The sequence below is a fragment of the Mycolicibacterium aurum genome (assembly GCF_900637195.1).
GTDB classification, from domain to species: Bacteria; Actinomycetota; Actinomycetes; order Mycobacteriales; family Mycobacteriaceae; genus Mycobacterium; species Mycobacterium aurum.
This window is the reverse complement of record NZ_LR134356.1, coordinates 5,549,925-5,605,316: the sequence shown is the minus strand read 5'-3', so window position 1 is coordinate 5,605,316 and position 55,392 is coordinate 5,549,925. Positions and strand designations below refer to the sequence as shown.

The 55,392-nt window shown below is 67.5% G+C and carries 61 protein-coding genes and 1 tRNA gene (2 of these 62 running past the window's edge); 24 read left to right on the top strand and 38 right to left on the bottom strand.

The window, feature by feature from the left end; translation table 11 throughout:
* A protein-coding gene (locus EL337_RS26615) for an alkyl/aryl-sulfatase (RefSeq protein WP_048635547.1) crosses the window boundary here: on the top strand, window positions 1–1,727 show its 3' portion. Its footprint begins 151 nt before the window's first position; 1,727 of the gene's 1,878 nt are visible here — the last part of the coding sequence; the start codon falls outside the window, past its left edge; its stop codon occupies window positions 1,725–1,727.
* 49 nt (window positions 1,728–1,776) lie between these two features.
* Window positions 1,777–3,069 carry an HNH endonuclease signature motif containing protein gene (locus EL337_RS26610; RefSeq protein WP_126316698.1) on the top strand — a complete coding sequence of 431 codons (1,293 nt, stop codon included), beginning with the start codon at window positions 1,777–1,779 and terminating at the stop codon, window positions 3,067–3,069.
* Window positions 3,070–3,078: 9 nt separating this feature from the next.
* On the opposite strand, the gene EL337_RS26605 is transcribed toward EL337_RS26610, so the two are convergent.
* Together EL337_RS26605 and EL337_RS26600 are read right to left on the bottom strand one after the other, a co-directional pair.
* Entirely contained in the window at window positions 3,079–3,849 is a 771-nt protein-coding gene (locus EL337_RS26605) for an SDR family NAD(P)-dependent oxidoreductase (protein ID WP_048635115.1), read from the bottom strand.
* On the bottom strand, window positions 3,846–4,907 hold the full coding sequence (locus tag EL337_RS26600; RefSeq protein ID WP_048635181.1) for a zinc-binding metallopeptidase family protein: 1,062 nt from the start codon (window positions 4,905–4,907) through the stop codon (window positions 3,846–3,848). The genes EL337_RS26605 and EL337_RS26600 overlap by 4 nt, the downstream gene beginning before the upstream one ends.
* 18 nt (window positions 4,908–4,925) lie before the next feature.
* Between EL337_RS26600 and EL337_RS26595 the strand changes: the two genes are divergently transcribed.
* The 3 genes from EL337_RS26595 (at window position 4,926) to EL337_RS26585 (ending at window position 7,488) form a co-directional block, all read left to right on the top strand.
* The gene (locus EL337_RS26595; protein ID WP_048635116.1) at window positions 4,926–5,534 is read left to right on the top strand and encodes a histidine phosphatase family protein; all 609 of its coding nucleotides are present in this window, start codon (window positions 4,926–4,928) and stop codon (window positions 5,532–5,534) included.
* Window positions 5,535–5,552: 18 nt separating this feature from the next.
* A complete protein-coding gene (locus EL337_RS26590) occupies window positions 5,553–6,572 on the top strand; it encodes a phosphotransferase family protein (protein ID WP_048635117.1) in 1,020 nt (339 codons plus the stop codon).
* Between the two features lie 91 nt (window positions 6,573–6,663).
* A complete protein-coding gene (locus EL337_RS26585) occupies window positions 6,664–7,488 on the top strand; it encodes a transglutaminase-like domain-containing protein (protein ID WP_048635118.1) in 825 nt (274 codons plus the stop codon).
* 5 nt (window positions 7,489–7,493) lie between these two features.
* On the opposite strand, the gene EL337_RS26580 is transcribed toward EL337_RS26585, so the two are convergent.
* Window positions 7,494–7,874, bottom strand: coding sequence for a LapA family protein (locus tag EL337_RS26580; protein ID WP_048635119.1), 381 nt, complete (start codon window positions 7,872–7,874; stop codon window positions 7,494–7,496).
* 102 nt (window positions 7,875–7,976) lie between these two features.
* Between EL337_RS26580 and EL337_RS26575 the strand changes: the two genes are divergently transcribed.
* The 5 genes from EL337_RS26575 to EL337_RS26555 are packed head-to-tail and all read left to right on the top strand — an operon-like array spanning window position 7,977 to window position 12,099.
* A complete protein-coding gene (locus EL337_RS26575; protein ID WP_083443277.1) occupies window positions 7,977–8,939 on the top strand; it encodes an ABC transporter substrate-binding protein in 963 nt (320 codons plus the stop codon).
* A gap of 8 nt (window positions 8,940–8,947) precedes the next feature.
* Window positions 8,948–10,048, top strand: a complete 1,101-nt coding sequence (locus EL337_RS26570) for an ABC transporter ATP-binding protein (RefSeq protein ID WP_048635121.1) — start codon at window positions 8,948–8,950, stop codon at window positions 10,046–10,048.
* 4 nt (window positions 10,049–10,052) lie between these two features.
* Entirely contained in the window at window positions 10,053–10,727 is a 675-nt protein-coding gene (locus tag EL337_RS26565) for an ABC transporter permease (RefSeq protein WP_048635122.1), read from the top strand.
* On the top strand, window positions 10,724–11,506 hold the full coding sequence (locus EL337_RS26560) for an ABC transporter permease (protein ID WP_048635123.1): 783 nt from the start codon (window positions 10,724–10,726) through the stop codon (window positions 11,504–11,506). Before EL337_RS26565 ends, EL337_RS26560 begins: the two co-directional genes overlap by 4 nt.
* Window positions 11,503–12,099 (top strand): putative glycolipid-binding domain-containing protein, encoded by a 597-nt coding sequence (locus tag EL337_RS26555; protein WP_048635124.1) that lies wholly within the window; start codon window positions 11,503–11,505, stop codon window positions 12,097–12,099. The genes EL337_RS26560 and EL337_RS26555 overlap by 4 nt, the downstream gene beginning before the upstream one ends.
* Here the strand turns inward: EL337_RS26555 and EL337_RS26550 are convergent.
* On the bottom strand, window positions 12,062–13,006 hold the full coding sequence (locus EL337_RS26550; RefSeq protein WP_048635182.1) for a prephenate dehydrogenase: 945 nt from the start codon (window positions 13,004–13,006) through the stop codon (window positions 12,062–12,064). The genes EL337_RS26555 and EL337_RS26550 overlap by 38 nt on opposite strands.
* A 73-nt stretch (window positions 13,007–13,079) precedes the next feature.
* Here EL337_RS26550 and EL337_RS26545 point away from each other — a divergent pair, with 73 nt between their 5' ends.
* The 3 genes from EL337_RS26545 (at window position 13,080) to EL337_RS26535 (ending at window position 14,215) form a co-directional block, all read left to right on the top strand.
* Window positions 13,080–13,604 carry a tRNA adenosine deaminase-associated protein gene (locus EL337_RS26545; protein ID WP_048635125.1) on the top strand — a complete coding sequence of 175 codons (525 nt, stop codon included), beginning with the start codon at window positions 13,080–13,082 and terminating at the stop codon, window positions 13,602–13,604.
* Window positions 13,601–14,056 (top strand): nucleoside deaminase, encoded by a 456-nt coding sequence (locus tag EL337_RS26540; RefSeq protein ID WP_048635126.1) that lies wholly within the window; start codon window positions 13,601–13,603, stop codon window positions 14,054–14,056. Before EL337_RS26545 ends, EL337_RS26540 begins: the two co-directional genes overlap by 4 nt.
* A 68-nt stretch (window positions 14,057–14,124) precedes the next feature.
* A tRNA-Ser gene (locus EL337_RS26535) sits at window positions 14,125–14,215 on the top strand.
* A 54-nt stretch (window positions 14,216–14,269) separates the two neighbouring features.
* Here the strand turns inward: EL337_RS26535 and EL337_RS26530 are convergent.
* The 5 genes from EL337_RS26530 to EL337_RS26510 all read right to left on the bottom strand — a co-directional run bounded on the left by EL337_RS26530 (window position 14,270) and on the right by EL337_RS26510 (window position 17,712).
* A complete protein-coding gene (locus tag EL337_RS26530; protein WP_048635127.1) occupies window positions 14,270–14,596 on the bottom strand; it encodes a hypothetical protein in 327 nt (108 codons plus the stop codon).
* Window positions 14,597–14,670: 74 nt separating this feature from the next.
* Entirely contained in the window at window positions 14,671–15,825 is a 1,155-nt protein-coding gene (locus EL337_RS26525; protein WP_053086872.1) for a hypothetical protein, read from the bottom strand.
* Between the two features lie 293 nt (window positions 15,826–16,118).
* The gene (locus EL337_RS26520; protein ID WP_048635128.1) at window positions 16,119–16,292 is read right to left on the bottom strand and encodes a CsbD family protein; all 174 of its coding nucleotides are present in this window, start codon (window positions 16,290–16,292) and stop codon (window positions 16,119–16,121) included.
* Window positions 16,293–16,445: 153 nt separating this feature from the next.
* Window positions 16,446–16,556, bottom strand: coding sequence for a hypothetical protein (locus EL337_RS29250; protein WP_327405599.1), 111 nt, complete (start codon window positions 16,554–16,556; stop codon window positions 16,446–16,448).
* Between the two features lie 70 nt (window positions 16,557–16,626).
* Window positions 16,627–17,712 (bottom strand): zinc-dependent dehydrogenase, encoded by a 1,086-nt coding sequence (locus EL337_RS26510; protein WP_048635129.1) that lies wholly within the window; start codon window positions 17,710–17,712, stop codon window positions 16,627–16,629.
* 216 nt (window positions 17,713–17,928) lie between these two features.
* On the opposite strand from EL337_RS26510, the gene EL337_RS26505 reads away from it, so the two are divergent.
* Both EL337_RS26505 and EL337_RS26500 read left to right on the top strand, forming a co-directional pair.
* The gene (locus EL337_RS26505; RefSeq protein WP_048635130.1) at window positions 17,929–19,914 is read left to right on the top strand and encodes a PTS mannitol transporter subunit IICBA; all 1,986 of its coding nucleotides are present in this window, start codon (window positions 17,929–17,931) and stop codon (window positions 19,912–19,914) included.
* 9 nt (window positions 19,915–19,923) lie between these two features.
* Entirely contained in the window at window positions 19,924–20,682 is a 759-nt protein-coding gene (locus EL337_RS26500; protein ID WP_048635131.1) for a DeoR/GlpR family DNA-binding transcription regulator, read from the top strand.
* Here the strand turns inward: EL337_RS26500 and EL337_RS26495 are convergent.
* From EL337_RS26495 to EL337_RS26485, 3 genes are read right to left on the bottom strand one after another with little or no spacing between them, the layout of a single operon-like run.
* Window positions 20,679–21,335 carry an SGNH/GDSL hydrolase family protein gene (locus tag EL337_RS26495; protein WP_048635132.1) on the bottom strand — a complete coding sequence of 219 codons (657 nt, stop codon included), beginning with the start codon at window positions 21,333–21,335 and terminating at the stop codon, window positions 20,679–20,681. The two genes, EL337_RS26500 and EL337_RS26495, sit on opposite strands and share 4 nt — an antisense overlap.
* A gap of 9 nt (window positions 21,336–21,344) precedes the next feature.
* The gene (locus EL337_RS26490) at window positions 21,345–21,686 is read right to left on the bottom strand and encodes a hypothetical protein (RefSeq protein ID WP_048635133.1); all 342 of its coding nucleotides are present in this window, start codon (window positions 21,684–21,686) and stop codon (window positions 21,345–21,347) included.
* 30 nt (window positions 21,687–21,716) lie between these two features.
* Window positions 21,717–22,634, bottom strand: coding sequence for an NAD(P)H-dependent flavin oxidoreductase (locus tag EL337_RS26485; protein WP_048635184.1), 918 nt, complete (start codon window positions 22,632–22,634; stop codon window positions 21,717–21,719).
* A gap of 78 nt (window positions 22,635–22,712) precedes the next feature.
* On the opposite strand from EL337_RS26485, the gene EL337_RS26480 reads away from it, so the two are divergent.
* Window positions 22,713–23,735, top strand: a complete 1,023-nt coding sequence (locus EL337_RS26480; protein WP_048635134.1) for an NAD(P)H-dependent amine dehydrogenase family protein — start codon at window positions 22,713–22,715, stop codon at window positions 23,733–23,735.
* A 203-nt stretch (window positions 23,736–23,938) separates the two neighbouring features.
* Here the strand turns inward: EL337_RS26480 and EL337_RS26475 are convergent, their stop codons facing one another.
* Window positions 23,939–24,316: a hypothetical protein gene (locus tag EL337_RS26475; RefSeq protein WP_048635135.1), complete on the bottom strand. Its 378-nt coding sequence runs from the start codon at window positions 24,314–24,316 to the stop codon at window positions 23,939–23,941.
* 89 nt (window positions 24,317–24,405) lie between these two features.
* Here EL337_RS26475 and EL337_RS26470 point away from each other — a divergent pair, with 89 nt between their 5' ends.
* The gene (locus EL337_RS26470) at window positions 24,406–24,771 is read left to right on the top strand and encodes a DUF732 domain-containing protein (protein ID WP_048635136.1); all 366 of its coding nucleotides are present in this window, start codon (window positions 24,406–24,408) and stop codon (window positions 24,769–24,771) included.
* Here the strand turns inward: EL337_RS26470 and EL337_RS26465 are convergent.
* Window positions 24,756–25,391, bottom strand: coding sequence for a TetR/AcrR family transcriptional regulator (locus EL337_RS26465; protein ID WP_053086873.1), 636 nt, complete (start codon window positions 25,389–25,391; stop codon window positions 24,756–24,758). The two genes, EL337_RS26470 and EL337_RS26465, sit on opposite strands and share 16 nt — an antisense overlap.
* Window positions 25,392–25,509: 118 nt before the next feature.
* Between EL337_RS26465 and EL337_RS26460 the strand changes: the two genes are divergently transcribed.
* Window positions 25,510–26,217 carry a DUF2306 domain-containing protein gene (locus tag EL337_RS26460; RefSeq protein WP_048635137.1) on the top strand — a complete coding sequence of 236 codons (708 nt, stop codon included), beginning with the start codon at window positions 25,510–25,512 and terminating at the stop codon, window positions 26,215–26,217.
* On the opposite strand, the gene EL337_RS26455 is transcribed toward EL337_RS26460, so the two are convergent.
* Together EL337_RS26455 and EL337_RS26450 are read right to left on the bottom strand one after the other, a co-directional pair.
* Entirely contained in the window at window positions 26,214–26,672 is a 459-nt protein-coding gene (locus EL337_RS26455) for a lipoprotein LpqH (RefSeq protein ID WP_048635138.1), read from the bottom strand. The genes EL337_RS26460 and EL337_RS26455 overlap by 4 nt on opposite strands.
* 75 nt (window positions 26,673–26,747) lie before the next feature.
* Window positions 26,748–27,203 (bottom strand): lipoprotein LpqH, encoded by a 456-nt coding sequence (locus tag EL337_RS26450; protein ID WP_048635139.1) that lies wholly within the window; start codon window positions 27,201–27,203, stop codon window positions 26,748–26,750.
* A 53-nt stretch (window positions 27,204–27,256) separates the two neighbouring features.
* Between EL337_RS26450 and tgt the strand changes: the two genes are divergently transcribed.
* Together tgt and EL337_RS26440 are read left to right on the top strand one after the other, a co-directional pair.
* Window positions 27,257–28,465, top strand: coding sequence for a tRNA guanosine(34) transglycosylase Tgt (gene tgt / locus EL337_RS26445; RefSeq protein WP_048635140.1), 1,209 nt, complete (start codon window positions 27,257–27,259; stop codon window positions 28,463–28,465).
* 103 nt (window positions 28,466–28,568) lie between these two features.
* Window positions 28,569–29,861: a cytochrome P450 gene (locus tag EL337_RS26440; protein WP_048635141.1), complete on the top strand. Its 1,293-nt coding sequence runs from the start codon at window positions 28,569–28,571 to the stop codon at window positions 29,859–29,861.
* A gap of 3 nt (window positions 29,862–29,864) precedes the next feature.
* Here the strand turns inward: EL337_RS26440 and EL337_RS26435 are convergent, their stop codons facing one another.
* Genes EL337_RS26435 through EL337_RS26370 form a run of 14 tightly spaced genes read right to left on the bottom strand, consistent with a single transcriptional unit; the run spans window position 29,865 to window position 42,333 of the window.
* Entirely contained in the window at window positions 29,865–31,226 is a 1,362-nt protein-coding gene (locus tag EL337_RS26435) for a flavin monoamine oxidase family protein (protein WP_048635142.1), read from the bottom strand.
* 25 nt (window positions 31,227–31,251) lie between these two features.
* Window positions 31,252–32,031, bottom strand: coding sequence for an amino acid ABC transporter ATP-binding protein (locus EL337_RS26430; protein ID WP_048635143.1), 780 nt, complete (start codon window positions 32,029–32,031; stop codon window positions 31,252–31,254).
* 28 nt (window positions 32,032–32,059) lie between these two features.
* On the bottom strand, window positions 32,060–33,532 hold the full coding sequence (locus EL337_RS26425; RefSeq protein WP_083443278.1) for an ABC transporter permease subunit: 1,473 nt from the start codon (window positions 33,530–33,532) through the stop codon (window positions 32,060–32,062).
* 44 nt (window positions 33,533–33,576) lie between these two features.
* On the bottom strand, window positions 33,577–34,461 hold the full coding sequence (gene gluQRS / locus EL337_RS26420) for a tRNA glutamyl-Q(34) synthetase GluQRS (protein ID WP_048635144.1): 885 nt from the start codon (window positions 34,459–34,461) through the stop codon (window positions 33,577–33,579).
* A 52-nt stretch (window positions 34,462–34,513) separates the two neighbouring features.
* A complete protein-coding gene (locus EL337_RS26415) occupies window positions 34,514–35,296 on the bottom strand; it encodes a GntR family transcriptional regulator (protein WP_048635145.1) in 783 nt (260 codons plus the stop codon).
* Between the two features lie 52 nt (window positions 35,297–35,348).
* The gene (gene fabG / locus EL337_RS26410) at window positions 35,349–36,128 is read right to left on the bottom strand and encodes a 3-oxoacyl-ACP reductase FabG (protein WP_048635188.1); all 780 of its coding nucleotides are present in this window, start codon (window positions 36,126–36,128) and stop codon (window positions 35,349–35,351) included.
* 26 nt (window positions 36,129–36,154) lie between these two features.
* Complete coding sequence (locus tag EL337_RS26405) at window positions 36,155–37,147, bottom strand: phosphotransferase enzyme family protein (protein ID WP_048635146.1); 993 nt, start codon at window positions 37,145–37,147, stop codon at window positions 36,155–36,157.
* Window positions 37,144–37,809: a microcompartment protein gene (locus tag EL337_RS26400; protein WP_048635147.1), complete on the bottom strand. Its 666-nt coding sequence runs from the start codon at window positions 37,807–37,809 to the stop codon at window positions 37,144–37,146. Before EL337_RS26400 ends, EL337_RS26405 begins: the two co-directional genes overlap by 4 nt.
* A gap of 9 nt (window positions 37,810–37,818) precedes the next feature.
* The gene (locus EL337_RS26395; protein WP_048635148.1) at window positions 37,819–38,100 is read right to left on the bottom strand and encodes a BMC domain-containing protein; all 282 of its coding nucleotides are present in this window, start codon (window positions 38,098–38,100) and stop codon (window positions 37,819–37,821) included.
* Window positions 38,101–38,154: 54 nt separating this feature from the next.
* A complete protein-coding gene (locus tag EL337_RS26390) occupies window positions 38,155–38,400 on the bottom strand; it encodes a EutN/CcmL family microcompartment protein (protein WP_048635149.1) in 246 nt (81 codons plus the stop codon).
* Window positions 38,397–38,900: a hypothetical protein gene (locus EL337_RS26385; protein ID WP_048635150.1), complete on the bottom strand. Its 504-nt coding sequence runs from the start codon at window positions 38,898–38,900 to the stop codon at window positions 38,397–38,399. The genes EL337_RS26390 and EL337_RS26385 overlap by 4 nt, the downstream gene beginning before the upstream one ends.
* Window positions 38,897–39,502, bottom strand: coding sequence for a BMC domain-containing protein (locus EL337_RS26380; RefSeq protein WP_048635151.1), 606 nt, complete (start codon window positions 39,500–39,502; stop codon window positions 38,897–38,899). The genes EL337_RS26385 and EL337_RS26380 overlap by 4 nt, the downstream gene beginning before the upstream one ends.
* 3 nt (window positions 39,503–39,505) lie before the next feature.
* Window positions 39,506–41,056, bottom strand: a complete 1,551-nt coding sequence (locus tag EL337_RS26375) for an aldehyde dehydrogenase family protein (protein ID WP_048635152.1) — start codon at window positions 41,054–41,056, stop codon at window positions 39,506–39,508.
* The gene (locus EL337_RS26370) at window positions 41,053–42,333 is read right to left on the bottom strand and encodes a class-III pyridoxal-phosphate-dependent aminotransferase (protein WP_048635153.1); all 1,281 of its coding nucleotides are present in this window, start codon (window positions 42,331–42,333) and stop codon (window positions 41,053–41,055) included. Before EL337_RS26370 ends, EL337_RS26375 begins: the two co-directional genes overlap by 4 nt.
* Window positions 42,334–42,540: 207 nt before the next feature.
* Here EL337_RS26370 and EL337_RS26365 point away from each other — a divergent pair, with 207 nt between their 5' ends.
* The 4 genes from EL337_RS26365 to EL337_RS26350 are packed head-to-tail and all read left to right on the top strand — an operon-like array spanning window position 42,541 to window position 48,386.
* On the top strand, window positions 42,541–44,076 hold the full coding sequence (locus EL337_RS26365) for an APC family permease (protein WP_048635154.1): 1,536 nt from the start codon (window positions 42,541–42,543) through the stop codon (window positions 44,074–44,076).
* A gap of 10 nt (window positions 44,077–44,086) precedes the next feature.
* Entirely contained in the window at window positions 44,087–46,327 is a 2,241-nt protein-coding gene (locus EL337_RS26360) for a propanediol/glycerol family dehydratase large subunit (protein WP_048635155.1), read from the top strand.
* Complete coding sequence (locus tag EL337_RS26355) at window positions 46,324–46,680, top strand: diol dehydratase small subunit (protein WP_232786918.1); 357 nt, start codon at window positions 46,324–46,326, stop codon at window positions 46,678–46,680. Before EL337_RS26360 ends, EL337_RS26355 begins: the two co-directional genes overlap by 4 nt.
* Complete coding sequence (locus tag EL337_RS26350; protein WP_048635156.1) at window positions 46,677–48,386, top strand: diol dehydratase reactivase ATPase-like domain-containing protein; 1,710 nt, start codon at window positions 46,677–46,679, stop codon at window positions 48,384–48,386. Before EL337_RS26355 ends, EL337_RS26350 begins: the two co-directional genes overlap by 4 nt.
* On the opposite strand, the gene EL337_RS26345 is transcribed toward EL337_RS26350, so the two are convergent.
* From EL337_RS26345 to EL337_RS26310, 8 genes are all read right to left on the bottom strand, one after another.
* Window positions 48,367–49,014 carry an MBL fold metallo-hydrolase gene (locus tag EL337_RS26345; protein ID WP_048635157.1) on the bottom strand — a complete coding sequence of 216 codons (648 nt, stop codon included), beginning with the start codon at window positions 49,012–49,014 and terminating at the stop codon, window positions 48,367–48,369. The two genes, EL337_RS26350 and EL337_RS26345, sit on opposite strands and share 20 nt — an antisense overlap.
* 53 nt (window positions 49,015–49,067) lie before the next feature.
* Window positions 49,068–49,943 (bottom strand): LLM class F420-dependent oxidoreductase, encoded by an 876-nt coding sequence (locus EL337_RS26340; RefSeq protein ID WP_048635158.1) that lies wholly within the window; start codon window positions 49,941–49,943, stop codon window positions 49,068–49,070.
* 83 nt (window positions 49,944–50,026) lie between these two features.
* The gene (locus EL337_RS26335) at window positions 50,027–50,782 is read right to left on the bottom strand and encodes an ABC transporter ATP-binding protein (protein WP_083443279.1); all 756 of its coding nucleotides are present in this window, start codon (window positions 50,780–50,782) and stop codon (window positions 50,027–50,029) included.
* The gene (locus EL337_RS26330) at window positions 50,758–51,603 is read right to left on the bottom strand and encodes an ABC transporter permease (protein WP_048635191.1); all 846 of its coding nucleotides are present in this window, start codon (window positions 51,601–51,603) and stop codon (window positions 50,758–50,760) included. Before EL337_RS26330 ends, EL337_RS26335 begins: the two co-directional genes overlap by 25 nt.
* 26 nt (window positions 51,604–51,629) lie before the next feature.
* Entirely contained in the window at window positions 51,630–52,697 is a 1,068-nt protein-coding gene (locus tag EL337_RS26325; protein ID WP_048635159.1) for an ABC transporter substrate-binding protein, read from the bottom strand.
* Between the two features lie 14 nt (window positions 52,698–52,711).
* The gene (locus tag EL337_RS26320; protein ID WP_048635160.1) at window positions 52,712–54,076 is read right to left on the bottom strand and encodes an LLM class flavin-dependent oxidoreductase; all 1,365 of its coding nucleotides are present in this window, start codon (window positions 54,074–54,076) and stop codon (window positions 52,712–52,714) included.
* A 108-nt stretch (window positions 54,077–54,184) separates the two neighbouring features.
* On the bottom strand, window positions 54,185–55,261 hold the full coding sequence (locus EL337_RS26315) for an ATP-dependent DNA ligase (protein WP_048635192.1): 1,077 nt from the start codon (window positions 55,259–55,261) through the stop codon (window positions 54,185–54,187).
* 34 nt (window positions 55,262–55,295) lie between these two features.
* Window positions 55,296–55,392, bottom strand: the end of a protein-coding gene (locus EL337_RS26310; protein ID WP_048635161.1) for an SDR family oxidoreductase. Its footprint extends 641 nt past the window's final position; only the last 97 of its 738 coding nucleotides appear in the window; its start codon lies off the right edge, out of view — the gene reads right to left on this strand; its stop codon occupies window positions 55,296–55,298.

Genomic DNA, 55,392 nt, shown 5'->3' with positions numbered 1-55,392 from the left:
GGGTGGTCTGGGACAACGACGTCTACGCGTTCCTCACCGGCGATGCGCCGACTTCGGTTCACCCCAGCCTGTGGCGGCAGTCGACGCTGGCTGCCAAGCAGGGGTTGTACGAGGTGGTCGAGGGCATCTACCAGGTGCGCGGATTCGACCTGTCGAACATCACCTTTGTCGAGGGTGACACCGGTGTCATCGTCATCGATCCGCTGGTGTCCACCGAGGTGGCCGCCGCCGCCCTCGCGCTCTACCGCGAGCATCGGGGAGACAGGACGGTGAGCGCGGTTATTTATACCCACAGCCACGTCGACCACTTCGGGGGTGTGCTGGGCGTGACGTCGCAGGCCGACGTCGACGCGGGCAAGGTCGCGGTGCTGGCACCGGAGGGGTTCACTGCGCACGCTGTGCAGGAGAACGTCTACGCCGGGACGGCGATGACCCGGCGCGCCGCCTACATGTACGGCACGACGCTGGAGCGCGGACCGCAGGGTCAGGTGGGCTGCGGGCTGGGCCAGACCCCGTCCACCGGCGAGGTCGCGATCATCGTGCCGACCATCGACATCCGAGAGACGGGCGAGACACACACGATCGACGGAGTGGAGATCGAGTTCCAGATGGCGCCGGGCACCGAGGCGCCGGCGGAGATGCATTTCTACTTCCCTCGCTTCCGGGCGTTGTGCATGGCCGAGAACGCGACCCACAACCTGCACAACCTCCTGACGCTGCGGGGTGCGCTGGTGCGCGACCCGCACGGCTGGGCGGGGTACCTGACCGAGGCCATCGACACGTTCTCCGACCGGGCCGACGTGGTGTTCGCCTCGCATCACTGGCCCACCTGGGGCAAGGAGAGGATCATCGAATTCCTCTCTCTACAAAGGGATTTGTACGCATACCTGCACGACCAGACCCTGCGCCAGCTGAACCAGGGGTTCACCGGAATCGAGATCGCCGAGACCTTCGCCATGCCCCCGGCGCTGGATCAGGCGTGGCATGCGCGCGGCTACTACGGGTCGGTGAGCCACAACGTCAAGGCGGTCTACCAGCGCTACATGGGCTGGTTCGACGGCAATCCGGCGCGGCTGTGGCCCCACCCGCCCGAGGCGATCGGTCCGCGTTACGTCGCAGCGATGGGAGGCATCGACCGCGTCGTCGAGCTGGCGCAGAGTGCCTTCGACGAGGGTGACTTCCGCTGGGCAGTAACCCTTCTCGACCACGCCATTTTCACCGACGAGAACCACGCCGGGGCGCGCACGCTCTACGCCGACACACTAGAGCAGCTGGCCTACGGTGCCGAGACCGCGACGTGGCGGAACTTCTTCCTCGGTGGCGCCACCGAATTGCGGGAGGGCAACTTCGGCACACCGGTGCAGGCGAACTCCACGTCCATGGTGGGTCAACTGTCCCCGGAGCAGATGTTCGACGTGCTGGCGATCAGCGTGAACGGACCCCGTGCATGGGATCTCGACCTCGTCATCGACGTCACGTTCCTCGACACGGCTGCCAACTATCGGCTGACGCTGCGCAACGGAGTGCTCGTCTACCGCAAGGTGGCTGCCGAAGAGTCGACCGCGCACGCGACCATCAGATTGGCCACCAAGCTGCGGCTGCTCAGCCTGGCGGCGGGGGACAACTCGTCGCCGGGGCTGGAGATCGCTGGTGACGCGACAGTTCTGACGTCCCTGGTGTCGGTACTGGACAAGCCGGATCCGAACTTCAACATCGTCACCCCGTAGCGGTTCGCGCGGTCCGAAGTTTGTCGGACCCTTGTGGTGTGATGGTGTTATGTCTTTGGCGGCAACATCTTTGGGACCTAAGGAGCGTCTTGAGGTGTTGTTCGAGGAGTTGTCGGAGTTGGCGGGTCAGCGTAATGCGATCGATGGGCGCATCGTCGATATCGTGGCCGAGCTCGATGGTGAGCGGTTGTGGGGGATGACGGGGGCGAAGTCGATCGCCTCGCTGGTGGCGTGGAAGCTGGGGGTTTCCCCGCGTAACGCCGAGGCCATCGTCGCGGTGGCTGATCGGGCCGAGCAGTTCCCGCGCTGTACCACCGGGTTGCGGCAGGGCTGGTTGTCGCTGGATCAGGTGGGGGTGATCGCTGAGCGCGCCGGTGACGGCTCCGATGACCATTATGTGGGGTTGGCGCGGTATGCGACGGTCACCCAGCTGCGCACCGCGGTCGCCCAGGAACTCCCTCCCGAACCCGACCCCACCCCCGACGAGGACGACGAGGACGAGGACGACGGCGGCGAGGTTCGTCCGCAGCCCGGTCCGGAGGCCGGGCAGTCGATCACGAAGATCAGCGAGGCGGGGTTCACGACCTGGCGGATCCGGCTGGCGAATCCCGAGGCTGCCGCGTTCGACGCGGCCTTATCCGCCCACCGTGATGCGTTGATCGCCGAGTGGAAAGACGACTACCGGATCGAAGGCCGCGACGGGGCGCAGGTGCCGCCGTTTCCGAGCACGATGGAGGCGTTCACCCGGCTGGTCGAGTCCAGTTGGGATGCCGAAGCCACCCGCAGACCGCACGGCCAGCACACCACCGTCGTCGTGCACGTCGATGTGGACACCAAGGTGGGGGCGCTGCATCTGGGTCCGGTGCTCACCGACGAGCAGCGCCGCTACCTGAGCTGCGATGCCACCTGCGAGGTGTGGTTCCAACGCCACGGGCAGGTCATCGGGGCCGGGCGGGCCACCCGCACCATCAACCGGCGGCTACGGCGGGCGTTGGAGCACCGCGACCGCTGTTGTGTGGTCCCCGGCTGCGGCGCCACCCGCGGCCTGCACGCCCACCACCTGATCCACTGGGAAGACGGCGGCGTGACCGAACTCGACAACCTCGTGCTCGTCTGCCCGTTTCATCATCGGGCGCATCACCGCGGGGTCATCACCCTCACCGGCCCGGCGCATACCCTCGTCGTTGCCGACGCCCGAGGTCGTCCACTCAGCGGGGCCTCACTGGCCCGGCCACCCACCACCGCCCCACCTCACGTTCCGCCGTACCGCGGACCGACCGGCGAACGCGCCCAATGGAAGTGGTACCACCCCTACCGCAGACCACCACCGACGACCAACTAGCCGAGGTAGTCACACCCCGCCGTCGGCCCGCAGGATCGAGCCGGTGGTGAAGCTCGACGCGTCGGACATCAGAAACAGTGCGGCGCCGACGATCTCGCGAGGTTCACCCGCCCGTTGTAGCGGCAGGTGGCGGAACGGGTTGCTGTCCTGGTCCAGGTTCCAGGCCTTGCTGATGTCGGTGAGGTAGGGGCCGGCCATCAGAGTGTTCACCCGAACCGTCGGCCCGAACGCCGTAGCCAACCCCTCGGTCAACGTGTTCAGCCCGGCCTTCGCCGCGGCGTAGGGCAGCATATCGGGAGCCGGCCGGATCGAGCCGCTGGAGCTGACGTTGATGATCGACCCGCCGCCGTCGGCTCTCATGCGTTCTCCGATCAGCACCGACAATCGAAACGGCCCTTTGAGATTGAGGTTCACAACAGAGTCGAACAGCTTCTCCGTGACGGTACTCAGCGAGTCGTACAGCGGTGACATCCCGGCGTTGTTGACCAGCACGTCCACCCGGCCGAACCTGTCGTAGACCGCATCGGCCAGCCCGTCGAGCTCGTCCCAGCGGCCCACGTGTACCTGATAGGGAAACGTCGCCCGCCCTGTCGCCGCGGCGATCTCGTCCGCGGTGGCCACGCAGGCGTCGTACTTACGGCTCGCGATCACGACGTCGGCGCCGCAGCGTGCCGCGGCGAAGGCCATCTCGCGGCCCAGCCCCCGGCTGCCGCCGGTGACCAGCACCACCCGGTCGGTCAGATCGAAAAGCTGATCCGCATAACCCTTTTCGTCCGTCACGATGCCGCCTCCCGGACCACGCGATGCACGAAGTCGAGTTTGGCCACGACGGGACCGGGAATCGCGAAGGGGTACAGCGGGTTCTTACCCATCGCGGTGTTCACCCGGTTGAAGAACAGCGAGATCCATTGCCAGTCATCCAGGAGGCGCCGCACCGGAACGTCGGCATAGGACGTCAGCGGCTCGACATCGCCCGGCGCGGCGAATCGCACCCTGTCGCCGTGCAGAATCATGCCCGCCTCACGGCTGGTGTCGATGGTGTCGGTGATGTGCAGATAGTGCGCGAAGCATTCCGCGAAGTCCTCCCAGGGGTGCATCGTCGCGTACTCGGAGATGAAGGCGCGATCCCAATCCGCCGGAGGCCCGAATGTGTAGTGCCGGTCGATGGCGTCGGAGTAACCGGCGCGTTCGTCGCCGAACAGCGTGCGGCACTCGGCCAGATGACGATCGGCGCCGGCCCCGGTCTCGACGAGCACGTTCTGGTAGTAGTGGCCGACCTCGTGCCGAAAATGCCCGAGCATCGTGCGGTACGGCTCACCGAGACGTACACGCAGCGATTCCCGATAGGCGTCCAGGGATTCGACGAGGTCGATCGTGATCACCCCGTTCGCATGGCCGATCGTCACCCGGTTGCCCTCGCTGTAGCTGGACAGCAGATCGAAGGCCAGACCGTTGTCGCGACGCCACCACGGGTCGATCGGCAGGCCCAGGTCCACCAACTGGAACACCAGTCGGCGCAGCGCCGCTGCCGTCGGAACCAGCTTCTCGCGAGCCACCGTGTCGGAAGCATCGGGTTCGCGTCGGATCAACGAATCCGGCAGACACCGGCCTCGCTGATAAGCCTCCCCGGACTCCGGCACCAGCCAGTTGCATGCGACGGTGGCGTGCTGGGTGCAGCGGACCCAGCGCTGATCGTCCACGCGCGCCACACCGGTACCGCCGAGCGCCACCATCGACAGCGACGGCAGGTGAAGTCCGACAGCCGACCCGCAGGTTCCGCACTCGTCTGCCTCGAACGGCGTGAACGAGTTGCACGTGGGACAGGCGAAGGCACGCACGAGCCATATGGTGTCACGGTGCAACTGCTTCTGGTCCGACATGCGCTACCCCTGCGGAGCGAGCCCGGGCAAGGGTCCGACCCCAGCCTGTCCCCCGAGGGGATCGAACAAGCCAAACGTCTGCCCGACGCACTGGCCCGCTTCCCGATCACCCGCCTGGTGAGCAGCCCGCAGGTGCGCGCGATCGAGACCGGACAGCCGGTCGCCGATGCGCTGGGGTTGACCATCGAGGTCGACGAGCGCCTGGCCGAGTACGACCGCGACCTGCCGCACTACATCCCGATCGAGCAGATCGCCAAGGAGAATCCCGAGGAGCTGCAGCGGCTCATCAACGGCCAACTGCCCAGCAGCGTGGACGAGACCGCGTTTCTGGGCCGCATCCGCGCCGGAGTCGAGGACCTCGTCGCGGCCGCGGATCCGGAGGACACCGTGGCGGTGTTCAGCCACGGCGGTGTCATCAACGTGCTGCTCCACCAGATCCTGGGCACCGAGCGGCTGCTGTCGTTCCACGTCGACTACGCGTCGGTGACCAGGCTGCTGTCGTCGCGCACCGGGCGGCTCGCGGTCGCGGCCGTCAACGGCACGGAACACGTGTGGGACTTACTGCCGCGAAATCACCGGTGGTGAAGGTGGTAGGAAAGTCCCGTGACTGACCTCGACGGACTCGACCTCGCCGCACTCGACCGACACCTGCGCGACGTGGGGGTCCCCCGCAGCGGTGAGCTACGCGCCGAACTGATCGCCGGCGGCCGGTCCAACCTGACGTTCCTGGTCGGCGACGACGCGTCGCAATGGGTGCTGCGCCGCCCGCCGCTGCACGGCCTCACGCCGTCGGCGCACGACATGGCCCGCGAGTACAAGGTGGTGGCCGCTCTGGCCGGCACCCCGGTGCCGGTGGCGCGCGCGGTGACGATGCGCAACGACGACTCCGTGCTCGGTGCCCCGTTCCAGATGGTCGAGTACGTGGCCGGCCGGGTGGTGCGCCACACCAATCAGCTGGAAGCGCTCGGTGACCGGGCCACCATCGAGTCCTGCGTCGACTCGCTGATCGCGGTGCTCGCCGATCTGCACTCGGTCGACCCCGACGCGGTCGGTCTCGGTGACTTCGGCAAGCCCAGCGGCTATCTCGAGCGTCAGGTGCGGCGGTGGGGATCGCAGTGGGATCTGGTCAAGCGGCCCGACGACGCCTGCGACGGCGACGTCAGAAGACTGCACGAACGGCTGACCCAGGCGCTGCCGGCGCAGAGCAGGACGTCGATCGTGCACGGCGACTACCGCATCGACAACACGATCCTCGACGCCGACGACGCCACCAAGGTCATCGCGGTGCTGGACTGGGAGATGTCGACCCTCGGCGATCCCCTCAGCGACGCCGCGCTGATGTGCGTCTACCGGCACCCGACGTTCCACCTGGTCCACGCCGACGCCGCGTGGGCCTCCGATCTGATTCCTTCCGCCGACGCGCTGGCCGAGAAGTACTCCCGGGCCGCCGGTCAGGATCTCGACCACTGGGACTTCTACATGGCGCTGGCGTACTTCAAGCTCGCCATCATCGGGGCGGGCATCGCCTACCGCGCCCGGGAGGCGGGCGTGACCGACGACACCGACAAAGTCGGTGACGCCGTCGCGCCGCTGGTCGCCGCGGGGCTCGCCGCGCTTTCCTGACGAGTTTCACCCATCATGGGTCTGGGTAGAGAAGCGCGTGCCCCAAAGCAGCCCTACCAAGATTTTCTCCAGAATCGGAAAGAAGCGCACCGTGCCGAATACTCAGAAGCGGGACGTCGGTGCCGAGCTGGACGTGCAGATCACCGCCCCCACCACCCTCGAGTTCCAGATCGCGGTCGCTCCGCAGGCGGGTCTCGACGTCACCGAATCGCTGTCGTTCGTGTTGGACGGCAAGGAGATTCCGCTCAGCGAGATCCGAGAGGTCTCCGGTGAGCACGGCAACCGGATTCACATGCTGGACGTCAAGAACGGCAACCTCAAGGTCAGCTACTCGGCCACCGTGCTCGGTGAGGCCGAACCGGCACCGGTGCGTGACATCGACCTGTCCACCTACCTGCGGCCCAGCCGCTACGCCGAGGCGGACAAATTCTTCGGTTTTGCCGCCACCGAATTCGGGGACCTCGCCGAGTCGGCCGACCTGCTGGAGAAGGTCTCATCCTGGGTCGGCGCCCGGTTGAGTTACGTGCCCGGCTCCAGCGATCCGATCGACGGTGCTGCTGACACCCTCCTGGCCGGAGCCGGGGTATGCCGCGACTACGCCCACCTGGTGATCGCCGTGCTGCGCGCCGTGAATGTGCCGGCCCGCCTGGTGGCGGTGTACGCACCGGGCTGTCAGCCCATGGACTTCCACGCCGTCGCCGAGGCGTTCGTGGACGGCCAGTGGCGCGTCGCCGATGCCACCTGCCTGGCTCCACGGCAGTCGATGGTGCGGATCGCGACCGGCAGGGACGCCGCGGATACCGCGTTCCTGGACAATCACAAAGGCTCGATCAACCTGAACAACATGATCGTGACGGCCACCGTCGACGGCGATCTGCCGCGCGACACCGTCGACCAACTGGTGTCGATCAGGTGATCCGGTTAGAGCCCGGCCTTGAGGTTCTTCTTCGCTGCGCGGCGTAGCTGGAACATGCGCACCGCACCCACCGCGACGGTCAGCAATCCGCCGGCCACTGCTGCGAAGAGGATCGCGACGCCGAGCGGCAGACTCCAGCGCCAGCCGAGGAACGCGAACTCGGCAGACTCGGTGTTCTGCGCGATGAAGATCAGCAGCACGATCAAGACCAGGAACCCGAGGGTCAGCGCCGCCCACAACGCCGCGGCCCTGGTCCGGTGCACCGCCGACTCGGGTGGCGGTGCCTTGGCAGGGGAGTGGGCCGCAGTGGGGTTCCCCAGCGGCGGGGTGCCGGGCGTGCCGGAGGTGGGCGGCACGTCGGGCGACGCGAACGGATCGCTGCTCATGGCTTCATCTTGCCCTTTCGCCCGTTGAATGAAACCGAAACGCCGGTGAAGCTATGGTCACCGGAAGGTCTGCAGGCTCGCCACCGCCGAAAGGACGTGCGTATGAACCGCCTCCGACGCCCCACTCCGTACCCGATGCTTGCCGTACTGGCAGCCATGCTCGCGCTGATCTCGGTGTCCCTGTCTGCCTGTGGGAGTTCCAACCCTCTTGGCGGCGGCGAGATCTCCGGCGACCTGAAATCGATCAAGGTGGGCTCGGCCGACTTCACCGAGTCGAAGATCATCGCCGAGATCTACGCCCAGGCCCTGGAGGCCAACGACTTCACCATCACCCGCCAGTTCGGAATCGGAAGTCGCGAAACGTATATCCCGGCCGTGCAGGACCATTCCATCGATCTCATCCCGGAGTACACGGGCAACCTGCTGCAGTACTTCGACGAGAAGAGCGCGGCCACCACGCCGGACGAGGTGCTGCTGGCGTTGTTCAAGGCTCTTCCCGGGGATCTGTCGATCCTGTATCCCTCGCCCGCGGAGGACAAGGACACCCTCGCCGTCACCGAGGAGACCGCGCAGCGCTGGAACCTCAAGACGATCGGCGATCTGGCAACCCATTCGGCGGAAGTGAAAGTCGGCGCGCCGTCGGAGTTCCAGACCAGGCAGACCGGTCTGGTGGGGCTCAAGGAGAAGTACGGGCTCGACATCGCACCCGCCAATTTCGTCGCGATCAGCGACGGCGGCGGCCCGGCGACCGTGCAGGCACTGACCGGCGGCACGATCACCGCCGCCAACATCTTCAGTACCTCGCCGGCGATCGAGCAGAGCAAGCTGGTGGTGCTGGAGGATCCCGAGAACGCCTTCCTGGCCGCGAACGTGGTGCCGCTGGTCGCCTCGCAGAAGATGTCCGATGAACTCAAGTCCGTGCTGGACGCCGTCAGCGCCAAACTCACCACCGAAGCTCTCATCGAGCTGAACACCTCGGTGGAGGGGAATCAGGGGGTCGACCCCGACGAGGCGGCGCAGAAGTGGATCCAAGACAACGGCTTCGACCAGCCCCTCCAGAAGTAGGTGCACTCGTGATCACCTTCCAGAACGTCACCAAGAAGTACCCGGACGGGACCGTCGCGGTCGATGATCTGAGCCTGGAAGTGCCGGAGGGCACACTGGCCGTCTTCGTCGGCCCGTCGGGCTGCGGCAAGACCACGTCGATGCGGATGATCAACCGGATGATCGACCCGACATCGGGCACGTTGACCGTCGACGGCAAGGACGTCACGCAGGTCGACGCGGTCAAGCTGCGGCTGGGAATCGGCTACGTGATCCAGAGTGCGGGCCTGATGCCGCATCTGCGGGTCGTCGACAACGTCGCCACCGTCCCGGTTCTGCGTGGCGAATCTCGGCGCAGCGCAAGGAAAGCCGCGATGGGCGTGCTGGAGCGGGTGGGGCTGGACCCCAAACTCGCCGACCGCTACCCGGCGCAGCTGTCCGGTGGCCAGCAGCAGCGCGTCGGCGTGGCGCGGGCCCTGGCCGCCGACCCGCCCATCCTGTTGATGGACGAACCGTTCAGTGCCGTCGATCCGGTGGTCCGTGAGGATCTGCAGACCGAGATCCTGCGTCTGCAGAGCGAACTGCGTAAGACGATCGTCTTCGTCACCCATGACATCGACGAGGCGATCAAGCTGGGCGAGAAGGTGGCGGTCTTCGGACGCGGCGGTGTCCTGCAACAGTACGACGCTCCGGCGAGGCTGCTGTCCAACCCGGCCAACGACGACGTCGCCGCATTCGTCGGCGCCGACCGCGGTTACCGGGGCCTGCAGTTCTACCACGCGACCGGCCTGCCGTTGCACGACCTGCGGCACGCTCCGGAAGCCGAGATCGACGCTCTTGCACTGAATCCGGGAGAGTGGGTACTGGTCACCCGCCCCGACGGTACGCCCTACGCGTGGATCGACGCCGCCGGTGTGGAGTTGCACCGCAACGGCAGCTCGCTCTATGACAGCACCACCGCGGGCGGCTCACTGTTCCGTCCCGACGGCACGTTGCGGCTGGCTCTCGACGCGGCGCTGTCGTCGCCGTCGGGTCTCGGAGTCGCGGTCGACGGCGACGACCAGGTGATCGGCGGTGTGAAGGCCGACGATGTACTGGCGGCGCTGAACACGCAGCGGGGGAAGGGCTGAACCCGTGCGGTATCTGTTCACCCACCTCGACGATCTGTGGACGCTGACGCTGATCCACCTGCGGTTGTCGCTCATCCCGATCGTCCTCGGTCTGCTGATCGCGGTTCCGTTGGGCGCGCTGGTGCAGCGCACGACGGTGTTGCGCCGGCTGACGACCGTCACCGCCAGCATCATCTTCACGATCCCGTCGCTGGCCCTGTTCGTGGTGTTGCCATTGATCATTCCGACCCCCATCCTCGACGAGGCCAACGTCATCGTGGCGTTGACCCTCTACACGGTGGCCCTTCTTGTGCGCGCGGTTCCGGAGGCGCTCGACGCGGTCTCGCCCGACGTGCTCGACGCCGCATCGGCCATCGGCTACAAGCCGCTCACCCGGATGCTGAAAATCGAACTGCCGCTGGCACTCCCGGTGCTGATCGCCAGTCTGCGAGTGGTTGCCGTCACCAACATCTCGATGGTTGCCGTCGGCTCGGTCATCGGCATCGGCGGCCTCGGCACCTGGTTCACCGAGGGCTACCAGGCGAACAAGAGTGACCAGATCATCGCCGGCATCATCGCGATCTTCGTGCTGGCGATCATCATCGACACGCTGATCATGTTGGCGGGCAAGGCACTCACGCCATGGACCAGGGCCCAGTCCAGGGTGTCGAAATCCGCGAAGGCGGGAGCAGTGACATGAACTTCCTCAACGAGGCGATGACGTTCATCTTCACCGCGGCCAACTGGGGCGGTCCCGCCGGTCTGACCGCGCGGATCCTGGAGCACCTGCAGTACACCTTCATCGCGGTCATCTTCTCGGCGCTGATCGCCATCCCGATCGGGATGATCATCGGGCACACCGGGCGCGGAACCTTTCTCGTCGTGACCGGGGTCAACGCGCTGAGGGCGCTCCCGACGCTCGGGGTGCTGCTGCTCGGCGTCCTGCTGTGGGGACTCGGGTTGATCCCGCCGACGGTGGCGCTGATGTTGCTCGGCATCCCTCCGCTGTTGGCAGGTACCTACTCGGGAATCGCCAACGTCGATCGTGCCGTGGTCGACGCGGCCCGATCGATGGGCATGACCGAGTTGCGCGTCCTGCTGCGTGTCGAGACGCCCAACGCGCTTCCGCTGATCGTCGGCGGTCTGCGCACCGCCACGTTGCAGATCGTGGCCACTGCCACGGTCGCGGCGTACGCGAGCCTCGGCGGTCTGGGGCGTTACCTGATCGACGGCATCAAGGTGCGGGAGTTCTATCTCGCGCTGGTGGGTGCGCTGATGGTGACCGCGCTGGCGCTCATCCTGGACGCGGTGCTCGCGTTCGCGGTGTGGGCCTCGGTTCCCGGCACCGGACGGTTGTCCAGGCGACGGCTGCCGCAGCCGTTTCTCAGCGACGAAGTTGCGATGGAATCGGCCGGTTCGCGCTCCAGTTCCCGAGCCCGCCACGAACCGGGCGACCCGTCGCCTACGGTAGAGGCATGAGTGAAGCCGATCGCTCTGACGCGAGCAACTGGCCTGCAGTGCTGACGTGGCGCGCCCACGACGTGCCCCGCATGGAGTCGGTGCGTGTTCAGCTCTCCGGGAAACGCATCAAGGCCTACGGCCGGGTGGTGGCTGCGGCCAGCGCCGGGCATCCCGCCTTCAGCGCGTCCTATGACCTGGTCACCGACGAGATCGGCGCAACCAAGCGCCTGTCCCTCACCGTCACGCTTGCCGAGCGGGAGCGCCAGCTCTCGATCGCCCGCGACGAGGAGAACATGTGGCTGGTGCAGGAGCATTCCGGCCAGACACGCCGGTCCGCCTTCGACGGCGCGCTCGACGTGGACGTGATCTTCAGCCCGTTCTTCAACGCGCTGCCGATCCGCCGCGCCGGGGTGCTGCCAGGAAGCGGCGAAGCGATCTCGGTGCCGGTCGTCTACGTGCGGGTGCCGGACCTGGCCGTGGACGTGGAGACGATCAGCTACGAGGCGACCGACACGGGCATCAAGCTGACGTCACCGGTGGCGGACACCACGGTCACCGTCGACGGCGACGGCTTCATCCTCGACTACCCAGGGTTGGCAACGCGGATCTGATCACGCCGCCCGCGCGCCCGGCTGCCGCCAGCTCGTCGCGCCAGCCCTCGGCGCCGACCACGGTGGTCACGATCTCGGTCCTGCCGAAGCTGTCGTAGCGGACGCGCGCAGCGTGGCCGGACTCCACGAGTTCACTCACGGGCTGGCGTCGCGCCAGTTGGTTGCGGGCGTCGATCAGCAGTCGCAACGCCTGGTCGAATATCGGCACCAGCTGGCCGGAGTTGGCCTCGCACATCGCCCGCACCAGGTCCGGTGCCGTCGCGGCGACCCGGGTACCGTCGCGGAACGATCCGGCGGCCAGGGCGAATGCCAGCGGGACCTCCCCGGCCGTCGCGGCGAGGGCTTCGGCCAGCAGATGCGGCAGGTGCGAGATGGTCGCGGCGGCGGTGTCGTGTTCGTCGGAACGGGCCGGCACGACGAACGCGCCGCAGTCCAGCGCCAGGTGCATCACCGCGGCCCACACGCCGGCGTCGACGTGGTCGTCGACGCTGATCACCCACGGCGTGTTCACGAACAGGCGGGAGTCGCCGGCGGCCCAGCCGGATTGGGCGGTTCCCGTCATCGGGTGCCCGCCGACGAACCGGTCGAGCAGGCCGGCGGCGACCACCTCGGTGTGGACGGCCCCCTTGACGCTGGTGACGTCGGTGAGCGGGTTGTCGGGCGCGATCTCGCGGACGTGGCGCAGCATCAGCGGCAGGGCGGGCATGGGGACGGCGAGCACGATCAGTGCGCCCGAATCCGCGGCCCGCGACAACGCTTGGTGGAGGTCGGTGGTGGCGTCGAAGTCGTCGACCTTGGCCGCCTCGACCCCCTCCACCGAGCGGTTGTAGCCGAACACCTCGCGGCCGGCCCCGTGCGCCGCACGCATGAGTGACCCGCCGATAAGGCCGAGACCGACCACACACACCGGTGTCTTCGTCACGTGACCAGGGTACGGACGCGCTGGTCAAGGCCTTGCCATGGGACTACCGTTACCCCTCATGGGAGCGCAGAGTGCACAGAAGCAGGAACGGGGCACCGATGTTCCGGACGGCTTCGGCGTGGCCGTCGTCCGGGAGGACGGCAAATGGCGGTGCACCGCGATGAAGCCTGCGGCGCTGACGAGCTTGTCCGCGGCCGAGACCGAATTGCGTGAATTGCGGAGTGCCGGAGCGGTTTTCGGACTCCTTGACATCGATGACGAGTTCTTCGTGATCGTGCGGCCGGCGCCGTCGGGTACCCGGCTACTGCTTTCGGATGCCACCGCCGCACTCGATTACGACATTGCCGCGGAGATCCTGGAGAAGCTCGACGCCGACTTCGACGACGACGAACTCGAACGATCCGACCCGTTCGAGGAGGGAGACCTCGGCGTGCTGGCCGACATCGGACTCCCCGAGGCGGTGCTCGGCGTGATCCTCGACGAGAGCGACGACCTGTACGCCGACGAGCAGGTAGGCCGGATCGCGAGGGAGATGGGGTTCGCCGACGAGTTGTCGGCGCTCCTCGAGCGTCTGAATCGGTGAGTTCGGCCGACGAGGCGCTGATCCGGGAAGCGCTGGCGGCGGCCCGTCACGGCGGTCCCCGCGACGTGCCGATCGGGGCGGTCGTCGTCGCCGCCGACGGGACCGAGCTGGCCCGGGCCGCCAACGCCCGCGAGCAGTTCGGCGACCCGACGGCGCATGCCGAGATCCTCGCGCTGCGCGCCGCAGCGCGGGTCCTCGGCGACGGCTGGCGGTTGGAAGGCGCAACGCTCGCGGTGACCGTGGAGCCGTGCACGATGTGTGCGGGCGCGCTGGTGATGGCGCGGGTGGCGCGCGTGGTGTTCGGAGCGTGGGAGCCCAAGACGGGCGCGGTGGGATCGCTGTGGGATGTGGTGCGCGACCGGCGGCTCACGCACCGGCCGCAGGTGCGTGGGGGAGTGCTGGCCGACGAGTGCGCCGCGCTGCTGGAAGAGTTCTTCGCCCGCCAGCGGTAGCGGGCACCCCACACCGCGAGCTCGGCGGCGTTTTGGTGCACGACCGGTCCATCGGTAAGCTGCCACACGGTGGCGTGTCCGAGCGGCCTAAGGAGCACGCCTCGAAAGCGTGTGACGGGTAACCCCCGTCCGAGGGTTCAAATCCCTCCGCCACCGCCACACCTCTTCTGCTGACGAAGCAGTGGAGGCTGTGCAGGCTCGGCGTACCAACAGCTAGGCCTCACCGCCCAGCTCGGTCTGGTCCCGCTCGTTCTCGCCTGCGTCCTGGGCCATCACCGATTCGTCGAGCCACTTCTGCACATCGCCGCCGAGGCGGTCCGCCGCCAGCTCGGCGAAGTCGAGGGCCTGTACCGCCATCGCCGCCAGGACTTTCATGCCCCGTCCGTCGTGATGGATCTCGGCCATCAGCTCGCCGAGCGATTCGTTGTCGTCGGCGTGCAACCTCGACAGGTAGCGGCGGGCATCCGCGAACTCGCGGTCGAGATGGGCCATCTTCCTTCGGAATTCGCCGGGTGACGGCAGGTCGGGCGTGCGGGTCATGGGCTTCCCCTTGTCAGTGAGGGGCCGGCCTCCGTCCGGGGCACACGCCGGCGCCCGACTGTATCTCGCCGCCGCTACCCGGGGCCGCGTATCGCGGTGATCGTGATGGCCTCACACGACGGGGCCGACGGGGTCGACGCGCGCCCGGCACTCACGCAGGTGCGATTGTCCAGGCCACCGGTCGCGGCCGCCGTCGCGGCGGTGAACCATCCGACGTCGTTGAGGACCACTACTACGGCGTAGCCGTCGTGATCGCCGGTGGTCGTGGTGTCGGTGTTGTACGAATTGTCCAGGGAGACCATGTCTTCCACCCGCGCCTGGCCACTGGCCACGAGCTGCGCTGCCAGCGCGGCCCTGGCGGTGTTCGACGAAACGTAGGCGTGCCGGGGCAGACCCCCGAAGAAGACCAGTTCTTCGGTGCTGAACGCGCCACTCCAGACGAATCCGGCGGCGGTCTCGACCGGGTCGGGTCCGAAGAGCCGGCCGTGGTTGTTGTCCACCAGGAAGAAGTCGTCCGAATAGCCCAGCAGGAGACCGCGCGGCTGCTGCCGGTAGCGCTGCTCGTCGATCAGTGCCCGGAAACCGGTCGAGTGCCCGATGCGGGGTGGAAACCCGGCGCGGCGCATGGCGGCGCTGAGTTTCCAGGTGGCGCCGAGCGCGGACTTCGACGTCGGGTCGACGATGATCACGTTGATCGGCTCCAGGACGATCCTGCCCTCGTACGGCAGCGTCCCGTAGTCGGCGATCTCCCCGTCCGGCTGCAGCATCCATTTGCCGATGTCGCCGTACTCCGTCGCGACCTGGTCCGCAGGCGACGGCACCGCGGAGTCGACCGTCGATGCGGCCGGGGTGGTCGTCGACGCGGGGCTCGGGGCGTCGTCGCGGACCCTGACCTGCGACGATCGCTTCTTCACCGGGGTGTCGGAGGAGACCTCGGCTACCTCGTCGTCGTCGAGTTCGGCGTCGTCCACTTCCGCGTCATCCACGGGGGCGTCGTCCGCGGCCGCGCCGGTGGCGCGCACTCCGCTGAGCGCGCTCGACGGTGCCGAGCCGGGATCGTCGTCGGCTGACGCGGTGTCACGTGTATGTCCGTCGGCTGCCTCGGCTGCGGTCGACGACTGCGCCGCGCTGTCGGCGGAGGCGTTGCTGGACGAGGTGTCAGCACTCGCGGTCGCGGTTCCACCGGCGATCGCGGCCCCGATGCCGAGGGCCACCGCCAACAGACCCACACGCCCGACATGCGCCGACGCACCCCGGCCCAATGGTGTCGTTACCGGCAATTCCGGCTGCGCGGCAAGATAACTCCGACTGTGTCGCCCCATGGCGAAGCCCCCACTTCCCCCGCGAAACCAGCACCCCTGCTGGTTCCACACTCCCCTTTGATCCGGCAGCTTATACCGGCGGCGGCGGATGTGGCTACGTGCCCCGACGATTGCTGGAAGAAGATCTTGTGAGCCGGGCCGGGCAGAAAAGCAGTCAGCCTGCCACCCGGGATGGGTGACAGGCTGACTGGTGTAGGGGTCTAGCTCTTGAACGCGTCTTTGATCTTCTCGCCCGCATCCTTCAGGCTGGACTTGGCCTGGTCGACCTTGCCCTCGTTTTCGGTGCTCTTGTCGCCAGTGAGCTTGCCGAGGCCTTCCTTGGCCTTACCGCCGAGGTCGTCGACCTTGTTGCTTGCTTTATCTCCGGCGCTCATGTGCGTCCTTCCGATCACGTGGAACGGCTCGGTTTCGAGCCTTGCGGTAGGAGTACCTACGATCCCCGGATCCGAAACGCAACCTCGCCTGAGCAGTTACTGAGAAAGGCGAACAGCCGCGAACCCGGTGTCAGGCATCACTGGTCCACCCACTCAGATGACCGCGTCCATGTCGGTGCGCGGCGTGGTGGCCTGTTCCAGCAGCGCCCGCATCACCACCATCAGCAGGCCGAGGATGGCTCCACCGGTGAGCGTCAGGAACATCAGCAGCGGCAGACCCGGATCGTGGGCGTTGAACCCGACGAGAGAGCGTAACCCGCTGGCGGCGGCGTCTTCAGACGCCGGCGGGAACGTCGGCGGGTGCCGGCTCCACGGTGACCTTGATCGCCTCGCCCTTCTTGACGATCTGGAACGCCTCGAGCACGTCGTCGAGCGGGATGTGCCGGGTGATGAGGTCTTTGACCGGTACCTGTCCGGTCGAGATGTACTCCAGCGCCCGCTTGTTGTGTTCGGGCGCGGAGCCGTTGGCGCCGTGGATGTGCAGCTGGCGGTAGTGCACCACGTTGGAGTCGCACGTGATCGTCGGATCGGTCTTGGGCAGACCACCGAAGAAGGAGATGCGTCCGTTGCGGGCCGCCATCGAAATGGCCTGTTCCTGAGCAACATTGGCTGCGGTTGCGGTGATGATGACGTCAGCGCCGCGGCCGCCGGTGAGCTCCATGACCTTCTCGACGACGTCGACCTCGGCGGCGTTGATGACGCCGTCCGGGTGTACCGCGTCGGCCGACATCTTCAGCCGTGCATCGTTGACGTCGACGAGGTAGATCGGGCCGCAGTTGTGCACGCCGCGCGCAATGCGGATGTGCATGCAGCCGATCGGGCCCGCGCCGAACACCACCACGGTGTCGCCTTCTTCGATGCCCAGCAGCTCCTGGGCATTGATCGCGCACGCGAACGGCTCGGCGGCGGAGGCCTCGTCGAAGCCCACGTTGTCCGGAATCCGGTTCAGCCCATCGACTTTGAGCACCTGCTTCGGCACGATCATGAACTCGGCGAATCCGCCGTCGTACTGGTAGCCCATCGATGTCTGGTTCTGGCACACCGCCATCCAGCCCTTGCGGCACTCGTGGCATTCGCCGCACGGCACCGCGGCGATGACCTGCACCCGGTCGCCCACCTCCCAGCTGCTGCCGTAGGTCGTGTTGACATCGGCACCGACCTCGACGATCTCGCCGGCGATCTCGTGGCCGATGGTGCGCGGCGGCGTCAGGTTCTGGTGGCCGTTGTAGAAGATCTTGACGTCGGTGCCGCAGGTTGAACAGTTGCGGACACGCAGCTTCACCTCGTCGGGAGCGCAGGTCGGCTCCGGGACGTCTTCCAGCCGGACATCTTCGGGGGCGTAGAAGCGCAAGGCCTTCATCGTGGGGTGGTCCTCTCGACGGGTATAGGCGGGCTGCCTTCGGATGACGTGTGCTTTCGACCACTGTATCTGGCAATCGGGCACAAAACCACTGAAATGTTTGACCATTTTTGACCGAATGCTTGCATTGGTGCCCGTTTATGCGGTGTACTGGGCATATGTGACCGGTGTCACCAACTCCGGCCGCCTCACGACACAGACACATCGGAGGACTGAATGTCACAAGCAGCTGTCCAGGACGCGGAGCCGCGGACCGGGGTACGTGTGCGGGTTCAGAAGCTCGGCACCGCGCTGTCCAACATGGTGATGCCCAACATCGGCGCGTTCATCGCCTGGGGCCTGATCACCGCACTGTTCATCAAGGCCGGATGGCTGCAAGGCATCTTCCCGGCGCTGCGCAATCCAGACGGTTGGGTCGCCCAGATCGGCGGCTGGGGCAGCTTCGACGGCGCCGGAATCGTCGGCCCGATGATCACCTACCTGCTGCCCGTGCTGATCGGGTTCACCGGCGGCCGGATGGTGCACGGCAACCGCGGCGCAGTCGTGGGAGCGATCGCCACCATGGGCGTGATCACCGGTGCCGACGTCCCGATGTTCATGGGCGCCATGATCATGGGACCGCTCGGCGGGTGGGCGATGAAGAAGCTCGACGCCCTGTGGGACGGCAAGATCCGTCCCGGCTTCGAGATGCTGGTCGACAACTTCTCCGCGGGCATCCTGGGCATGATCCTGGCCATCTTCGGCTTCTTCGGGATCGGGCCGATCGTCTCGGCGTTCACCCGCGGCGCGGGCAACGCCGTGGACTTCCTCGTCAACAACGACCTGCTGCCACTGACCTCGATTCTCATCGAACCGGCCAAGGTGCTGTTCCTCAACAACGCGATCAACCACGGCGTGCTGACCCCGCTGGGTACCACGCAGGCCCTGGAGACCGGCAAGTCGATCCTGTTCCTGCTCGAGGCCAACCCTGGCCCGGGTCTGGGACTTCTGTTGGCCTTCATGGCGTTCGGTAAAGGCGCGGCGCGCGCGTCGGCTCCCGGTGCGGCGATCATCCAGTTCTTCGGCGGCATCCACGAGATCTATTTCCCGTACGTGCTGATGAAGCCGAAGCTGATCATCGCCACCATCCTCGGCGGCATGACCGGTGTCTTCATCAATGTGCTGTTCGGCTCGGGATTGCGCGCTCCCGCCGCACCGGGGTCCATCATCGCCGTCTACGCGCAGACCGCCAGTGGCAGCTTCCTCGGCGTGACGCTGTCGGTGTTCGGCGCGGCCGCGGTGTCGTTCGCCGTCGCCTCGCTGCTGCTCAAGACCGACCGCGCCAAGGACGACGAGCAGGACCTCGCCGCGGCGACCGCCGAGATGGAGTCGATGAAGGGCAAGAAGTCCAGCGTCGCGTCCGCTCTGGTGGGTGCCGGCGCCGGGTCGGTGAACACCATCGTGTTCGCCTGTGACGCCGGCATGGGGTCGTCGGCGATGGGTGCGTCGGTGCTGCGCAGGAAGATTCAGCAGGCCGGCTTCGGTGAGGTGAAGGTGACCAACTCCGCCATCTCGAACCTCACGGACACCTACGATGTCGTCGTCTCGCACCGGGATCTGACCGCCCGCGCACGCCAGAAGACGCCGTCGGCGGCTCACGTCTCGGTCGAGGACTTCATGAGCAGCCCGCGCTACGACGAGATCGTCGAGCAGCTACAGCGGACCAACGGTGGCGGCGGTGTGGCAGTCCTCGATGACGAACCCGCCGAGGCGCCGGGCGACGACTCCGGGGCCGATGCGTTGCCGCTCTCGTCGATCGTCATGAACGGGACGGCGACCTCGGCCGCCGACGCGATCACCGAGGCCGGTCAGCTGCTGGTCGCCGCGGGTGCGGTGGACCCGGTGTACGTCGACGCCATGCACGAGCGGGAGAACTCCATCTCCACCTACATGGGCAACGGCCTGGCGATTCCGCACGGCACGAACGAGGCCAAGGACGCGATCCGGCGCACCGGGTTGTCCTTCGTCCGCTACGGGCAGCCGATCGACTGGAACGGCAAGCCCGCCGAGTTCGTCGTCGGGATCGCGGGCGCGGGCAAGGACCACATGGCCCTTCTCACGAAGATCGCCCAGGTGTTCCTCAAGGCCGACCAGGTGACCCGGTTGCGGGAGGCGCAGACCGCAGAGGAGGTCAGGTCCATCCTGATGTCCGCCGAAAAGTAGTGTGAGTCGGTGGATTCCGACAGCCGCCAGAGCAGGATCGTCGAGTTCGCCCGCACGCGCGGGCGGGTGGAGGTGGCCTCGCTCGCGACAGAACTCGATGTCGCGAGCGAGACGATCCGGCGCGATCTGAAGGTTCTGGCCGGTCGCCGGCTGCTCAAGCGGGTGCACGGCGGTGCGGTGCCGATGGAGACCGCGGCCTTCGAATCCGGGGTCGAGTACCGCAGCCAGGTCGATCTGAGCCAGAAGCACCGCATCGCCGGGGCGGCCGCCGAGCTGTTGCACGGCGCCGAAACGGTGTACCTGGACGAGGGATTCACCCCTCGGCTGATCGCCGAGCGACTCGCCGACGAGGAGTTGACGGTGGTCACGTCGTCGCTGCTGGCGGCCGAGGCGCTGGCCCACAGCCGCACTGTGACGGTGTTGTTGCTCGGCGGACGGATGCGGGGCCGCACCCTGGCCACCGTGGACCACTGGGCGGTCGACATGCTGCGTAGCCTGGTGATCGACGTGGCTTTCCTTGGAACGAACGGTATTTCGCTCGATCATGGCCTCACGACGCCCGACCCTGCCGTGGCCGCGGTGAAGAGCGCAGCGGTCATGGTGGCACGCAGGTCCATCCTGGTCGCCGCGCATTCGAAGTTCGGCGAGAGCAGTTTCTGCCGGTTCGCCCAGGTGTCGGACTTCGAATCGATCGTCACCGGTTGCGAACTGGGCGTCGCGGAGGCCAGGCGCTACGAGGCGCTGGGACCCGTCGTGATCCGCGCCTAGCGCAGAATGTGGGTGACCTGCTCGGCGAGCGCCTCGCCGAGGTCACGGTTGTTCTGCTCGGTGAAGTGCAGGCCGTCCACACCCTCGGTCGTGATCACCGAACCGGCATCGAAGAACGGCACCTTCACGAACGACGCCATCGCCTCGTACACGTGCGCCAGGCGCGCCGACTTCTCCTGGCTACCTTCGAAGATCAGCTGGAACCAGGGGTGCGGCATCGGGGGGAGCGGTGGCGGAGCGACCACGAGGACCTGCGGGGCGGGGTAGCTGGTGCCGACACCGCCGGCACTGGTGAGTACCTGGGTCACCAGTATCGACATGCCCAGCGCGATGTCCAGCGGCGTACGGCCGAAATACGCCTTCGTGTCGTTGGTGCCGAGCATCAGGATCACCAGGTCCAGCGGGAGGTGGCTGGCGAGTGCGGCGGGTAGGTACTTCGACCCGTTGAGCCGCGGATCCGTGGGGTCGTCGGCGTTGGTGGTGCGCGCCGAGAGCCCCTCCTCCAGCACCGTGAAGTCCGGTCCGAGCCGGTCGGCGAGCACCCCCGGCCACCGCTGCTGACGTGGATACCGTTCGGTGGGCATCCCGTCGGCCACCGGCACCCAGCCCCATGTCAGCGAGTCGCCGAAACAGAGAATTCGTCTGGTGCTCACGTCGGCCGCCTAGTCCTCGATGATGTGGTCGGCCTCTTCGTCTCCGGGGACGCGTGCCTTCTCGTCATCGTCGACCACGGTGAAGAACGAGTCGCCGTCCTCGGGGGTCCCGTCGATCTGCCCGGATGTCTGACGGGTGGGCCGGTCTTCCTGCGGTTCCCCGTCGGGCACGACGTCGGGCTCCTCGGCCGCGAGCTGTTCATCGAGGGTCTGGTGCTCCTCGGCCTCGATCCAGGTATCCGGCGGATCGACGACGATGTCGCCGTCGTCATTGCGCACCTCGTCGGAATCAAGAGACTCGCTCGGGCTCAGGGTGTCGTCGGGTCCACCGTCGTCGTAGTCGCCGTCCATGCTCACGAGTGTGCCCTATCGCCGGAGTGCTCAACCGAGTCGTGTTCGCGCGTCATCCAGAACTGCCTCGATGTCACACCACGTGCGACGCACGATATCGGCCACGGGCTGGAGATCGGTGATGCGGGAGGACACCTGGCCGGTGTTGGCGACGCTGGCATCCAGGTCGCCGGCGAAGTAGAGATCGGTGATGCGGCCGAGCAGCTGGGTCGCCGGGTCGTGCTCGTGGATGCGGGCCGCCAGCCCGGTGCGCAGCACCCGCATGGTCGGGTTCCCGGGGAGGTCGAGCAGAACCGTCCCCGCATCGTCGGCCGCGACGATCGCATCCTTGAAGTTGCCGTGCACGCCGGCCTCGACGCTGGCCAGCATGCGGGTCCCCATCTGTAGTCCCTCGGCGCCCAGCACCACCGCCGCGGCCGCCGAGCGGGCATCGCAGATGCCGCCCGCGCAGATGATCGGCAGGCCGACGCGTTCGGCCACCAGGGGAAGCAGCACCATGGTCGACGCGCCCAGCGCGGACTTGAAGCCGCCGCCCTCGACACCCTCGACCACCAGCGCGTCGACGCCGGCGTCGGCCGCCTTCAGTGCTCCCTTGAGCGATCCGACGACGTGCACCACCGTCATCCCGGCGTCGTGGAGCCGGGAGGTGAACAGGGCCGGATCGCCCGCCGAGGTGAACACGTGCCGCACCCCGGCGGACGCCAGGACGTCGACGATCGACGGGTCCCGCTTCCAGCCCTGGATCATCAGGTTGGCCGCCACCGGACGGTCCGTGAGCTCACGCACCCGCAGCAGGTCCTCCCGTCCCTCGGCGGTCAGGGTCTCGATCATGCCGAGCCCGCCGCCTTCGGACACCGCCGCTGCCAGTTCGGCGCGGGCGATGTAGGTCATCGGTGCCTGCACGACCGGGAATTCGACGCCGAGCAGTTCCTTGATGCGATTGGTCACGGCCGTAACCATAAGGCTGTTACGGTCCGGTGCGTGTATCGGGTGATTCAGTGGGGCACAGGGGCTGTCGGTTCAGAGATGATCACGGCGATACTCGACCATCGAACAGAGCTGACGCTCGTCGGCGCCAGGGTGTACTCCGACGACAAGGACGGCGTCGACATCGGCGCCCTGGTCGGCCGCGACCCCATCGGGGTGGCCGCCACCAGCGACGTCGACGCGATCCTCGCGCTCGACGCCGACTGCGTCCTCTACACGCCACGTACCGCGAGCGTCGACGACGTGTGCGCACTGTTGGCCGTCGGGAAGAACGTCGCCACGACGGCGTTCATGTTCCACCCGCGGCGGATGGATCCGGCCGACCGGGACAGGGTGCTCGCCGCGTGCGAACAGGGCGCGAGCTCGGTGCACGGCAGCGGGCTGAACCCCGGCAACCTGTCGGGAGTGCTGCCGCTGGCGCTGTCGGGGATGAGCCGCACCATCGACAAAATCACCCTGCAGGAGCGTGCGGACTGGTCGGTGTACGAGAGCACCGGGATCACGTTCGACAACATGGCTTTCGGTGAGCCAGTCGAGTTCATCAGCCCGACCGCCACCGACTTCCTGGCTTTCAACAGCTCGATCTTCGCCGAGCAGGTCTGGTTCATCGGCGACGCGCTGGGCGCCGAGCTGGACGAGGTGACCGCAACCGTGGAAGCCGTTGCCGCGCAGGAGGATCACCAGATCTTCGATCACCTGCTGCGCGCAGGTACCACCGCGGGCCAGCGATGGAACTGGACGGGATTGCGCGACGGGGAGACGCTGGTCGAGATCGAGACACTGTGGACCGTCGGCAACGAGTATCCGGCGCACTGGCCGACGCCGAGGCATGGTTGGACGCTGACCGTCGAGGGCGACCCGTCGATGCAGACGCACTTCTTCTCGCTGGCGAGCTTCAGCCGCGCCGCGAGCATGGCAGAACACGTGCGGTCGGCCAACGTCGCCACGGCGATGCAGGTGCTCAACGCGGTGCCCGCCGTGTGCGAGGCCGCGCCGGGTTTCGCGACGACGGCGTCGCTGCCGCTGATCTACAACGCCACCGCCTTCGCGAAGAAGCGGTAGTCAGCGCGACACCGTCATCACACGAGTCAACCGCTCAATTCGGTTGTCGCTCTTGAGATTCTCGCGGATCGCAAGGGGCGTCACGGCGAGCGCCGCCATCGCACGGGTGATCAGTTCGTTGTGCGTGGTACCCGCAGCCTCATGGAACACATCGAAGGCGACCGCGATCGGCGTCGACGAGGACGTGTTGATCGAGTGAGACCTCAGCCGTAGAACATCACGGAGTAGTCGGCGCTCCACGCGCCGCCGTCACACTTCAACGGGACACCGTCGGGGCTCTGCGCTACACCCGTGCTGCCGTCGCACGGCGAGCGCAGCAAGCGCACTCCGATCAGTTGCGGAGACGACACCCACACGCTCTTCGAACTGCAGGCCAGGGTGTTGCCCGACCCGTCGGACCCGAAGTTGTAGCGGGTGTTCTGCGTGCAGTGCCCACCCAGTTGCGCGTCGGTGCGCACGTACGGGACGCACCCGGCACCGTCACACGTCGTCGGCGTCGCCGAGGCAGTTCCCAGACCGAAGCCCGCCAGCGGAGCGGCAAGGACACCACCGGCGATCGCGACAGCAACCATCAGCTTCATGGCTACACCCTAATTCGCGGCGCCTCCTCCGCGGGCGGCCTTGCCCGCATTGCCACGACATCGCGCCGCGAGGCGTAGGGTCATCACCCATGAAGACGCTGGTGGGGGTGTTATCGGCGGGCGTGATGGCGTCGGCGGCGTTGGTCGGAGCACCAGCGGCGCTCCTTACCGCGCCGACGGCGAACGCTGACGCCGTCGCCTACCTGGTCAATGTGCACGTCCGTCCGGGTTACAACTTCCCCAACGCCGACGCGGCGATCGCCTACGGGAACAGCATCTGCTATCGCGTCGGAACGAAGATGAGCTACACCGACCTCGTCAATCAGGTGAAGGCCGACTTCCACACCACCGACTACTACCAGGCGGGCTATCTGATCAATCAGGCCGTCAACGAGCTCTGCCCCCCTCAGATCTGGCAGTTGCGGCAGTCGGCCGCCGGCTACAAGCCTTTCTGACGTTCCCGCGCGAACGACACGGTCCGGCCGACCAGCTCGCGGCACACGTGTTCCTCGTCGGCGAACCACGGGAACCTCGGCATGCTGGTGCGAAGCGTCGTGTAGCCGTGCAGCGCTGCCCACAGCAGGGCGGCATCCTCTTCCGCGGAACCGTCTCTGTCGCCGGATGATTCAGCAACGGCGTCGGCCAGAATGCGGAACGCCTCCGCGCCGTTGGCGTAGAAGAACGCGGGGCCGTCCGCTGCGAGTTCCTTCGTCCGTTCCAGTGTCCGGCGGCGTTCGAAGAGCGTGAGATAGCGCTCCGGCTGCCGGAGTCCGAAGTCGACGTACGCCCTGCAGACGGCGAGGAGGCGCTCGGACGGCTGCGCAGTGTCGCGTGCTTCTTTCAGGGTTGCGGTGAGCTGCTCGAAGGTCTGCTCGACCAGGGCGTCCACGATGGCCTTGCCGTCGGCGAAGTGGGCGTAGATCGACGGTGCGGAGACACCGACCTCCCGGGCGACCGCGCGCAGGCTGACGTCGTCTTCGCTGCCCGTTCGTTCGAGGATGCGCTGCGCGCCGACGAGGAGATCGTCGCGCAGTCGGGTGCCTTCACCCCGAGGGTTGCGCCGACGTGGTGGCATCTCGTCCTCCTTGGTAAACGCGCGTAAGCATACGACCGGGCGCTGCAGGGAACTTATGTTGACGCTCGTATGTTTACAGACGTAAGTTTACCTATCCGCCCCGCGTGAGGACCTTGCGATGACCACACTTTCGCCCGCAACCGCGAACCGTCCCACGCGCAAGCGCGGGAACGTCCCCTGGCTGGTTCTGCTTCTGACGTCACTGGCCGTTGCCGTCTACTTCCCCACCCAGTACATCGGCGATTCCCTCGCGTCCCTGGCGCGCAGCGATACGGGTCTCGCGAGCACCTACGCCCAGCGGCCGGCCGTCATCCAATGCGTCTTCTATGTCCACATCGCGTCCGCCGGGCTGGCCCTGCTGATCGGCGGCTTCCAGTTCTCCAAAAAGCTCCGGCAGCGGGCGCCACAGATTCACCGCTGGACGGGCCGAACCTACGTCGCGTCGGTATTCGTCGGCGGAGCATCCGGGTTGGTGATGGCGTTCTTCAGTTCGGTGGCGTTCACCGGACTGTTCGGCTTCGGCACCCTCGCGGTGTTGTGGATCTGGACGACGTATCGGGGATACCGGAGCGCACGCGACCGCGACTTCGCCGAGCATCAGGCGTGGATGATCCGCAGCTTCGCGTTGACCTATGCCGCGCCGACCCTACGGGTGTGGCTGTTCGCCCTGACCGCCGTACAGATCGCATTCGGTGTCGATCAGGAGATCGCCTTTGCGGCCGCGTACGCGCCGGTTCCCTTTTTGTGCTGGTTACCCAACATCGTCGTCGCCGAGATCATGATCCGTCGGCGAGGACTACCGTCGCTGATCCGAACGACGGCCTAGGGGCAGGTGATCTCCAGCTCGAACGGCTTGTTCACCGGCTGCATCGGATTGGCCATGTCCACACCGGTCGCCGTGCCGGAGATCTTGTAGGTGCTGCCGTCCTTCTCGACCTTGCCGTCGTTGGAGCCGGTGCCGTTCTGGTAGCCGAGCGTCACGCCGTTGACATTGCCGAGGCCGACCGACACCAGTGACGGCTCGTCGCCGGTGGTGACCACCGCGCCGATACCCGTGGTCGCGTCGCCGATCGCGATGTTGGTGTTGCCGCCCATGTCCGAGCACACCACGGTGCCCGTGACCTCCTGGTCGGCGCCGTCGATCGTCACGGTGCTCTTGCCCTCTGCGGCAGCGGCCTGGGAGGTCTCCCCGGAGGTCTCCGACTTGTTCGATCCGCAGCCCGACAGACCGGCAATGACGATCGCTGCGCCACCCACGACGGTGAGGATTTCGCGCTTCATCACGGTTCTCCTTCGTGTTGTGTGATTCGCCGACATCGGCGGATCATCACAAGCAGTATGGTCCGCGGAGCCCGGTCAGCAGGCGATCTTGATCGTAAAATCCGCTGTGGTGCGGAAGCTCGGGTTGTCGGTCGCGAATCCGTCGGCCGTGCCGCTGATGTCGTAGGTGCGTCCGGTCATCGTGACGGTCGCCTCCCCACCGAGGCCGCTGTTGTAGCTTCCGGTGAAACCGCCGAGGTCGCGGATACCGACCTCGCGAACCACTAGCTCGTCGTTGCTGGCCACCATCGCCGTGGTACCGGAGGTGTCCGGGCCGGGGTCGCCGGTCTTGATCATCATCAGCGTTCCGGCGGAGTCGCATTGCACCGCGGTGGTGGTTCCGGCGTCCTCGCCGTTGACCGTCACCTGTGCGGTGCCGGCGATAAGCGCGCCGGGCGGCGGCTGGTACTCCGGCGGCGGCGAGGAGGAGCACCCGGCGACGGCCACCACGGCCACCGCGATCGGAGCGGTGAGAGCCCGGCTAGTGAACACAGTGCAGAATCTACGGCGTGAGCCGCCCCTTTTGCGCCGATCCCCTTTTTTCGGTGAACGCCGAACTCCCGGGACGGCTGGGCCGCACGGGGACCATCCGCACGCCGCACGGAGACATCCAGACGCCGGCGTTCGTCGCGGTCGGCACCGCGGCGACGGTCAAAGCGGTGCTGCCCGAGACGATGAAAGAGGTTGGCGCACAGGCAATTCTGGCCAACGCATATCACCTGTATCTGCAGCCCGGTCCCGACATCGTCGACGAGGCGGGCGGTCTGGGTGCGTTCATGAACTGGCCGGGGCCGACGTACACCGACAGCGGCGGATTCCAGGTGATGTCGCTGGGGGTGGGCTTCAAGAAGGTGCTGGCGATGGACACCGAGCGGGTCCAGACCGACGACATCATCGCCGAGGGCAAGGAACGGTTGGCCCACGTCGACGACGACGGCGTGACGTTCCGGTCCCATCTGGACGGGTCCACGCACCGCTTCACCCCGGAGGTCTCGATCGGCATCCAGCACCAGCTGGGCGCCGACATCATCTTCGCGTTCGACGAGCTGACCACGCTGGTCAACACCCGCGGCTATCAGGAGAGCTCGGTGCAGCGCACCCATGACTGGGCGGTGCGCTGCCTGGCCGAGCACCGCAGGCTGAGCATCGAACGCGCGGGCAAGCCGCCCCAGGCACTGTTCGGTGTGGTGCAGGGTGCCCAGTACGAGGATCTGCGCCGTCAGGCCGCGCGCGGATTGGCCGAGATCCGCGACGAGGACGGCAACGGTTTCGCCGGATACGGCATCGGGGGCGCCCTGGAGAAACAGAATCTCGCGACGATCGTCGGCTGGGTCAGCAGTGAACTGCCCGACGACAAGCCGCGTCATCTGCTCGGGATCAGCGAGCCCGATGACCTGTTCGCGGCCGTGGCATCGGGTGCGGACACATTCGACTGCGTGTCGCCGTCCCGGGTGGCCCGCAACGCCGCGGTGTACTCGGTGCACGGGCGCTACAACATCACCGGGTCGCGCTACCGGCGCGACTTCACCCCCATCGACGCCGAGTGCGACTGCTACACCTGCGCGCACTACACCCGCGCCTACCTGCACCACCTGTTCAAGGCCAAGGAGATCCTGGCCTCGACGCTGTGCACGATCCACAACGAGCGGTTCGTCATCCGGCTGGTCGACGACATCCGTGCCGCCATTCCCGCTGGCCGGTTCGACGAGCTGCGCGAGCACGTCCTGGGACGCTATTACGCGAAGTCCTCCTGACGAACGTGGGCCTTGCGCACGCAAACCGGCCGGTTCGCGTACGTAGCCCCCACGCTCGGCCCGCCTGACCTGCGCACCTCTTAGACGCGTGCACAATAAGGGCATGACGACCGCCGCCGAACCGGAGTCGCTGCTGCTGCAGATGCTCGACCCCGCCGCCCGCGCCGACCCGTACCCGCTGTACCGCCGGATCCGGGAGCAGGGTCCGGTGCACCTGCCCGGCAAGAACCTGGCGGTGTTCTCCTCCTACGCAGACTGCGACGAGGTCCTGCGCCATCCGTCGTCGGCCAGTGACCGGATGAAATCCACCGTGGCGCAGCGGGCGGTGGCCGACGGCGCCCAGGCCCGCCCGTTCGGGCCGCCCGGCTTCCTGTTCCTCGACCCGCCGGACCACACGAGGCTGCGCCGGCTGGTGAGCAAGGCGTTCGTCCCGAAAGTCGTCAACGCATTGGAGCCCGAGATCGTCGGCCTGGTCGGCGGGCTGCTGCGGGACGCCGGGGACGGCGGCACCTTCGACGCGATCGCAGGGCTGGCGTACCCGCTGCCGGTCGCGGTGATCTGCCGTCTGCTCGGTGTGCCGCTGGAGGACGAGCCCGAGTTCAGCGCCGCCTCGGGTCTGCTCGCGCAGTCGCTGGACCCGTTCGTGTCGGTCACCGGCGCGGCAGGCGACGGGTTCGAGGAGCGCATGCAGGCGGCGCTGTGGCTGCGCGAATACCTGCGCGAGCTGATCTCGCGCCGCCGCCGCGATCCGGGCGACGACCTGATGTCGGGGCTCATCCAGGTCGAAGAGTCCGGTGACCAACTGACCGAGGACGAGATCGTCGCCACCTGCAACCTGCTCCTGGTCGCCGGGCACGAGACGACGGTCAACCTGATCGCCAACGCGATCCTCGCCCTACTGCGTGACCGCTCCCAGTGGTCGGCTCTGGCCGCCGATCCCGGACGTGTGGGTGCGGTGATCGAAGAGACACTGCGCTACGACCCGCCGGTGCAGTTGGTGGGTCGCGTTGCGGGGGAGGACATGACGATCGGGGGCGAGCGGAGCGACGGGGGAAATGTCATCGGGGGCGAGCGGAGCGACGGGGAAGCGATCACCGTGCCCAAGGGCGACAACATGCTGCTGCTGACCGCGGCAGCACACCGTGACCCGGACGCCGTCGAACGCCCCGACCAGTTCGATCCCGACCGCGGGACCATCCGCCACCTCGGCTTCGGGAAGGGTCCGCACTTCTGCATCGGCGCGCCGCTGGCCCGGCTGGAGGCCTCCGTGGCGCTCACCGCGCTGACGGCACGCTTCCCGGACGCCGTATTGGCCGCCGAACCGGTCTACAAGCAGAACGTGACGTTGCGCGGCATGGCGACGCTGGACCTCGAAAACCTCGGTCCGACAGCGTGATCGCTACTGCACCAGCGCGTCGATGACCTCTCGGGCGGCGCGCTCACCGGCTTCCACCGCGCCCTCCATGTAGGCGCTCCAGTGGGTGGCGGTATCGGTGGACGCCCAGTGGATCGAGCCGATGGGCTCGGCCAGCGCGGCGCCGTAGGTGGTCCACACCAGCGGTCCGCAGTTGGCGTTGTAGCAGCCGCGGGTCCACTGCCGGCTGCCCCATTCGCCGTCGATGTAGTGCTGCGGGTGTGCGGCCTTGTCGCCGAAGTGGCGCACCAGCTCGGCGGTCAGCGCCGCGCGCCGCTCCTCCTCGGACCAGTGTCCGTGGGTGCGGGCCTGCTCGCCCTCCAGGAACATCAGGATCACGCCGTGGTCGTCGCCCTGGATGCATGTGTCGTTGGACATGCGGGCGGGGCCGACGTCCGAGATGAGCTGGCCGTTCAAACCCTCGTTCCGCCAGAACGGTTCGTCGTAGACGAAGAACGCTTTCATCGCCGCCGAGTTCGGCATCCGCTGTGTCAGCTGGTCGCGGTAGCCGGACAGCGGGGGGTCGTACATGATCCGTCCGGCCAGGGTGGGTGACAGCGCGACGATGATCCGCCGGCCGCGGGCCACCCGGCCGCCGCGGCAGTGCACGGTGACGCTGTCGGTGCTGTGCTCGATGAAGTGCACCGGCGAGTCGAACACGATGTGGTCGGCGATCAACGCCGCCAACCGGTTCGGGATCTCGGCGGTGCCACCGACGAACCGCGTGGTCTGGGCGCCGCCCTCGGACTCGGCGAACAGCTCCGCGGTCACACCGCACGTCTGGACGGTGAAGAGCAGATGCAGGAACGACACCTCGACCGTGGGCACCGCGAGGATCCCGACGGTGCAGATCTCCAGTAGCGTGCGCGCCACCGGCGACAGGCCCTGCGCGTCATACCAGGCGCCCGCGGTGATGGCATCCCACTCGGCCGCGTGCGGCGCCGCCCACGGCGCCGCCGGGGATACCTCGGCGGCCAGTTCGTCGAGGCGGCGCAGCACCTTCTCCAGCTCGGCCAGTTCGTCGGCGAAGCGGGTGTGAAAGTCGTTCTGGCGCATGACGCCGGTGCCGGCGAGGTCGTAAGAGGTCTCGCCGTCGTCGTACTGCGGGTACGTCTCGACCCCGAGTTCGGCGGCCAGCGCGAACATCCGGTGGTGGGTGTCGCCGATCCACTGGGCCCCGAGTTCCATGGGCAGCCCGGCCAACTGCTCGGTGAGGATGCGCCCGCCGACGCGGGTGTCTGCCTCCAGGATCAGCGGCGTCAGCCCCGCCGCCAGGACGGTGCGGGCCGCGGTGAGGCCCGAGAGTCCTGCGCCGACGACGATGACGTCTGCTTCGCTGCTTGCCATGACCGACACTTTCTCACGGTGGCGGCTACAGCGGGTTCAGGATGCGCTGCAAGAACTGACGCGTCCGTTCCTCCTTGGGATCGCCGATCACCGCCGCAGGCGGCCCCTGCTCCAGTATCACCCCGCCGTCGGTGAACAGCACCTGGTCGGAAACCTGTCGGGCGAACTGGATTTCGTGGGTGACGACCACCAGGGTCCAGCCTTCGACCGCCAGATCCTTGATCACCGCCAGTACCTCGCCGACGAGTTCGGGGTCCAGCGCCGAGGTCGGCTCGTCGAACAGCACCACCTTGGGCTTGAGCGCGAGCGCCCGCGCGATGCCCACCCGCTGCTGCTGGCCGCCGGACAGCTGGAACGGGTACTGGTCGCGCTTGTCGGCGAGACCCACCTGTCCCAGGAGTTCGACGGCCTCGGCCTCCACCTCGTCGCGGGGCCGCCGCTGGGCGATCAGCGGACCCTCGGTGACGTTCTGCAGCACCGTCTTGTGCGGAAACAGGTTGTGGGACTGGAAGACGAAGCCACTCTGCGCCCGGTAGCGGCGCAGCTCGTCCTTGGACACCGGTGCGGCGGACGCAGCGAAGTCGATCTCCACGTCCCCGACCTTGATCGTGCCCGAATCGGGCGCGTCGAGTGCGTTGAGCGCGCGCAGCAGCGTCGTCTTGCCCGAGCCGGACGGACCGATGATGGCGGTGGCGCTTCCGCGCGGGACCCGAAACGACACCCCTTTGAGCACGTCGAGTCCGCCGAACGCCTTCCGGACGTCGCGGGCGACGACCCGGTACTCGACCTCGTCGGTTGTGCTCATAATCTTCGATTCCTCGCGCAAGCGCTCGTCATCTGGCCACGTACCTTTCCAGTCGGTGCTCGAACCGTGCCTGGCCGAACGACAGCACCAGGCAGATCACCCAGTAGTAGACCGCCGCCGTGCCGTAGAGCGCGAAGAACTCGAAGGTGGGCGCGGCGATGATCTGGGCCTGGCGCAACAGCTCGGTCACCAGGATCGTCGACGCCAGCGACGTGTCTTTGACCAGTGAGATCAACGTGTTGGACAGCGGCGGCACCGCCACCCTGCTGGCCTGCGGCAGGATGATGCGCCGCAGCGTGCTCAGGTAGTTGAGGCCGATCGTCTGCGCGGCCTCCCACTGGCCCTTCGGAATGCTCTGGATCGCCGACCGGATGATCTCGGCCGCGTAGCCACCGACGTTGAGCGAGAAGGCGATGACCGCCGCCGGGAACGGATCGATCCTGACGCCGAACTCCGGGAGCGCGAAGAACACGATGAACAGCTGGACCAGCAGCGGCGTTCCTCGGATCACGGAAATGTAGAAGCGTGCGGCGTTGGAGAGCGCCAGGTTCTTCGACAACCGCGCCAGCGCCACGCCCAGCGCTATGACCAGACCGATGGCGAAGCTGATGATGGTCAGCGGGATCGTCATGGTGAGGGCGGCCCGCGCCAGTGGCCACAGGTTGTCCAGGACCAGCTGCACCGTGGACCGCGGCTGAGCCTGCGGGGCGTCCTGACCGCCGGAGGCGTTGGTCTTCAAGTACTTCTGCGAGATCTCGGCGAGCGTGCCGTCATTCCTGAGCTCGTCGATCGCCGCGTCGAGGTCCGGCAGCAGACCGCTGTTCTTCCGGGCGGCGAAGCCCTGTTCACTCTTCTCGCCCGTGGTGCCCGCGATCTTCACCGCCGTGTCGTTGGTCTCGGCGAGGTAGGCGTAGATCGAGAGGCTGTCGTTGACCACCACGTCGACCCGGCCCTGGCTGAGCAGGGCCATCGCCTGGGTGAGGCCTTCCACCGATTCGATCCGGGCGCCGGCGTCGCGGGCCACCTGCGCCCAGTTGCTCGTGGTGCTCTGTGCGGCGAGCTTGCCCGGCAGGTCGGCGAGCGAGGTTATCGAGTTGTCGTCGGCGCGGGTCACGATGACGCCCTCGCCGATCGAGTACGGCTCGGACAGGTCGTACTTCTGCTGGCGTTCCGGCGTGATCGTCACCTGGTTGGCGACGACATCGAACCGGTTGGCTTCCAGCGCGGCGAAGATCGAGTCCCACGGTGTTTCGACGAACTCGACGTTGACGCCCAGCTTCTCGCCGACCGCCCTGGCCACGTCCACGTCGTAGCCGGTCAGTTGGCCGGTGGCGGGGTCGTGATAGCTGAACGGTGCGTAGACGCCCTCGGTGCCGACGCGGAGCACCCCGCTGGACTGCACCGGGTTCTCGCCGTCGGCGGGCCCCGACGATCCGCATGCGGTCAACAGCACCGCGACGGCGGCCAGCACAGCCAGCAGAACTCTTCGTGGGTGGCGCATCGGCGGACCGTAGCAATGTGCACGCCGATGCCCAAGGGTTGTGCTCACCCGGGCTGGTATACCCACGGTTGGTGGGGCAACCGCGCAGGATCGAACTCGTCGAGCATGTCGCCGACGGTGCGCGCCGCGAAACCGAGTGAGTCGGCGATCTGCGCCAGCGCCAGGGCGACGCCGATGTCGGCGAGCGTCACCGCGCCGTCGCGTTTGGCCAGCCGGGCACCCTGGTCGTTGAGCACCAGCGGCACGTGGGCGTACAGCGGCTCGGGGTAGCCGAGAAGACGGGCCAGGTAGGCCTGCCGGGGCGACGACGACAGCAGGTCGTCGCCGCGTGCTACCTGATCGACGCCCGAGGCGGCGTCGTCGACGACGACCGCGAGGTTGTAGGCGGGCACCCCGTCACCGCGACGCACGACGAAGTCGTCGACGAGGCCCGTGTAGTCACCGTGCAGCGCGTCGTGCACGGTGAACTCGTGGGTATCGGTGCGCAGCCGCAACGCGGGCGGGCGCCCGGTCTCCTGCCTTCTGACGGCGCGTTCGCCCTCCGTGAGGTCCCGGCAGGTGCCGGGATACGCGCCCTCGGGGGCGTGGGGAGCCCGCGGCGCCTGCGCGATATCCCTTCTGGTGCAATAGCATTCGAACAGCAGGCCACGCTGGTCGAGTGTTTCCACGACGGCTTCGTAGCGTTCGGGGTGCGCGGTCTGCCGGGTGGCAGGGCCGTCCCACGTCACGCCGATGGCCGCCAGGTCGGCGAGCTGGCGGTCGGCGATCTCGGGGTGCGTGCGATCGTCGAGGTCCTCGACGCGCATCAGGAACCGGCGTCCGGTCGAGCGGGCGAACAGCCACGCCAGCACCGCGGTACGGAGGTTGCCGATGTGCAGATCCGCCGACGGGCTCGGGGCGAACCTGCCTGCGCCGGGAGGACTCGTCACACGTCTTACTCTGCCCGCGAGCGTGCCCTCACGGTAGTCGGCGCGCGCGGCGCTACGCCGACGGCGCTGGCGCGAGCGGGCCGTGCAACGCGACTGACGCGGCCGCCACCGACGGTGAGACGCCGACGCCGCGGCCCTGCGCCGTCACCGCCAGCCTCGTGCGGTCACCGCGGAACAGGTCCCGAGAGAACTCGCACGGATTCTCGTGCTGGTCATAGGCGATTCGGGTGATCAGCAGCAGCGCCGACTTGGGTTTGATGCCGAGCAGATTGGCTTCTTCAGGCGTGGCGTTGACCGCTTCGATCCGTTCGTCGGCGCGCGCGGTGACCAGACCGTACTCACTCTCCAAGATCTCGTAGAGCGATCCGCCGAGCTGTTGTTCGAGCAGACCGGGAAAGGCCTCGGCCGGAAACTGGGCCAACTCCAACGAGATCGGGGAGCCGTCGGCCAGACGCAGTCGCTGGATCTCGATGACGAAGTCGTCGGCGGCGATCCCGAGGGCCTGCTGGGTGGTGGCATCGGGCGCGGCAATCTTGGTCGACAGCACCCGGGTCCCGGCGACGTAGCCCTGACTGGCCAGAAACGCCGGAACCCCGACGACGTCGGTCAGACTGCGCTGCACCTGTGCGTGGCTGATGAAGATGCCTCCGGAGCGGCCGATCATTCGGTCCACCAGACCGGCCTCCTCCAGCGCGGCGAGCACCTGGCGCAGGCTCGACCGGCTCGTTCGATAGCGTTCGGCCAGCTCCCGCTCACTGCCCAGTTTCGTCCCGGGCGTTCCCGCGTTGATGTCGGCCACGATCCGGCGCCGAAGTTCCTCGGTCTGAGTGGGCACCGGGCCTCCTCGCCTATGGCAATTGGTTCGACCAAATCTAGGGTACGTGCCCCTACAGGTCGGCGAGCGCCTCCGGTGATTCGGGCAGGATCTGGCCGCCGTCGACTACCAGGGATTGTCCGGTGATGTACGCAGCCTCGTCGGTGGCGAAGAACAGCGCGGCGTTACCGATGTCGGCCACCTCACCGAGCTTGCCGGCCGGGACCGAGGCGGCCATCTGGTCCATGTAGGTCTGGCCCATCTCGATCAGGCCCTCGGTGATGATGTTGCCCGGCAGTACCGCGTTGACGGTGATCTTCTTGGGCGCCAGTTCGATCGCCGCGGTGCGCAGGAACCCCAGCTGCGCGGCCTTGCTCGCGCCGTAGTGGGACCACCCGGGAAATCCGGTGACGGGGCCGGTGATCGACGACGTGATGACGACCCGGCCGTGGCCGCTGGCCTCCAGCGGCTCCAGCGCGGCCTGCACGATGTACACGGTCCCTTTGAAGTTCACGCCCATTACCTGTTCGAGGTCATCGGGTGTGAGGTCCTGCAGGCGGCCGGAGGGGAAGATGCCGGCGTTGGCGCACACGATGTCCAGTCCGCCGTTGCGCTCCACCGCGGTCGCCACCACTCGACGGCAGTCCTCGGGGCTGGTCACGTCGGCGGCCACGCCGGTGACGGTGCCTGCGAGTCCGGCCAGGTCCGCGACGGCGGCGTCGATGTCGGCCTGGGTGCGGCCGGTGACGACGACGTTGACCCCGGCACGCGCAAATGTCTCGGCGATGCCGCGACCGATGCCCTTGCTGCCGCCGGTGACGATGGCAGAGCGACCTTGCAACGAGTTGAACATGGCCATAAGCCCTTTCAGTATTGGGATCAGAAGATTCGGTGGCCGTTGGAGGACAGGTACTTCTCGGCGAGCTTGCAACTACCCGCGGCATAGGTCACGGAGATCGCCTGGGATTCCTTCGAGTGGCTGTGGGTGCCCATCCAGGCCAGTAGCAGCAACCGCCGCAGCAGGATGAACGAGGCCAACATGTCCTCGTCGGATTTGGCGAGTGCTCGACGCGTGCGGTACCCGCTGGCCCAGGCATCCTGCCACTCGGGAACCGACGGATGATCCTCGAAGAACGACACGGCAGTGCCGAAATCGTAGAAGTACCAACCGAAACCGCAGTCGTCGAAATCGATCACGGTGATGGTCTCACCGTCGACCAGCAGGTTGGCCAGGCGCAAATCTGCATGTACCAGACCGAAGGTGTCCGCGCCGGTGCCGTATTCGGTCAGCCTGCGGTGCAACAATTCCTCGGCGCGGGCGAGCACCTCGGTCTCGTGTTCGCCGACGCCGGTCGCGTCGCGCCAGCGTCCCCAGCGGGGCGTGCCGCCGAGGCTCTGCTCCCAGTCCCAGGAGAACCGGCTGAAGCTTGCCGGACGCTGCCAGCTGCGGGCATGGTCGTGCAGTGCGGCGGTGATACATCCGAGCGTGTGGAAATCCGTGGAGCTCACGGTGTTCTCGTCCGGCTCGGCGCCCGGCACCATCTCGAAGTGCACGACGTGGCGGGCCGTCCCGTCGTGCTCGACAGTGACCACCCGGCGCCCGTCGTGGGCGGGGATCACCGTCGGCACGGTCACGTCGCTGTCGCGGCGCAGCGCGTCCAGCCACATCAATTCGGACTCGATCTGGTCGAGGCGGTGGTAGTCCTTGCGGTGCACCCGCAGGATCGACCGGTGCCCGCAGCCGGGTTCTTCGACCGCATAGGTGGCGTTCTCGGACAGATTCAACAGGCGCAGCGCGGAACCCTGCGGTAGGTCGAACGCCGCCAGTGCCTTTTCGGCGACGGCTTCGTCGTCAGTGAAGTCTGCCGTCAATGTTCACGTCCTTCGATCGCTCCCAGAACCTCGGTGATGCGGTCCCGTGCCACCACCACATCCTGGGTGCTACCACTGATGTAGAGCCTGCCCGCTGCGCCGATCATCTGCACGTCGACCAGGGTCAGGCCCGGCGCGGCGCGTTCGGCCTCGTTGGCCGCGACGGCGGCAAACAGGGCGGGGGTCATCTCGTAGACCAGCAGCGACTGACCGGGAAGCACCATCGAGGCCTGCCGGTTGCGGTTCAGGATCACCGCATGTTGGTCGGTGATGTCCTCGATCACGTCGTGGTAGAGGACCCTGGGTCGAAGCTGGTCTGTCGCCGAACTCTGCGTACCCACCAGGATGGCCTCGCCGGCACGGCGCACATCGGCCAGGCTGTCCGAGTGGATCTCCAGCACGCCGAACTGCCGCTCCACGTAGAGGATTCCCGGCTGGATCCCCGGCACCTCGCGGAGCGCGAGGTCGATGACCCGTTCGATCGCCAGCGCAGGCGACACCTCGACGATGAGTGCGTGCTCACCGGCGTACGGCGGGTAACCGCGCGCCCGGGTCGGCGTACCGAGGTAGGCGGCGAACTGCTGCTGCAGATCCTCGACAAGGAGGTAGACGCGGATGTCGGTCCGTGTCGGAGTGGAGGACGGCGCCTCGGAAAGAGCCACTGGCCGAGACTACTGGGCGGCGACGGAGAAGTGCGCGCCGAGTTCGTTGTGCGGGCGCGGGATGACGTGCACGCTGATGAGTTCACCTACCTGCGAGGCGGTTTCGGCGCCTGCTTCGGTGGCCGCCTTGACGGCTCCGACCTCGCCGGTGACGATGACGGCCACCAGGCCGTCGCCCACCTGCTGGCGGTCGGTGATCGTCACGTTGGCGGCCTTGACCATTGCGTCGGCGGCTGCGAGAGCGGCGACGTAACCCTTGGTCTCGATCATTCCGATCGCGTTGCTGGCCATGGTTTCTCTCCTTTGTGTCGGACTATCTGACGGGTGGGGCCGGTAACCGGACGGCTAACCGGCGGGATCGATGGAGCCGATGATCAATGCATCGACCGGAGGCGGGGTCCCGGTGAACCATCCGGCCGCCACCGAGCCCTGGGTGACGAGGACGTGTTCGCCGACGCCGCTGCCCAGTACGTCGAACGCGATCAACCGGGAACCGGAACCGTCCACCTCGACTTCGAGGAAGGCCCCGGCCGGGATGCCGTCGATGCGTCGGGTCGACCAGACCTGACCGGTGACCGTGCCACGGATCATGTTCGCTCCTTGTGGATGGTGACGCCCAGCGCGCGGGCGCGTTCGCGGGCCAGGGGGGTCAGCACGGCCCGCGGGCCGAGGACCAGGGATGCGCCGGAGGCGGCGATGTCGGCGATCTGCCGTTCGGTGACTGCGCCACGCTCAACACGTCTGGTGCTGCCGGGGCCGCTGCGGTCGGTGCCGGCCAGCCGGAAGGACAATCGGCCCTGTCGCAGGTCCGCGCGGGTCTTCGGATTCTCGTACAGCCGCAAAAGGTTTCGTACGAACACATCGAGCTCGCGGTCGTTGGTGATGCGCACGGTGTCGACCCGGGAACGCTCGTCGGCGGCCAGCGGACCGGTCGCAACAGGTCCGTCCGCGGCCTTCGGTGCCGCCGCGACGGGCGCCGGCTTCGGCGCCGCCGGGGTGGATGGGGACGGCGATGCCGTCGTGAGGTCGCCGACAGCCTCGCGGATCACCTCGCGGACGAGTTGCCGCAGCGCCTCGCGGTCGATGCTCACCGCACGCTCCGCGCGAGTGCTTCCTCCGCCGCCGCGGCGGCCTGGCGGATGTCGGACTCACTGCCGGACAGGTAGACCCGGCCCGTCGCCCCGATCATCCGGAAGTCGACGACCTTCACGTCGGCGGCCTTCTCGGCTTCGTTGGTGGCCAGGATTGCATACGACGCCGGAGACACCTCGAGCACGTACAGGGACTCACCGGCCAGCACCATCGAGCCGATTTTGTTGCGGTTGATCAGGAAGGCGTGCTGCCGGTCGATGCTGGAGATGATCCGAGACGCGAGGATCTGCGGAGCCGTCGCTGCGCCGGCGTCGCGGTCGAGTTCGGCCAGCGCGGCGTCGGCGGCCGCCTCGACTGCGGCGGTCTCACCGTGGAACTCCAGATAGCCGAACTGACGCTCCACGACCAGCACGCCGGCCTGCACCTCTGCGTGCTTGAGCGCGACGTCGGTGACGCCCTCGATGTCGAGGCCGGGCGCCACCTCGATGATCTGTGCGGCTACCCCGGCACGCGGCAGCGCGCCCTTGATCCAGGTACCCAGGTACGACATCGTCTGCGGCTGAAGCCGATCGATGAAGATGAACGAACGCAGTTCAGCCACGGGTCACCTCTTGATCAGTTGAGCGAGTTCTTCGGCCACCAGCGCGCGCAGCTCGGCGCGCAGTGCCTCGATACCGGGATCGGCGGCGCGGCGGGCAGTCGGCCGGACAGCCGGTGCCGCGGGGGTCGCGTCGGCAGCCGGGTCGTTGGACGCACGCGGGTAGGCCGGCTCGGGCCCGGCCGGGGCACGCCATGGGGACAACCCGGCGAAGTTCGGCATGGTCACGCCGGCGTCGGCGTTGTAGGCGATCCGCGCCCAGTTCATCAGATTCTCGGGTTGCAGGTTCTCACCGATCGAACTGCGCCCGACGAACCCGGTGCCGATGGTCATGGACGGGGCGAGGTTGGTGTCGAGCCCGGAGCTTCCGGTGCTGTTGCCGACGTTCACCGACACCCGCAGTACCGGCACTTTGGCGGCGAATTCGGTGATGACAGAGGCATCGTTGCTGTGAATCGCGGCAGAATGCCCCGCTCCGGCGATGCGCACCACCGCGCGGGCGGCACGGATACCGCGGGATGCGTCCGCAACGGTGGTCATGCCGAGCACCGGGCACAGCTTCTCGTGGGTCAACACCTCCTCGCCGATGACGTCGGCGAACGGGGCGATCAGGGCCCGGGTTTTGGGCGTGACGCGCAGCCCGATGCGTTCGGCGATCCAGGCCGCGTCACGGCCCACGACCTCGGTGTTGAGGGCACCGTCGGGGAACATGAACTCTCGCAGGCGGATCGTCGCATCCTCGTCGAGGATATGGGCGCCGTGCCGGGTCAGCGCGGTGCGCAGTTTCACCGCGACCGCCTCCTCGGCGATGAGCACCGACTCGTTGGTGCACAGCACCGAGTTGTCGAACGCCTTGCTGTCCACGATCCGCTTCGCTGCGGCGTCGATGTCGGCGGTGGCGTCGACGAACACGGGGACATTGCCTGGCCCGACGCCCAACGCAGGGTTGCCCGAGGAGTACGCGGCGCGCACCACCCCGGTACCGCCCGTCGCGACGATGACGTCGGTGCGTTCGTCGGACATCAGCGCTTCCACCAGCGGCAGGGACGGCTCGTCGATGACCTGCACGATGCCGTCCGGAGCGCCGGCCGCGGTGGCCGCCTCGGCCAGCAGGCGCGCGGCGTCCGCCGAGCACTGCTTGGCGCGGGGATGGGGTGCGACCACCACCGCGTTGCGGGTCATCAGCGCCAGGATGACCTTGAAGTACACCGTCGCAACGGGATTGGTGGTCGGCGTCAGGGCCAGCACCACTCCCGCGGGGCGCGGGATCTCGACGATCTTGCGGGCGGTGTCGACCCGCGGTGTCACGTAGTCCTGGTCTCGGTAGAACTCGACGATGCCCCGTGAGCAGGCGCGATTCTTGGCCACCTTGTGCTCGACTACGCCCATCTCGGTTTCGGCCACTGCTGCGGCGGCGAAGTGTTCGGCGTTGCGATAGCCGGCCTCGGCGACGGCGTCGACGATCCGGGCCACCGAGGCCTGGTCGTAGTCGGCGTACGCTGCGGCGGCGAAGCGCGCCCGCTCCAGCAGCTGACCTGCCTGCGGTACCGCAATCACGGCTTCCTCCGTCCGTTCGCGGCCAGCTTCGCCCGTCCCACCGCGACCTCGACGCGGTCGAGTACGTCCTCGCAGAGCTCACGGTTGAGCAGCAGGCCCGGTTTGAATTGCAGCACACGGGGATCCAGGGTCGAGAAGATCGCCCATACCCCGTTTTGGTAGAGCTCGCGCATCACGAACTTCGCGCCCTCGGGGTGGTCGAACTCCAGCCCGATCACCACACCGTTCTGACGGATACCGACGAACCAGCCGGGATGGTCGGCCTGGATGGCGGCCAGGCCCTTGGCGAAGATGTCGGCGATGTAGTGCACCGATGAGCGCACCTCGGGGCGGCTGGTGATCTCCAGGGTCTTCAGCGCCGCCACGCAACCGAGTTCGGCGCCGCCGAATGTCGAGATGTGCCCGAAGCCGTCCTGCTCGAGCCACTGCGCCGCGCGGTCGCTGAGCAGCGCCGCCGTGATCGGATACATACCACCGGAGAGTCCCTTGCCGGTGACCATGATGTCGGGCTCGATGCCGTGCTTGGTGATGCCCCACATCTCGCCGGTGCGCATCAGCCCGGTCTGTACCTCGTCGGCGATGTAGAGCGCGTCGTAGCGCACGCACAGGTCCTTGACCGCTTCCAGATAACCGATTGGTGGCAGCGGGAATCCGTAGGTCGCCGGGATGGTCTCCATGATGACGGCGGCAACGTCGCGGCCGCGCAACGCCTGCTCCATGGCATCGGTGTCGCCGAAGGGCACCTGCACGAACTCGTCGGGGCGATCGGACAGGAACAGTTTGGCGAACCGATCGTCACCGGTGGCGACGGCCAGGCCGGTGTGTCCGTGATAGGCCTTGACGATCGAGACGATCTTGCGACGCTGCATGGCATGCCGGGCGCTCTTGAGCGCGATGTCGATGGCTTCGCCGCCGCCGGACCCGAATGCGACCTTGCGCAACGACGCCGGTGCGGACTCGATCAGCTTCTGTGCCAGGGCGGTGCGCGCCACCGATGGGAAGTGATGGTTGCCGACGTCGAAATACTGCATGCCGTCGGTGATCGCCTGCATCACTTCGGGATTGCGGTGCCCGAGGTTGTAGGTGCCGCCATTGAGGTGCATGTCGATGAGTCGGCGGCCGCTCATGTCCCACAGGAAGTAGTCCTGTCGACGGTCGATGACCAGGTCGACGCCGGTGTCGGTCCAGAACTGGGTCTTGTCCGGGTTCCAGAACTCTTTGGCACGTTCGAGCACCTGGGCTTTGGAATCGAACGAGAACGTGCCGTAGTCGTACACGGGACTCCCTGTCGTGCGGTCGGCCGGGGTGTGAACCAAAAACTAAAGGGTCCGACCATTTATGTCAATTGAGGCCTCGCAGGGGTTGCACAGCTCTTTTGGTAGTGCCAATATATCTGAGGTTCAGCACTGTGGCCTAGACCACAGTGTCAGTTCAGGACGAGCTGAGCCGGGTTTCTCTCCTTCACTCCTGGAAGGTCTCTGCATATGACAGAAGACGTCGTTCCCCGCCAGACCACCCCGCCGGATTCCGTTCAGCGCCTCAAGCGCAACGCGGTCGGAACGTTCGGCGTGATCTTCATGGCGGTCGCCACCGCCGCACCGATCACCGCGATGGTCGGCAACGTGCCGATCGCCGTCGGCTTCGGAAATGGTTCACACGCCCCCGCCGGCTACCTGGTGGCCACCACCGTGCTCGGGCTGTTCGCGATCGGCTACGCGACGATGGCCAAGCACATCACCGCCACCGGCGCGTTCTACGGCTTCATCTCGCACGGGCTGGGCCGCGTCATGGGCATGGCCAGCGGGATGATCATCACGATGGCGTACATCGTCTTCGAGGGTTCGTTGATCGGCATCTTCTCGTACTTCTTCGCCGACTTCGCCGCGACGCAGTTCGGGATCTCCGTGCCCTGGCTGGCACCGGCGATCCTGATGCTGGTGCTCAACTGTGTGCTCACCTACTTCGACGTGAACCTCACCGCGAAGGTCCTCGGAGTCTTCCTGATCACCGAGATCTTCATGCTGTCGCTCGGGGCGCTGGCCGTACTGTTCCGCGGTGGCGGGCCCGAGGGCTTCGTTGTGGCCGAGACACTGAACCCGATCGGTGCGTTCACCGCCGCGGAGGGCATCGTCGGAGCCAGCGCGGGCCTGGGCCTGTTCTTCGCGTTCTGGTCCTGGGTCGGGTTCGAGTCGACGGCGATGTACGGCGAGGAGTCCAAGGACCCGAAGCGGATCATCCCGCGCGCCACCATGATCGCCGTGCTGGGTGTGGGCCTCTTCTACGTCTTCGTCTCGTGGATGGCGATCGCGGGCACGGGACCGCAGCAGGCGGTCGAGCTGGCGCAGGACCCCGCGACGGCGGGCAACATCTTCTTCGATCCGGTGCAGGCCACCTACGGAGACTGGGCCATCACGTTGTTCAAGTTCCTGCTCGTGACGGGTTCCTTCGCGTGCGGTATGGCATTCCACAACTGCGCGTCGCGCTACATCTACGCGATGGGTCGCGAGGGTCTGTCGACGGGCCTCCAGAAGACCATCGGTGCGACGCATCCCACGCACGGTTCGCCCTACATCGCGTCGTTCGTGCAATCGGGCATCACGCTGGTGCTGGTGCTCGCGTTCTTCTTCGCGGACATGGATCCCTACGTCCACCTGTACGGGCTGCTGGCGATCCTGGGCACGATGGCGATCCTGATCGTGCAGTCGCTGTGTGCCTTCGCGGTGATCGCGTACTTCCACTTCCACAAGAACCACCCGTCCAGCGCGCACTGGTTCAAGACGTTCCTGGCGCCGCTGCTCGGTGGCATCGGCATGCTCTACGTCGTGTACCTGCTCTGGCAGCACAAGGAGTCGGCCGCCGGAGCCGCGTCGGGCACGCTGCTGTTCAAGCTGACCCCGTGGATCGTGGTGGGGCTGTTCGCGCTCGGTGCTGCGATGGCGCTGTACTTCAAGTTCAATGACAAGCGGCGCTATGAGCTGATCGGTCGGGTCGTGTACGACGACAGCGAGATCCGCGACTAGGGAGGCCTTTGTGGCAGAGGAGTTGGGCCGGTTTCGGGTACTGAACTCCAAGCCGGTCAACCTCGACGGGTTCAGCGTCCCCGACGCTGAACTCGGCCTGGTCGCGATGCGCAGCCCCCATGACCCCTCGCCATCGCTGGAGATTCGCGGTGGTGAGGTGGTCGAACTCGACGGCAAAGGCGCCGTCGAGTTCGACGTCATCGACGAGTTCATCGCGCGGTACGGAATCGACCTCGCCGTCGCCGAGGAGGCGATGGCGCTCGACGACGTCACGCTGGCGCGGATGGCGGTCGACGTCAACGTGTCTCGTGCCGAGGTGGTGCGGCTGATCGGTGGCACCACCCCGGCGAAGCTGGCCCGCGTCGTCGCGCTGATGTCCCCGGTCGAGATGCAGATGGCGATGGCCAAGATGCGGGCCCGACGCACCCCGAGCAATCAGGCCCACGTCACCAACCAGCTCGACGACCCGCTGCTGATCGCCGCGGACGCGGCGTCGGCGGTGGCCTACGGGTTCCGTGAGGTGGAGACGACGGTGCCGGTGCTCGGTGACGCGCCGTCGAACGCGGTGGCGCTGCTGATCGGTTCGCAGGTCGGCACGCCGGGGGCGATGGCGCAGTGCTCCATCGAGGAGGCGCTGGAACTGCGGCTGGGGCTGCGGGGTCTCACCAGCTACGCCGAGACCATCTCGATCTACGGCACCGAGCAGGTGTTCGTCGACGGCGACGACACCCCGTTCAGCAAGGCGATCCTGACCTCGGCGTACGCCTCTCGCGGGCTCAAGATGCGCGTCACCAGCGGCGGCGGCGCCGAAGTGCTGATGGGCGCCGCCGAGAGGTGTTCGATCCTGTACCTGGAGTCGCGGTGCGTATCGCTGGCCAGGGCGCTGGGCTCCCAGGGCGTGCAGAACGGCGGCATCGACGGCGTCGGGGTGGTGGCATCGGTGCCGGAGGGCATGAAGGAACTGCTCGCCGAAAACCTGATGGTGATGATGCGCGATCTCGAATCGTGCGCGGGCAACGACAATCTGATCTCCGAGTCCGACATCCGGCGCAGCGCGCACACCCTGCCGGTGCTGCTGGCGGGAGCGGACTTCATCTTCTCCGGATTCGGGTCGATTCCGCGCTACGACAACGCGTTCGCGCTGTCGAACTTCAACTCCGACGATATGGACGACTTCCTCGTCCTGCAACGCGACTGGGGCGCCGACGGGGGCCTGCGCACCGTGTCGCCCGAGCACCTGGAAGCGGTACGCCGCCGGGCCGCAACGGCGGTGCAGGCGGTGTACCGCGATCTCGGCCTCGCCGACTACGACGACGCCCGCGTCGAGGAGGTGGTGTTCGCCAACGGATCCCGGGACCTGCCCGCCGGACACCCGAAGATGGTGGCCGAAGCGGCGACGTCGATCGAAGCCAAACAGCTCACGGTGTTCGACGTCATCGCGTCGCTGCAGCGCACTGGCTTCACCGAGGAGGCCGAGGCCATCACGACGCTGACGCGGGAACGCCTGCGCGGCGACCAGCTGCAGACATCGGCGATCTTCGACGAGCAGTTCCACGTGCTGTCCAAGCTCACCGATCCCAACGACTACAGCGGGCCCGCAACGGGTTACGCGCTCACCGAGCATCGGCGCGCCGAGATCGACGCGGTCCGGCAGGCCCGCAGCAGCGCCGAGTTGACCGCCGATCAGGTCGAACACCACGGTCATGTCGTCGTCACCGACGTCGAGCCGGCGCGCCAGGGCAGCGATCCGCGTGAGGTCTGCATAGGGCTGTCGCCGGCCTGGGGCCGCAGTGTGTGGCTGAGCCTGTGCGGGCTGACGGTCGGCGAGGTGCTCCGGCAGATATCGGCAGGCCTGGAGGAGGAGGGCTGCGTGGCCAGGACGGTCCGGGTGCGTTCCACCATCGACGTCGGTCTCATCGGGCTGACAGCCGCCCGGCTGTCCGGCTCGGGTATAGGAATCGGGTTGCAGGGCAAGGGCACCGCGCTGATCCATCGCCGTGACCTGGCGCCGCTGGCCAACCTGGAACTGTTCAGTGTGGCTCCGCTGTTGACCGCGAAGATGTACCGCGAGCTGGGCAAGAACGCCGCCCGCCACGCCAAGGGCATGGCACCGGTGCCGATCTTCACCGGAGGTACCGACGAGTCGATCTCGGCGCGCTACCACGCCAGGGCCGTCGCGCTCGTGGCACTCGAACGCGAGGCGTTCGAACCCGGGCAGCCGCCGATGACAGTAAAGGTCGAGAACCCGTGACTGAGAAGATCAGCGCTGCGGCGAGCCGCGAGATCACGGTGGCGAACGCCGTCGACGGCAAGCTGGGGCTCGGGGACCTCCGGATGGATCCGGCCGCACTGGCGCACCAGGCGGCGGTGGCCGCCGAGGGCGGCAACCCGCAGCTGGCCGAGAACTTCCTGCGCGCAGCCGAATTGGCCCTGATCGACGACGAGCAGGTGATGGCGCTGTACGAGGCGCTGCGGCCGCACCGGTCGACGGCCGCCGACCTCGACGACCTCCGGACCTCACTGCTGGCGACCGGGGCGCCGCGCTGTGCGGCCCTGGTCGAGCAGGCTGCGGCGGTCTACGCCCGTCGCGGCCTGTTGCGTTGACGCCTGTGGGACGCCTGGTCGCCGGGATCGACATCGGCAACCACACCACGGAGATCGTGCTGGCCCGGGTGCAGGACGGCACCGTCACCACCGTCGCGTATGACCAGGCCCCCACACGGGGCCGCAAGGGCAGTGAGGAGTCGCTGCACGGGGCGGCCGCGCTGCTGCACAGGATCGAGGTCGACGCGGGAACCCCTGCCGACGAACTCCTGCTGTCGGCGTTGCGTCCGGTGGATACCGCGACGGCGCCGATCCCGCCCGCGTTCTCGCCGTCGTCCCCGGTGCGGAGTCTGCGCCGCCCTGATGCCAGCACTCCAGCCGGTACGGGATACGGAGTGGGACAGCATGTTCGGCTCGTCGATCTGGACCGCCCGGTCGTCGCGGGTCCGGTGGTCATCTCCGTAGACGGGACCACCGATTTCGAGGTGGCGGCGCGGGAGATCACCGGTGCGGTCGAGCGGGGTTGGCAGGTGGTGGGAGTGGTGGCCGCCCAGGACGACGCCGTGCTGATCCGCAACCGGATCCCGGTGGATGTGCCGGTGGTGGACGAAGCCGACGTCGCGGACCTGGCGCCGGGAGCGTTGGTGGCCGTCGAAGTGGTCGAGGAGGGTCGCGCGTACCGTGCGATGGCCGACCCGATTGCGCTGTCCGCGGCACTGCAGTTGCCGGCCGACAGCCTGGTCGAGGTCGCCGAATTCTGCCGGGAGCTGGCCGATTCGGCGGCGATCGCCGTCACGCAGCGCACCGATCCGCCGGATCCGCCGACCGAGGACGGCGACTATGTGCAGATCCGTACCGGCGCCACAACCGTCCGGTACTCGCCGGCCCAGGCGCACACCGTGCTGCGGCGATCAGCACCGGGCCGCGTCGCTGCCGTCAGGTTGCGGGCCGTACCGACCGCGGCGGACGGTCTCGCCGTGCACGACGCGTTCTTCACCGACCTCGCGGCGATCGACAACGGCGCCTGGCTCCGGCGCGGGGTTGCCGACACCCAGGGCACGGTCGTGGCCCTGCTGGCCGCTGAGGAAGCCGAGGATGCAGCCGCGGTGCTCGGCCGGCTGACAGGCCGTCCCGCACAGACGCTGACCACCGAACCGGAGGCCGCCGCATGGGGTGCACGCACCACGCCGGGCCTGCCACCGGATGCGGTGGTATGCGATATCGGCGGTGGCACAGTCGATCTCATCGGCGCCGACCGAACTGTGGTTGCTGCCGGTGCGGGCGAGTCGATCACGGTCGCCGTCGCACGGGTGTTGGGCGTACCGCGGGCGCTGGCCGAGACGGTCAAGCGCACTCCGGCCGTCCGGGTGGAGGGTCCGCATGTCGCGCACGAGGAGGACGGGCGCCGCGTCTTCCTCGACTCCCCGGCGTCATCGGACGCGATCGGCAGGTTGTGTGCTCGGGGGAGTGCCGGCTTGGTGCCGTTCTCCAATCGCCTGGCCGCCGAGGAATGGCGCAGCCTGCGGCTGGCGATCAAGCAGGAGACGGTCGCCGCCAACATCTCCCGATGCCTGACCGCGTTCGAGAAGGCACCCGCCGCACTGGTTCTCGCGGGTGGTGGCGCACTCGACGACGAGCTCATGCGCACCGTGGGTGAGACCCTGCGCAGCGTCCCGGTGGTGGTGGGCCGGGCCAATATCGACGGTGTGCACGGCCCTCGCTTCGCCGTGGCCCGCGGCCTGGTCGCTATGTACGCGCAGCGGTAGGCAGGCCGGCCAGCGCGTGTTCCACCTGGCTTCGCCACTGGCCGGGTTCGATTCGGTGCACCGCGGAATCTCCCTGGTAGGCACTGGAGATCACCACATCAGGCGACAGGTCGGCGAGGATACGCAGGCTGTCGGCGATCGTGATGGCGTCCTGCGGCTGGTGGAAGCCCTCGATGTAGCCGGCCCACCACTGTCCCTCGGCGTTGCAGAACAGGGTGTCGCCGGTGAACAGGTAGACCCCTTCCGCACCGCGGACGCGGTAGCAGACGCTGCCGGGGGAGTGTCCGGGCGTCGGGATGATCTCGACGCCGTTGGGGTCGGTGTGGTGGTCGCGCAACGGTACGTCGACATGGGCGTGCTGTCCGATGTCGTGCAGATCCGCCTCGGGGGCGTGCAGTGTCGAACCGAACCGCGCGGCGATCGACGTCAGCATCGGACCCGCCTCGTCGCGGTGGGACAGGTACTGATGGCTGACGCCGCCGAGGCCGGCAATGTCGTCGAACTCGTCGTCGCTGCCCGGTGAATAGAACAGCGCCCGGAAGGGCGTCCACAGGTAGGCGTGAGTGGTCAGGCCGGGAAACGGTGAGTAGGTGCGGGTTTCCCAGAGATCGTCGAGTACGTGTTTCATGCCTCCAGGCTGCAACCTCAACAAATGTTCAGGTCAAGAGGTGGCGCGGAAGGTCACCCGATCTCGGCGAGCTGCTTGACCGCCGGGGCGATGCTGTCGATCCACTTCGCCGGAGATCCGGTGGGTGGAAAGACGATGACTTCGTCGATGCCGAGCGTGGCGTATTCGGCCATGGTGCGGACGAAGTCGTCCCGCGTCTCGGGTGCCGGGCTGAGGTCGTTGACCATGATCGTCTTGCGGATGGCGTCGTAGTCGCGGGCAGCGTCATCGCAGTGCCCGCGCAGCACCCGCAGCTTGTGAGCCACCTCGTCGGGAGAGGTGCCGAACAGGTTGCAGGCGTCGCCGTACTGAGCGACCAGGCGCAACGTCTTGCGCTCACCGCTGCCACCGATCAGCACCTTCGGCCGGTTGATCGGCTGCGGGTTGCACAGCGTCTCCTGCAGGCGGTAGTGCTTGCCCTCGTACGGGCCGTTGTTCTCCGGATCCCACATCTGGTTGCAGATTTGCAGCGCTTCTTCAAGCCGTTCGAAACGCTCGGCCAGCGGCGGATAGGGCACGCCGAGGCCGACGTGCTCGCGCTCGAACCAGGCCGCTCCGATGCCGAGCACCGCGCGACCGCCTGACAGCACATCCACGGTCGTCACGGTCTTGGCGAGCAACCCCGGGTGACGGTACGTCACACCGGTGACGAGCAGTCCGAGACTGATCTGCGACGTGTGCCCGGCCAGGTAGCCCAGCAGCGTGTAGCCCTCCAGCATGTTGGCCTCGGCGGGCAGCCCCGTCGGCTCGATCTGGAAGAAGTGGTCCATGAACCACAGCGAGGTGGCGCCCGCCCCCTCCGCGGCTGCGCCCACCTTCGCGAGCTCCGGTCCGATGGCGGCAGTTCCGCCGTCGATGTCGAGGATGGGAATGCTGAGTCCGAGGTCCATACCTGGCTATAACCCGAGGGTCGTCGAGCCATTCCGCTTTGGCAGCAACTTAGGCACTGGGGCGAGTACCGCCAAGGTCGGTTTCAGCCCGCGGTGGTGTCGACGCCGAGGGCGGTCAGCAGCGCCTCGCGGTGCGTGATGAACTCGGGGTTGCGGTAGGTACGGGCCCCAGGGGTGTGGAAGTCCAGCCGGCGGTCGGCGACGAACCTGCCGTCGTCGAGCACGAGCACCCGGTCGGCCAGCGCCACCGCCTCGTCGACATCGTGGGTCACCAGAAGCACGCCCGGCCGGTACTTCGCGCACAGTTCCTTGAGCAGACGGTGCATCCGGACCCGGGTCAGCGCGTCGAGGGCGCCGAACGGTTCGTCGGCCAGCAGCAGCGCGGGGTCGCGGACCAGGGACCTTGCCAGAGCGACGCGCTGCTGCTCGCCACCGGAAAGGGCATAGGGCCAGGCATTCTCGCGGCCGGCCAGGCCCACGTCGGCCAGCACCGCGACACCGCGCGCCCGGGCGTCGCGCCCGGACAGACCGAGCGTCACGTTGTCCAGCACCCGTGACCACGGCAGCAGCCGGGAATCCTGAAACACCACCGAGACGTCGGGGGAGACGAACAGGTCACCGGAGCCGGACACCCCGTGGTCGAGCCCGGCGAGCGCGCGCAACAGCGTGCTCTTGCCGGACCCGCTGCGGCCCAGCAGCGCAACGAACTCGCCCTTGCGGATCGACAGGTCCACGCCGTCGAGAACCGTGGTGCCGTTGAAGGAACGGTGTACACCGCGCACGACGGCGACCTCGGGTTCGGGTCTGGGTTCGGTCAGGTGCCGAGCGCTCGCCGCCATGACAGCGCCCTCCTCTCGATCGCCCGGACCACGTAGTCGCCGGTCAGGCCGAACACCGCGTACACCAGCAACCCCACCACCACGATGTCGAGTTGGCCGTACAGTCGCGCCTGGGTCATCAGATACCCGATGCCGCTGGTGGCGTTGACCTGTTCGACCACCACCAACGCGGTCCAGGAGATCGTGACCGCGAGTCGCAGGCCGGTGAAGAAGCCGGGCAGCGCGCCGGGAACGGCAACCTTGCGGATGAACTGGAATCGCGACAAGCCCACGGTCTCCGCCAATTCCACGTGGCGAAGGTCCACGCCTTTGAGTTGAGCGGTCGTGTTGATGTAGACCGGGATCAGCACACTGGTGGCGATGATGATGATCTTCATCGTGTCGCCGATGCCGAACCAGATGATCGCGAGCGGGATGATCGCCAGGGTCGGCACGGCGCGCTTGACCTGAATCGGCCCGTCGACGATCGCCTCACCGATACGGCTGAGACCGGAGATCAGCGCCAGCACCAGGCCCAGCGTCACGCCGATCACCAACGACACCGACGCCAGTTTCAACGACGACAGGATGTTCGCGGGCAGCCGCCCGTCGGCCCACAGTTCGCCGGCCGTGCGGACGATGTCGACCGGATGCGGCAGCGTCTGCGGATCCAGCACCCCCAGTTCGGAGGTGACGAACCAGAGCACCACGAGCAGCACCGGACCGATGGCCAGCGACCCCGGGATCGGCCGGCCCGGGCCGAGACGCCGGCCGCGACGGGTGCCGGACCGGTGCACCAGGTGCGCGTAGCGGCCGGTGTCGGAGGTGGGCTCGGCGCTCACGCCGGCGGCGCGGGTGTCGAGGCTGGTCACGTGGTCCCCTGGGCGGGCCGGGGCGAATCCGCGGTGAGTTCGGCGAAGCGGAAGTCGAATTCATCTCGGGCCGAGAGCTTTTTGCCGGTGAACGCACCTGCGGACTGCAGCAGGTCGATGGTCTCCTGTTGGATCCCGATGACCTCGTCGGTGAATCCGGGCGGGGTGCCTGCGCCGTCCGACTCGGCGATGACGCGGGCGTCCTCGGGCGTCACGTTCTGGTCTTTGACCAGGTACTCGTCGATCCAGACGTCCTTGTTGTCGTTGAGCCACTGCTCGGCCCGGTACCACGCGATGACGAATTCGCGGATGGCCGCCGCCTGACCGGGGTCCGACAGCGCGTCCTGGCTGGCGTACACGTAGTACAGACCGGGGGAAGCCCTTGGTGCATTGGGTAATTCGGTGCTGCCCTTGCCTTCGGTGGAGGCCAGGTAGCGTGCCCGGTCGGGCTGCTTGAGCACTGCGGCGTTGATCTGCTCGGCGCGCAGGCCGTCGGCGAACTCGGCCAGCCCCAGGTTCACCACCTCGACGTCGTCGATGCTCAGACCGGCCGCCTTCAGGTTTCGCAGCAGGGTCGCCTGCTGCGACGTGCCTTCGTTGATCGCAACCTTCTTGCCTGCAAGGTCTTTCAGCGTCGTGATGCCCGATTCGGGTGAGGTCGCGATCTGTGCCCCGGGTCCGTCGTGCACGACGGTGCCGACGATGGGGACGCCGGCGTCGGAGTACTGGGCCAGGATGGGCGGTACGTCGCCGACCCGCCCGAGTTGGGCGTTGCCCGAGCGGATCGCCTCCAGCCGCAGCGGTCCGCTGCTGAAGTTGGCATAGGTGACGTCGGCGGACAGCCGCTCCTGTTCGCCGGAGAGCGCGAACAGTGTCTTGAGCCGGTTGGCATCGTCCGCGACCACGAGCGTGGTGCCGTCAGGTACCTCGACGGGGAGGGGATCGTCGGGGCCGAGTCGTCCTGCCGACGACGCGGGCCCCTGGGAGCCGCAGGCGGCCAGGGAGCTTCCGGCCAACACGGCGATCACGGTGAGCCGGGCCAGCCGGCGGAAACGCGTTCGCATGGTGGGTGCTCCTGTCAGCTGGCCGCCGACACGGCGGTGGCGCCGGTGGCGAATCGGTTGCGGGGCCGGTCGATTCCGAGGTGGTCGCGCAGCGTCGTGCCGGTGTAGTCCTCGCGGAAGAGTCCGCGACGCTGCAACTCGGGCACCACCTGGTCGACGAACTCCGTCAGCGAGGACGGCAGTGCGGGCGGGATCAGGTTGAACCCGTCGGCGGCTCCGGTGGTGAACCACTCCACGATGGTGTCGGTGACCTGCTCGGGTGTTCCGGCGAAAACGCGGTGCCCGCGCCCACCGCTCAACCGCAGCAACAGTTCCCGGACGGTGAGACCGTCGGTCTCCACCAGCCGGCGGACGAGGGCGAACCGGCTCTTGAGGTGGGTGGCGGCGGAATCGTCTGACGGGAAGTTCAGGCGCCTGTCGAGGTCGTCCTTGGTCACGGCGTACCCGACGATGCGGCTGAGTTGTTCCAGCCCGTAGTCGGGGACGGTGAGGTCCTCGAGCTGACGCTGGCGTTGCCGCGCCTCGGCCTCGGTACCGCCGATGATGGTCGACAGGCCGGGCAGGATGTGCACCTGGTCCGGGTTGCGGCCGAACCTGCGGATCCGCGCCTTGACGTCGCGGTAGAACTCGCGGGCCTCGGCCAGCGTCGGCTGCGCGGTGAAGATGCCTTCGGCGTACCTCGCCGCGAGGTCTTTGCCGGGTTCGGAGGAGCCGGCCTGAAACAGGACCGGGTGGCCCTGCGGGGAGCGGGGCACCTCCAGGGGGCCAGCGACCTGGAAATGCTCGCCGACATGGTTGATGGCGTGGATCTTGGCCGGATCGACGAAGCGCGGGGCGTCGCCGTCGATGCCCTTGTCACCGACGATCGCGTCGTCCTCCCAGCTGTCCCACAGCGCGGACGTGACCTGCAGGAACTCGTCGGCGCGGCGGTACCGGTCGTCGGGGTCGGGGTGGGCGGGATATCCGAAATTGGCTGCGGCCGCACCGTTGGCGGTGGTGACGACGTTCCAGCCCGCGCGGCCCCGGCTCACGTGGTCGAGCGTGGCGAACCGGCGGGCCAGGCTGTACGGGTCGCTGTAGGTGGTGGACGCGGTGGCGATGAGCCCGATCCGGCTGGTCGCACCGGACAGCGCGGTCACCAGCGTCACCGGGTCGAGCGCGTCGAAGGGGCGGAACTCCGTCTTGTCCTTGAGCACCGGATGGTCGGCGAAGAAGATCGCGTCGAGCCTGCCGCGCTCGGCGACGTGCGCCAGCTCGATGTAGTGGTCGATGTCGGTGATACCGGACAGCCGGGTCTCGGGCAGCCGCCACGCGGCTTCGTGCTGGCCGATGTTGCGCAGGAACGCATTCAGGTGCAGTTGTCTGGCGGGCGCTGCCATCAGGGAGGGTCCTTCAATCGGGTGTGTGCGGGCGGTGATCCCATTCGAAGACACCGAACGCGCCGAGAGAACCCTTTCGATCAGAGCGATCGAGAGACGCCGCAGGGGTCAGCGGTCAGGGTCGCCGAGGCCGGGCACGATGTCGTCGAGGCGGAACGTCACCGGCCGATCCAGCTGGTCGTAGGTGCACGACCGCGGATCGCGATCCGGCCGCCAGCGGTTGAATTGCGCTGTGTGCCGGAATCGTTGGCCTTCCATGTGGTCGTAGCGCACCTCGACGACGCGGTCGGGGCGCAGCGGCACGAACGACAGATCCTTGCCCGCGTTCCAGCGCGACCCTCCGCCGTAGCGGCGTACGACGTCGGGATCGGTGTGCGCGGCCCAGTTCCACGGGTGCTCGTCGAACCCTGTCACCAGCGGCTGCAGTTCGGTGAACAGCTCGCGGCGACGGGCCATCGGGAACGCCCCGATGACACCGACCGACGCCAGCGCACCGTCACCGTCGTACAGGCCCAGCAGCAACGACCCGATCGCGTCGGGCCCGGACTTGTGCAACCGGTACCCGGCCACCACGCAGTCCGCGGTGCGCTGGTGCTTGATCTTGAACATCGTCCGCTTGTCCGGCAGGTACCGGCCGTCCAGAGGTTTGGCGATGACACCGTCCAGACCTGCCCCCTCGAACTCGTCGAACCACCGCTGCGCGGTGGCCACGTCCGTCGTCGCCGGCGTCACGTGGAAGGTCGGCCCGCAGCCGGCGAGCGCATCGACGAGCGCGGCGCGCCGCTCGACGAACGGCCGTGTCGTGTAATCGATGTCGTCGAGAGCAAGCAGGTCGAAGGCGATGAACGCGGCCGGGGTCTGTCCGGCCAGCATCCGCACGCGTGACGCCGCGGGGTGCAGCCGCAGCTGCAGCGCCTCGAAGTCGAGCCCGTGCCCGGACGCGATCACGATCTCGCCGTCCAGGACGCAGCGCGACGGTAGTTCGGTCAGCGCCGCCTCGACGAGCTCCGGGAAGTACCGTGTCATCGGCCGTTCGTTACGGCTACCCAACTCGACCTCGGCACGGTCGCGAAACAGGATCGAGCGGAACCCATCCCACTTGGGTTCATAGGACGCACCGGACGGGATCTGCCCGACGGACTTCGACAGCATCGGCGACACCGGGGGCATGACGGGCAGTTGCACCCGACCATTGTCGCGCGGACCGCCCCGGCTCAACTCACAGGTCGGACGCGCCGCCGTCGACGAGCAGCTCGGTGCCGGTGGTGTACGTCGCATCGAACCCGAGGAAGAGGATCGCCTTCGCGACCTCCTCC

Excerpts from the sequence above, each read along its gene's own strand:
- EL337_RS26440 (WP_048635141.1), top strand. The coding sequence starts at position 28,569 with ATGACGACCGCCGCCGAACCGGAGTCGCTGCTGCTGCAGATGCTCGAC.
- EL337_RS26425 (WP_083443278.1), bottom strand. The coding sequence starts at position 33,532 with ATGCGCCACCCACGAAGAGTTCTGCTGGCTGTGCTGGCCGCCGTCGCG.
- EL337_RS26460 (WP_048635137.1), top strand. The coding sequence starts at position 25,510 with ATGACCACACTTTCGCCCGCAACCGCGAACCGTCCCACGCGCAAGCGC.
- EL337_RS26475 (WP_048635135.1), bottom strand. The coding sequence starts at position 24,316 with ATGAAGCTGATGGTTGCTGTCGCGATCGCCGGTGGTGTCCTTGCCGCT.
- EL337_RS26480 (WP_048635134.1), top strand. The coding sequence starts at position 22,713 with ATGATCACGGCGATACTCGACCATCGAACAGAGCTGACGCTCGTCGGC.
- EL337_RS26455 (WP_048635138.1), bottom strand. The coding sequence starts at position 26,672 with ATGAAGCGCGAAATCCTCACCGTCGTGGGTGGCGCAGCGATCGTCATT.
- EL337_RS26465 (WP_053086873.1), bottom strand. The coding sequence starts at position 25,391 with ATGCCACCACGTCGGCGCAACCCTCGGGGTGAAGGCACCCGACTGCGC.
- EL337_RS26395 (WP_048635148.1), bottom strand. The coding sequence starts at position 38,100 with ATGGCCAGCAACGCGATCGGAATGATCGAGACCAAGGGTTACGTCGCC.
- EL337_RS26510 (WP_048635129.1), bottom strand. The coding sequence starts at position 17,712 with ATGAAGGCCTTGCGCTTCTACGCCCCCGAAGATGTCCGGCTGGAAGAC.
- EL337_RS26365 (WP_048635154.1), top strand. The coding sequence starts at position 42,541 with ATGACAGAAGACGTCGTTCCCCGCCAGACCACCCCGCCGGATTCCGTT.
- EL337_RS26560 (WP_048635123.1), top strand. The coding sequence starts at position 10,724 with ATGAACTTCCTCAACGAGGCGATGACGTTCATCTTCACCGCGGCCAAC.
- EL337_RS26435 (WP_048635142.1), bottom strand. The coding sequence starts at position 31,226 with ATGGCAAGCAGCGAAGCAGACGTCATCGTCGTCGGCGCAGGACTCTCG.
- EL337_RS29250 (WP_327405599.1), bottom strand. The coding sequence starts at position 16,556 with ATGTTCCTGACGCTCACCGGTGGAGCCATCCTCGGCCTGCTGATGGTG.
- EL337_RS26320 (WP_048635160.1), bottom strand. The coding sequence starts at position 54,076 with ATGGCAGCGCCCGCCAGACAACTGCACCTGAATGCGTTCCTGCGCAAC.
- EL337_RS26575 (WP_083443277.1), top strand. The coding sequence starts at position 7,977 with ATGAACCGCCTCCGACGCCCCACTCCGTACCCGATGCTTGCCGTACTG.
- EL337_RS26325 (WP_048635159.1), bottom strand. The coding sequence starts at position 52,697 with ATGCGAACGCGTTTCCGCCGGCTGGCCCGGCTCACCGTGATCGCCGTG.
- EL337_RS26340 (WP_048635158.1), bottom strand. The coding sequence starts at position 49,943 with ATGGACCTCGGACTCAGCATTCCCATCCTCGACATCGACGGCGGAACT.
- fabG (WP_048635188.1), bottom strand. The coding sequence starts at position 36,128 with ATGTTCAACTCGTTGCAAGGTCGCTCTGCCATCGTCACCGGCGGCAGC.
- EL337_RS26430 (WP_048635143.1), bottom strand. The coding sequence starts at position 32,031 with ATGAGCACAACCGACGAGGTCGAGTACCGGGTCGTCGCCCGCGACGTC.
- EL337_RS26555 (WP_048635124.1), top strand. The coding sequence starts at position 11,503 with ATGAGTGAAGCCGATCGCTCTGACGCGAGCAACTGGCCTGCAGTGCTG.
- EL337_RS26530 (WP_048635127.1), bottom strand. The coding sequence starts at position 14,596 with ATGACCCGCACGCCCGACCTGCCGTCACCCGGCGAATTCCGAAGGAAG.
- EL337_RS26610 (WP_126316698.1), top strand. The coding sequence starts at position 1,777 with ATGTCTTTGGCGGCAACATCTTTGGGACCTAAGGAGCGTCTTGAGGTG.
- EL337_RS26545 (WP_048635125.1), top strand. The coding sequence starts at position 13,080 with ATGGGAGCGCAGAGTGCACAGAAGCAGGAACGGGGCACCGATGTTCCG.
- EL337_RS26580 (WP_048635119.1), bottom strand. The coding sequence starts at position 7,874 with ATGAGCAGCGATCCGTTCGCGTCGCCCGACGTGCCGCCCACCTCCGGC.
- EL337_RS26520 (WP_048635128.1), bottom strand. The coding sequence starts at position 16,292 with ATGAGCGCCGGAGATAAAGCAAGCAACAAGGTCGACGACCTCGGCGGT.
- EL337_RS26390 (WP_048635149.1), bottom strand. The coding sequence starts at position 38,400 with ATGATCCGTGGCACGGTCACCGGTCAGGTCTGGTCGACCCGACGCATC.
- EL337_RS26505 (WP_048635130.1), top strand. The coding sequence starts at position 17,929 with ATGTCACAAGCAGCTGTCCAGGACGCGGAGCCGCGGACCGGGGTACGT.
- EL337_RS26490 (WP_048635133.1), bottom strand. The coding sequence starts at position 21,686 with ATGGACGGCGACTACGACGACGGTGGACCCGACGACACCCTGAGCCCG.
- EL337_RS26470 (WP_048635136.1), top strand. The coding sequence starts at position 24,406 with ATGAAGACGCTGGTGGGGGTGTTATCGGCGGGCGTGATGGCGTCGGCG.
- EL337_RS26335 (WP_083443279.1), bottom strand. The coding sequence starts at position 50,782 with ATGGCGGCGAGCGCTCGGCACCTGACCGAACCCAGACCCGAACCCGAG.
- EL337_RS26345 (WP_048635157.1), bottom strand. The coding sequence starts at position 49,014 with ATGAAACACGTACTCGACGATCTCTGGGAAACCCGCACCTACTCACCG.